At 70.3% G+C, this 46001-nt stretch carries 38 protein-coding genes and 6 pseudogenes (1 of these 44 cut by a window edge); 22 read left to right on the forward strand and 22 right to left on the reverse strand.

Annotated features, from left to right (window positions below; all coding sequences use genetic code 11):
- Positions 1 to 5: the 5' portion of an NPCBM/NEW2 domain-containing protein gene (locus tag PH203_RS37825; RefSeq protein ID WP_289926157.1), read on the reverse strand. 2080 nt of this gene lie to the left of the window's left edge; the window shows 5 of its 2085 coding nt (coding positions 1-5); it begins with the start codon at positions 3 to 5; its stop codon lies beyond the left edge, outside the window.
- 563 nt (positions 6 to 568) lie between these two features.
- Between PH203_RS37825 and PH203_RS37830 the strand changes: the two genes are divergently transcribed.
- From PH203_RS37830 to PH203_RS37895, 14 genes are all read left to right on the forward strand, one after another.
- Positions 569 to 1858: an extracellular solute-binding protein gene (locus PH203_RS37830; RefSeq protein WP_289926158.1), complete on the forward strand. Its 1290-nt coding sequence runs from the start codon at positions 569 to 571 to the stop codon at positions 1856 to 1858.
- Between the two features lies 1 nt (position 1859).
- Positions 1860 to 2792 carry a sugar ABC transporter permease gene (locus tag PH203_RS37835; protein ID WP_289926160.1) on the forward strand — a complete coding sequence of 311 codons (933 nt, stop codon included), beginning with the start codon at positions 1860 to 1862 and terminating at the stop codon, positions 2790 to 2792.
- Positions 2792 to 3640 (forward strand): carbohydrate ABC transporter permease, encoded by an 849-nt coding sequence (locus PH203_RS37840; protein ID WP_289926162.1) that lies wholly within the window; start codon positions 2792 to 2794, stop codon positions 3638 to 3640. Before PH203_RS37835 ends, PH203_RS37840 begins: the two co-directional genes overlap by 1 nt.
- Before the next feature lie 71 nt (positions 3641 to 3711).
- Positions 3712 to 5808: an alpha-galactosidase gene (locus PH203_RS37845; protein ID WP_289926222.1), complete on the forward strand. Its 2097-nt coding sequence runs from the start codon at positions 3712 to 3714 to the stop codon at positions 5806 to 5808.
- Positions 5809 to 5853: 45 nt separating this feature from the next.
- Complete coding sequence (locus PH203_RS37850) at positions 5854 to 6627, forward strand: SDR family NAD(P)-dependent oxidoreductase (RefSeq protein WP_289926164.1); 774 nt, start codon at positions 5854 to 5856, stop codon at positions 6625 to 6627.
- 82 nt (positions 6628 to 6709) lie between these two features.
- Positions 6710 to 7447: a FadR/GntR family transcriptional regulator gene (locus PH203_RS37855; protein ID WP_289926165.1), complete on the forward strand. Its 738-nt coding sequence runs from the start codon at positions 6710 to 6712 to the stop codon at positions 7445 to 7447.
- Positions 7444 to 8589: a galactonate dehydratase gene (gene dgoD, locus PH203_RS37860; RefSeq protein WP_289926166.1), complete on the forward strand. Its 1146-nt coding sequence runs from the start codon at positions 7444 to 7446 to the stop codon at positions 8587 to 8589. The genes PH203_RS37855 and dgoD overlap by 4 nt, the downstream gene beginning before the upstream one ends.
- Before the next feature lie 2 nt (positions 8590 to 8591).
- Complete coding sequence (locus PH203_RS37865) at positions 8592 to 9404, forward strand: hypothetical protein (RefSeq protein ID WP_289926168.1); 813 nt, start codon at positions 8592 to 8594, stop codon at positions 9402 to 9404.
- A gap of 75 nt (positions 9405 to 9479) precedes the next feature.
- Positions 9480 to 10112 carry a bifunctional 4-hydroxy-2-oxoglutarate aldolase/2-dehydro-3-deoxy-phosphogluconate aldolase gene (locus tag PH203_RS37870; RefSeq protein ID WP_289926169.1) on the forward strand — a complete coding sequence of 211 codons (633 nt, stop codon included), beginning with the start codon at positions 9480 to 9482 and terminating at the stop codon, positions 10110 to 10112.
- Complete coding sequence (locus PH203_RS37875; protein ID WP_289926170.1) at positions 10109 to 10999, forward strand: SMP-30/gluconolactonase/LRE family protein; 891 nt, start codon at positions 10109 to 10111, stop codon at positions 10997 to 10999. The genes PH203_RS37870 and PH203_RS37875 overlap by 4 nt, the downstream gene beginning before the upstream one ends.
- Positions 10996 to 12006 (forward strand): sugar kinase, encoded by a 1011-nt coding sequence (locus tag PH203_RS37880; RefSeq protein ID WP_289926173.1) that lies wholly within the window; start codon positions 10996 to 10998, stop codon positions 12004 to 12006. Before PH203_RS37875 ends, PH203_RS37880 begins: the two co-directional genes overlap by 4 nt.
- 152 nt (positions 12007 to 12158) lie before the next feature.
- Positions 12159 to 12335, forward strand: coding sequence for a hypothetical protein (locus PH203_RS37885; protein WP_289926174.1), 177 nt, complete (start codon positions 12159 to 12161; stop codon positions 12333 to 12335).
- An 11-nt stretch (positions 12336 to 12346) separates the two neighbouring features.
- Positions 12347 to 12508 carry a hypothetical protein gene (locus tag PH203_RS37890; RefSeq protein ID WP_289926175.1) on the forward strand — a complete coding sequence of 54 codons (162 nt, stop codon included), beginning with the start codon at positions 12347 to 12349 and terminating at the stop codon, positions 12506 to 12508.
- Between the two features lie 221 nt (positions 12509 to 12729).
- Positions 12730 to 13095 carry a hypothetical protein gene (locus tag PH203_RS37895; protein WP_289926177.1) on the forward strand — a complete coding sequence of 122 codons (366 nt, stop codon included), beginning with the start codon at positions 12730 to 12732 and terminating at the stop codon, positions 13093 to 13095.
- A 104-nt stretch (positions 13096 to 13199) separates the two neighbouring features.
- On the opposite strand, the gene PH203_RS37900 is transcribed toward PH203_RS37895, so the two are convergent.
- Complete coding sequence (locus tag PH203_RS37900) at positions 13200 to 13532, reverse strand: hypothetical protein (RefSeq protein WP_289926179.1); 333 nt, start codon at positions 13530 to 13532, stop codon at positions 13200 to 13202.
- 769 nt (positions 13533 to 14301) lie between these two features.
- Between PH203_RS37900 and PH203_RS37905 the strand changes: the two genes are divergently transcribed.
- Positions 14302 to 17583: a S8 family serine peptidase gene (locus PH203_RS37905; RefSeq protein WP_289926180.1), complete on the forward strand. Its 3282-nt coding sequence runs from the start codon at positions 14302 to 14304 to the stop codon at positions 17581 to 17583.
- A gap of 99 nt (positions 17584 to 17682) precedes the next feature.
- On the opposite strand, the gene PH203_RS37910 is transcribed toward PH203_RS37905, so the two are convergent.
- Positions 17683 to 17841, reverse strand: coding sequence for a hypothetical protein (locus PH203_RS37910; RefSeq protein ID WP_289926182.1), 159 nt, complete (start codon positions 17839 to 17841; stop codon positions 17683 to 17685).
- 109 nt (positions 17842 to 17950) lie between these two features.
- Here PH203_RS37910 and PH203_RS37915 point away from each other — a divergent pair, with 109 nt between their 5' ends.
- Positions 17951 to 18370 carry a GNAT family N-acetyltransferase gene (locus PH203_RS37915; RefSeq protein WP_289926183.1) on the forward strand — a complete coding sequence of 140 codons (420 nt, stop codon included), beginning with the start codon at positions 17951 to 17953 and terminating at the stop codon, positions 18368 to 18370.
- 445 nt (positions 18371 to 18815) lie between these two features.
- Here PH203_RS37915 and PH203_RS37920 read toward each other — a convergent pair whose 3' ends face one another.
- A complete protein-coding gene (locus PH203_RS37920) occupies positions 18816 to 19499 on the reverse strand; it encodes a TetR family transcriptional regulator (RefSeq protein ID WP_289926185.1) in 684 nt (227 codons plus the stop codon).
- Between the two features lie 127 nt (positions 19500 to 19626).
- Between PH203_RS37920 and PH203_RS37925 the strand changes: the two genes are divergently transcribed.
- Together PH203_RS37925 and PH203_RS37930 are read left to right on the forward strand one after the other, a co-directional pair.
- Positions 19627 to 21228: an aldehyde dehydrogenase family protein gene (locus PH203_RS37925; RefSeq protein ID WP_289926186.1), complete on the forward strand. Its 1602-nt coding sequence runs from the start codon at positions 19627 to 19629 to the stop codon at positions 21226 to 21228.
- Positions 21229 to 21260: 32 nt separating this feature from the next.
- Positions 21261 to 22097 carry an oxidoreductase gene (locus tag PH203_RS37930; RefSeq protein ID WP_289926187.1) on the forward strand — a complete coding sequence of 279 codons (837 nt, stop codon included), beginning with the start codon at positions 21261 to 21263 and terminating at the stop codon, positions 22095 to 22097.
- Between the two features lie 92 nt (positions 22098 to 22189).
- On the opposite strand, the pseudogene PH203_RS37935 reads toward PH203_RS37930, so the two are convergent.
- Positions 22190 to 22408: pseudogene (locus tag PH203_RS37935) on the reverse strand (two-component system response regulator); the annotation flags it as partial.
- Between the two features lie 457 nt (positions 22409 to 22865).
- Here PH203_RS37935 and PH203_RS37940 point away from each other — a divergent pair.
- From PH203_RS37940 to PH203_RS37950, 3 genes and pseudogenes are all read left to right on the forward strand, one after another.
- Positions 22866 to 22988 (forward strand): hypothetical protein, encoded by a 123-nt coding sequence (locus tag PH203_RS37940; protein ID WP_289926188.1) that lies wholly within the window; start codon positions 22866 to 22868, stop codon positions 22986 to 22988.
- Between the two features lie 152 nt (positions 22989 to 23140).
- Positions 23141 to 23464, forward strand: a pseudogene (locus tag PH203_RS37945) (hypothetical protein); the annotation flags it as partial.
- A pseudogene (locus tag PH203_RS37950) lies at positions 23437 to 23580 on the forward strand (IS5/IS1182 family transposase); the annotation flags it as partial. The pseudogenes PH203_RS37945 and PH203_RS37950, both read left to right, overlap by 28 nt.
- A gap of 202 nt (positions 23581 to 23782) precedes the next feature.
- Here PH203_RS37950 and ligA read toward each other — a convergent pair.
- The 5 genes and pseudogenes from ligA to PH203_RS37975 all read right to left on the reverse strand — a co-directional run bounded on the left by ligA (position 23783) and on the right by PH203_RS37975 (position 29934).
- A complete protein-coding gene (gene ligA, locus PH203_RS37955) occupies positions 23783 to 25876 on the reverse strand; it encodes an NAD-dependent DNA ligase LigA (RefSeq protein ID WP_289926190.1) in 2094 nt (697 codons plus the stop codon).
- 433 nt (positions 25877 to 26309) lie between these two features.
- Entirely contained in the window at positions 26310 to 27161 is an 852-nt protein-coding gene (locus tag PH203_RS37960; RefSeq protein WP_289926192.1) for a chromosome condensation regulator, read from the reverse strand.
- A 62-nt stretch (positions 27162 to 27223) separates the two neighbouring features.
- A pseudogene (locus PH203_RS37965) lies at positions 27224 to 27674 on the reverse strand (transposase); the annotation flags it as partial.
- 150 nt (positions 27675 to 27824) lie between these two features.
- Positions 27825 to 28616: an SDR family oxidoreductase gene (locus PH203_RS37970; RefSeq protein ID WP_289926194.1), complete on the reverse strand. Its 792-nt coding sequence runs from the start codon at positions 28614 to 28616 to the stop codon at positions 27825 to 27827.
- A gap of 10 nt (positions 28617 to 28626) precedes the next feature.
- Entirely contained in the window at positions 28627 to 29934 is a 1308-nt protein-coding gene (locus PH203_RS37975) for an MFS transporter (RefSeq protein ID WP_289926195.1), read from the reverse strand.
- Between the two features lie 153 nt (positions 29935 to 30087).
- Between PH203_RS37975 and PH203_RS37980 the strand changes: the two genes are divergently transcribed.
- Positions 30088 to 30702: a TetR/AcrR family transcriptional regulator gene (locus PH203_RS37980; RefSeq protein ID WP_289926196.1), complete on the forward strand. Its 615-nt coding sequence runs from the start codon at positions 30088 to 30090 to the stop codon at positions 30700 to 30702.
- A gap of 196 nt (positions 30703 to 30898) precedes the next feature.
- On the opposite strand, the gene PH203_RS37985 is transcribed toward PH203_RS37980, so the two are convergent.
- The 12 genes and pseudogenes from PH203_RS37985 to PH203_RS38040 all read right to left on the reverse strand — a co-directional run bounded on the left by PH203_RS37985 (position 30899) and on the right by PH203_RS38040 (position 45464).
- The gene (locus tag PH203_RS37985) at positions 30899 to 33325 is read right to left on the reverse strand and encodes a SpoIIE family protein phosphatase (RefSeq protein WP_289926198.1); all 2427 of its coding nucleotides are present in this window, start codon (positions 33323 to 33325) and stop codon (positions 30899 to 30901) included.
- 1664 nt (positions 33326 to 34989) lie between these two features.
- Positions 34990 to 35655 (reverse strand): CBS domain-containing protein, encoded by a 666-nt coding sequence (locus tag PH203_RS37990; RefSeq protein ID WP_289926199.1) that lies wholly within the window; start codon positions 35653 to 35655, stop codon positions 34990 to 34992.
- Positions 35631 to 35931 (reverse strand): annotated as a pseudogene (locus tag PH203_RS37995) (hypothetical protein); the annotation flags it as partial. The gene PH203_RS37990 and the pseudogene PH203_RS37995, both read right to left, overlap by 25 nt.
- 120 nt (positions 35932 to 36051) lie before the next feature.
- Positions 36052 to 36510: a cyclic nucleotide-binding domain-containing protein gene (locus tag PH203_RS38000; RefSeq protein ID WP_289926200.1), complete on the reverse strand. Its 459-nt coding sequence runs from the start codon at positions 36508 to 36510 to the stop codon at positions 36052 to 36054.
- Positions 36507 to 37436, reverse strand: a complete 930-nt coding sequence (locus PH203_RS38005) for a hypothetical protein (protein WP_289926201.1) — start codon at positions 37434 to 37436, stop codon at positions 36507 to 36509. The genes PH203_RS38000 and PH203_RS38005 overlap by 4 nt, the downstream gene beginning before the upstream one ends.
- A 598-nt stretch (positions 37437 to 38034) precedes the next feature.
- Positions 38035 to 38256: pseudogene (locus PH203_RS38010) on the reverse strand (histidine kinase); the annotation flags it as partial.
- A 279-nt stretch (positions 38257 to 38535) separates the two neighbouring features.
- Positions 38536 to 40266, reverse strand: a complete 1731-nt coding sequence (locus tag PH203_RS38015; protein WP_289926202.1) for a GMC family oxidoreductase — start codon at positions 40264 to 40266, stop codon at positions 38536 to 38538.
- A 14-nt stretch (positions 40267 to 40280) separates the two neighbouring features.
- Positions 40281 to 41255, reverse strand: coding sequence for an NAD-dependent epimerase/dehydratase family protein (locus tag PH203_RS38020; RefSeq protein WP_289926204.1), 975 nt, complete (start codon positions 41253 to 41255; stop codon positions 40281 to 40283).
- On the reverse strand, positions 41252 to 42247 hold the full coding sequence (locus PH203_RS38025; protein ID WP_289926207.1) for a patatin-like phospholipase family protein: 996 nt from the start codon (positions 42245 to 42247) through the stop codon (positions 41252 to 41254). Before PH203_RS38025 ends, PH203_RS38020 begins: the two co-directional genes overlap by 4 nt.
- Positions 42244 to 42939: a hypothetical protein gene (locus PH203_RS38030; protein ID WP_289926209.1), complete on the reverse strand. Its 696-nt coding sequence runs from the start codon at positions 42937 to 42939 to the stop codon at positions 42244 to 42246. The genes PH203_RS38025 and PH203_RS38030 overlap by 4 nt, the downstream gene beginning before the upstream one ends.
- 13 nt (positions 42940 to 42952) lie before the next feature.
- Positions 42953 to 44359, reverse strand: coding sequence for an FAD-binding oxidoreductase (locus PH203_RS38035; RefSeq protein ID WP_289926224.1), 1407 nt, complete (start codon positions 44357 to 44359; stop codon positions 42953 to 42955).
- 7 nt (positions 44360 to 44366) lie between these two features.
- Entirely contained in the window at positions 44367 to 45464 is a 1098-nt protein-coding gene (locus tag PH203_RS38040) for an alpha/beta fold hydrolase (protein WP_289926211.1), read from the reverse strand.
- Positions 45465 to 46001: the final 537 nt, after the last annotated feature.

The raw sequence follows: 46001 nt of genomic DNA on the forward strand, positions 1-46001 counted from the left end.
TTCACGTCGGATCCTTCGTTGTCCGATCAGGCGTGCCGGACCGTCCCGGTTGTGCGGCGGGGGTATGTGGGACCAGGCGATGTCCGCTTGCCTGCGGGTGGTTGCGAGGATCTTGCAGGGGGTGTGGGGGCGCGTCAAGATTAATTACTAAATTAAGCATTAGGGGTCTGCGTTGAGCCAGGGAGTCGCTCCGGCTCCGAGCTACGGCCAGGCCGCCCGGCAATAATAATTAGGAATAAATGTTGACAGGGCTCTGGTCGACTGCCAGAGTCGTCGCCGCGCCGCCCCCGAACGCGGGGGAGTGGCGCGCAACTCGACGCCGCGAAGACCGCATCGGAGGCCGAGGGCCACGATCCACGGCCGATGCTGCCGCGGCCACGAATCTGAACCCGCACCCCCGAACCGCCGAGGGCCCCGGTACCACCACCGCCCTCAGCCCCAGAGAAAATAAATTAGTAATTATCTTGACGTGGCTGCACCGCCACGCGAATCTTGGTTGGCCGCGCCGGGCCCGTCCGAGCCCCGAACCCCCACGGACCCGCCGCGTGAACCCTCAGGGAGACCCACCATGTCGAACCCGCACACCAGCCGCAGACGCTTCCTCGCCGGGCTCGGCGCCACCGGTACGGCGGCGCTGCTCAGCGGCTGCGTCACCTCGACCTCGTCCTCGAAGTCATCGTCCTCGGGCGCGGTCAGCCTCCAGTCCAACCTGTCCGCGCCGCAGGCCAAGGCGGCCATGGAGGACCTCGTCGCCGCCTACGGCAAGAAGGACGCAGGGCGCGTCACCCTCAACACGGTCGCCGCGGAGACGTTCCGCACCCAGCTGCCGACCTACCTGACCTCCGCCAACCCGCCGGACGTCTACACCTGGTACCCCGGCTCGGTGGCGGACGCCTACGCCAAGAAGGACCTGCTGCTCGACCTCGACGATTTGTGGGCCTCCTCGCCTGACCTCAAGCGCTACTCCAAGGCGCTCAACACACTGTGCACCGCGAGCTCCGGCAAGAAGGTGTTCGTGCCCTCCACCTACTACTGGTGGGGCATGTTCTATCGGAAGTCGAACTTCGCCAAGTGGGGCGTGAGCGAGCCCAAGACCTGGGACGACTTCCTCGACCTGTGCGACAAGCTCAAGTCCAAGGGGGTGGCGCCGATCGGGCTCGGCGCCGGCGGCAACACACCCTGGGTGGCCTCCGCCTGGTTCGACTACCTCGACATACGGATCAACGGTGCCCCGTACCACCGTGAACTCCTGGCCGGCAAGCACCGGTTCGACGACCCCGAGGTGCGCAAGGTCTTCGACCGCTGGACGGAGCTGCTGTCGTACTTCGACCCCGACGGCACCGCCCTCGCCTTCCAGGACGCCACGACCGCACTGCTCAACGGACGCACCGGCATGATGCTGATCGGCACCTTCTTCGCCGACGCGGCCCCCAAGGACGCCCTCGACGACATCGACTTCTTCCGCTTCCCGGTCATCGACCCCAAGGTGCCGCTCGCCGAAGAGGCCCCCGTCGACGGCTACTTCGCCAGCGCGCGTACCGGTCGCGCCGAGCGGGTCACCGAGCTGATGGGCTATCTCGCCACCGCACAGGCGCAGGAGATCTACATCAAGGGCTCCTCGGGCACGGTCCTGCCCTGCAACCCCGACGCCAAGGACTCCGGCACGGCACTGGTGAAGAAGGGCCGTGCCCACATCGACGAGGCGGTCGAGATCACCCAGTTCTTCAACCGGGACTCCAGCGACGCCCTGCAGCCCACCGCCGACACCGCGCTGACCAAGTTCATCGCCAAGCCGAAGTCGATCGGGTCGATTCTCACCGACTGGCAGCGCGAGGCCCAGAAGATCTGGAGCGCCTGAGGTGGCCGTGCTCACCCCCGCACGCCAGGCCCCGGCCGTCACGCCCAGCGGCGGGCGCGGCCGGGGGCCCGTCCGCCGGGTCCCGCCGCTCGTCCTCGCCTTCGTCCTGGTGCCGTTGCTCGCCGAGGCGGTGTGGGTCTTCTGGCCGGCCCTGCAGGGCTTCTACCTCGCCCTGACCTCCTGGGACGGCGTCTCCGCGCCGCGCTTCGTCGGACTGGGCAACTTCCGGGAGATGGCCGGCGACGAGGTCTTCAGGACCGCGGCGATCGACACCGTCCTGTGGCTGGTCCTGTTCGGCGGACTGTCGGCCCTGCTGGGCCTCGCCACGGCCTTGCTCCTCCAGCAGGAGCGACGCGGGGTCGGCTTCTACCGGGCCGCCCTCTTCCTGCCCGTCGTGTTCTCCCTGGTCGCCACCGCCCTGGTGTGGCAGGCCATCTACCAGCCGGACGGCGTCCTCAACCAACTCCTCGACGCCGTCGGGCTGGAGAGCCTGCGGCACGCCTGGCTCGCCGACCAGGACACCGCCCTGTACGCGGTCATCGTGCCCGCTCTGTGGCGCCAGATCGGCTATGTGATGGTGCTGTACCTCGCCGGCCTCAAGGGCATCGACCCGGCCCTGTACGAGGCCGCCAAGGTCGACGGCGCGAGCGCCTGGCAGCGCTTCCGCCACGTCACCCTGCCCCAGCTGCGCAGCGTCAACGCGGTCGTCCTGTCCGTCATCGTCATCGACTCGCTGCGCTCCTTCGACGTGGTGTGGTCGCTGACCCGCGGCGGCCCCTACCACTCGTCCGAGCTGCTGAGCACCTACATGTACTCGACCGCCTTCCAGTCCCTGCGCCTGGGCTACGGCTCCGCGCTCGCCGTCGTCATCTTCGCGCTGGCGTTCGGCGTCATCTGCTCCTACCTCGTGCGCGCCTTCCGGGAGGCCGACTGATGTCCGCCCACTCGACTGCCGTGAAGCGCCGACGAGCCGCCACCGCGGGCTTCCACCTCGGAGCGGGCGCGCTGTCGCTGCTGTGGCTGCTGCCCATCGCCCTGGTGCTCGTCACCAGCCTGCGCTCCTTCGACGACATCGCCGCGCACGGGCTCGGCAGCCTCCCGCACTCCTTCACCCTCGACAACTTCCGCCTGGCCTGGGTCGACGGCGGCCAGCAGCGCGCCCTGATCAACAGCCTGCTCGTCACCGTCCCGTGCGTACTGATCACCCTGGCGCTCGCCGCGATGGCGGCGTTCGCCCTCAGCCGCTACGCCGTCCCCCTGCGCCGGACGCTGTTGCTGCTGATGCTCGGCGGCAACCTGCTGCCCCCGCAGATCCTGCTCATCCCCGTCTCCAAGCTCAGCGAGATGCTCGGCGTCTACGACACGCTGCCCGCCCTCATCGGCGTGCAGATCGGCTTCGGTGTCGGCTTCTACGTCTTCGTCCTGCACGGCTTCATGCGGGCCATCCCCGACGAGATCCAGCAGGCCGCCGTCGTGGACGGCGCCGGCCCCTGGCAGATCTTCTGGCGGATCATCCTCCCCCTGACCCGCCCCGCGCTCGCCGCGCTCAGCGCGCTGTCCTTCACCTGGATCTTCAACGACCTGCTGTGGGCGATCACCGTGCTGCGCAGCGACACCAAGATGCCGATCACCGCCGCCCTCATCGGCCTGCAAGGGCAGTACGTGTCGATGTGGAACGTCATCGCCGCCGGCTCCGTCATCGCCGCCGCGCCCACCGTCGCCGTCTTCCTGCGCTTCCAGCGGCACTTCGTGGCGGGCCTGAACCTGGGAGCGGTGAAATGACGACCCCGCCCGCCCGCACGACCGGCCACGACGGCACGATCCCGCACGACCACAGGACCGGGCACGACCACATGACCTCCCAGGACCGCTGGACCCTGCACACCCCGCGCACCAGCTACACCGTCCGGCTGTCTGCAGACGGCCCCTGGGCCGAACTCGCCGCCTGGGGACCGCACGGCGTCGAGCACGGGCCGTCGGCACTCGACTGGTCCCGTCGCACCCACTTCGTCACCCCCGCCGACGCGGCCCCCGCCGAGTACATCCCGCAGGGCCTGCGCCCGTTCACCGGTGCCGACCTCGTCGTCGGACACGCAGACGGCGAACGCGGACTGTGGTGGCACTTCGCCGGCGCCACCCAGGACGCGCGAGGGCTGCGGCTGACGTTCACCGACGACGTCGCCGGCGCGGACGTCACTCTGTGCTACACCACCGTGCCCGACACCGACGTCATCCTGCGCTGGATGGAGCTCACCTGCACCGGCGCGCACGAACTGCGCCTGGAACGCCTCGACTCGGCCGCCGTCAACGTGCCCGTCACCGACGGAGCCCGCCTCACCTACCTGACCGGACAGTGGTCGCAGGAGTTCACCCGCACCCAACTCCACCTGCGGCGCGGCACGTTCACCATGGGCAGCACCCAGGCGGTCCCCGGCCACGCCTACGCCCCCTGGATCGCCGTACAGGACGCCGCCCTGCCCGAGGACACGGCGCCCACCTACGGCATCGCCCTGGAGTGGCCCGGCAACTGGCACATCACCGCCGAGGCCGAGCCCGGCGGCGCCATCCGCGTCCGCGCCGGGCGCCAGCCGCACGAGGGCGCCGTGATCCTCGCACCCGGCGACACCTTGACCACGCCCCGCCTCGCCTGCGCCTTCAGCGCGGACGGACTCGACGGGCTGTCCACGGTCTGGCACCGCTACGAGCGCCACCTCAGCGGCGAACGCCTGCACCGCCCGCGCAAGGTCCTCTACAACTCCTGGGAGGCCACCGGCTTCGACGTGGACGCCGCCGGCCAGCTCGAACTCGCCAAGGCGGCCGCCGACATCGGAGCCGAGCTGTTCGTCGTGGACGACGGCTGGTTCACGGGCCGTGCCGACGACACCGGAGGCCTGGGCGACTGGCACCCCGACCCGGCAAAGTTCCCGCAGGGCTTCGGCGCTTTCGTGGACGCTGTGCGTGCACTGGGACTCGGCTTCGGCCTGTGGGTCGAACCGGAGGCCGTGAGCCCCGGCAGCCGTCTGTACGCCGAGCACCCCGACTGGGTCTACCGCGTGGACGGCCGCCCCGGCCGACTGGTGCGCAACCAGCTCCTGCTGGACCTCGGCCGCGCCGACGTGCAGGACTTCGTGATCGGCACGCTCGACCGGCTGCTGGGGGACCATCCCATCGAGTACCTCAAGTGGGACATGAACCGGCCGCCCACCGAGCGGGCCCGGCCCACAGCCGGCCCCGCCGACCGCCTCGACCTGGACGCCGCACATGTCGCCGGATACCTGCGGGTCCTGGACCATCTGCGCGCCCGCCACCCGCACGTCACCGTGGAGGGGTGCGCCGGTGGCGGCGCACGCATCGAGCATGCCACCCTGGCCCGCACCGATGTGGTCTGGCCCAGCGACAACACCGCTCCGCTGGACCGGCTCGCCGTCCAGTACGGCTTTCTGCACGCCCACGCCCCGCATGTCATGAGCTCCTGGGTCACCGACGCGCCCGGCGTCTTCGACCCGCGCCCCCGCTCGCTCGCCTTCCGCTTCGTGCTGGCGATGTGCGGCGTCCTGGGCGTGGGAGCAGACCTGCGCTCCTGGGACGCCGACCGGCGCACCGAGGCCGCCCACTGGATCGCCCGCTACAAACAGATCCGCGACGTCGTCCACCACGGCGAGACCCGTCTGCTCGGCACTCCTGACGATGCGACCTGCGGCGTGCAGTACTCCGAGGCCGACGGACCGCGCGTCGTGGTCGCCGCCTTCAGCACCGGCCGCCTGGACGGGGCCCCGCTGGTGCCCGGCCGCCCCGCCCGGCTGCGGCTGCGCGGAATTGACCCGGCCGCCATATACACGGACGAGGAGACTGGCACCGAGTACAGCGGCGCCCACCTGCTGCACTACGGTCTTGCGTTCAGCTGGAGCGCGGGCCACGACGCCCACCTCACCGTCCTGACCCGCCGATAGCCGCATGGCCCCCCAGCCCCCCCCACGAAGGAGCCCGACCCCACGATGGATCAGTCCGTACGACGGCCCGGCGCCCGTTTCACCGGCCGCACGGCCGTGGTCACCGGAGCGGCCTCCGGTATCGGAGCCGCCACCGCCGCACGCCTCGCCGCGGAGGGAGCCGCCGTCGTCCTCACCGACATCGCCGAGGAGCGCGGCACGGCTGCCGCGGAGCGGATCGTCCAGGGCGGCGGGCAGGCGTGCTTCGTCGCTGCCGACGTCGCGGCCGAGGAGGACTGGGCGCGCGTCGTCTCAGCCGCCCACGCCTTCGGACCGGTGGACATCCTCGTCAGCAACGCGTTCACGGTCGACGTCACGCCCGCCCACGAGATGACCCTGCCCTCCTGGCAGCGCCAGCTCGACGTGAACCTCACCGGCGGCTTCCTCGGTGTGCGCGCGGTCCTGCCCGATCTGCGGGCCAGGGGCGGCGCGGTAGTGTTGATCTCATCCGTCCATGCGCACCGAGGCATTCCCGGTCACCCCGCCTACGCCGCCGCGAAGGGGGCCCTGCTCTCCCTGTGCGGGCAACTCGCCGTCGAGTACGGGCCCGAGGTGCGGGTCAACGCCGTCGTACCGGGGCCGATCCTGACCGCGGCCTGGGACCGGGTGCCCGAGGACGAGCGCGAGCGCAGCGTCGCCGAGACCGCCGCCCGCCGCTTCGGCACCCCCGAGGAGGTGGCCGCGGCCATCGCCTTCCTCGCCGCCGACGAGGCCTCCTACATCACCGGCACGAGTCTCGTCGTGGACGGTGGCTGGAGCGTCGTGAAGGCCTCCGCATGAGCACCCGCACCGTGCCGCCGACGAACCCCGCCCGGTCCCTCGTGGGCCCCGGGCACCGGACCCAGCAGAAAGGCTCGACGACATGACGCCCTACGCCCGCCGCGGCGTGCACGGCCAGACGGTGGAGGCGCTCGCCCGCCGCATCCTGGGCGGCCGGATCCCTGAGGGGGCCACCCTCGACCTGGTGGCGCTCCAGAGCGAGCTGGACGTGAGCCTGACCGCGCTGCGCGAGTCGCTGAAGGTGCTCGCGGCCAAGGGCATGGTCGACGCCCGCCAGAAGCGCGGCACCTTCGTACGGGCGCGGGCGGACTGGAACCTCCTCGACGCCGACGTCCTGCGCTGGCAGTTCGAGGGCGGCAGCGCCGGTGAGGCCGACCAGGCCCTGCTGCGGAACCTGTCGGAGGTCCGTTCCATCATCGAGCCCGCCGCCGTCCGCCTGGCCGCCGAGCGCCGCACCGACGCCGACCTCACCGCTCTTGAGGACGCGCTCACCGCGATGGGGCACACCGGCCCCGACCCCGGGCACGCCATCGACGCCGACTTGGCCTTCCATCGCGCGCTGCTCGCCGCCACCCACAACGAACTCCTCGAACGCATGGAGATGGTGCTCGAGTCCGGCCTCGCCCACCGCGACCGGATCGTGCACTCCTCCCCGCACAGCGAGGACCCCGTCCCGGCCCACCGCGCCGTCCTGGACGCCGTACGCGCCCAGGATCCCGTGGCCGCCGAGGCCGCCATGCGTGCCCTGCTCGAACAGGCCGGCCGCGACCAGGACCGCATCGGCACCACCGACGAAGCGGAAGGCACCACCTCCCAGTGAAGATCACCCGTATCGAGACCTTCCTGGTCCCGCCGCGCTGGCTGTTCTGCCGCGTGGAGACCGACGAAGGCGTAGTCGGCTGGGGCGAACCCGTCGTGGAGGGCCGGGCCGAGGTCGTCCGGGCCGCCGTGGACGTCCTGGCCGAGTACCTCGTCGGGCAGGACCCGCTGCGCATCGAGGACCACTGGCAGGTGCTCACCAAGGGAGGCTTCTACCGGGGCGGCCCCATCCTGTCGAGCGCCGTCGCCGGCCTCGACCAGGCCCTGTGGGACATCGCCGGCAAGACCTACGGCGCCCCCGTGCACGCCCTGCTGGGCGGTCCCGTCCGCGACAGCGTGCGGGTCTACGCCTGGGTCGGCGGCGACGAACCCGCGCAGCTCACCGAACAGGTCACCGAGCAGGTCGAGGCGGGCTTCACCGCGGTCAAGATGAACGCGGCGGGCCCGACCTCACCGATGGCCACCGCCGCCGAGACGGCGGCCGTCGTCGGCCGGGTCGCCGCCGTCCGCGACGTCCTGGGCCCCGACCGCGACGTGGCCGTCGACTTCCACGGCCGCTTCACGGCCGCCGCCGCCCGCCGCGTCCTCACCGAACTCGCCCCACTGCACCCGCTGTTCGTCGAGGAACCCGTCGTACCCGAACACGGCCACCTCCTGGGCCAACTCGTGGCCGCCGGCCCCATACCCCTGGCGACCGGCGAACGCCTCTTCTCACGCGCCGAGTTCCTGCCCGCGCTCGCCGCCGGCATCGCCGTCGCCCAGCCCGACCTGTCCCACGCGGGCGGCATCTCCGAGGTCCACCGCATCGCCTCCCTCGCCGACACCTACGGCGCACAACTCGCCCCGCACTGCCCGCTCGGCCCGATCGCCCTGGCGGCCAGCCTCCAAGTCGCCTTCGCCACACCGAACTTCCTGATCCAGGAGCAGAGCCGGGGCATCCACTACAACAAGGACGCCGACCTGCTCTCCTACGTCGTCGACCCCGAGCCGTTCCGGTTCACCGCCGGACACGCCCACCGGTGCGTCGCACCCGGTCTCGGCATCACCGTTGACGAGAACGCCGTACGCGCCGCCGACCGCACCGGGCACACCTGGCGCAACCCCGTGTGGCGGCACACCGACGGCTCGTTCACGGAGTGGTGACCATGCCCTTGGCCTTCACCACCGACCCCGCACACGGCGGACGCTGGACCTCGCTGCGTGACGGCGACCGCGAATGGCTGTGGCACCGCCCGGACCCCGCACGGCAGCATGTCGCACCCGGCGACGCCTTCGTGGACGCGGGTGGTCTGGAGGAGTGCCTGCCCACCGTGCGCGGCCTGCCCGACCACGGGGACGTCTGGTCCCGGCCGTGGTCACACGACGGTGACACCGAGCGCGTGGACTGCGACGCGTTCACCCTCGCCCGCACCGTGCGGGCCACCGCCGACGGCGTCGAGGCGCACTACACGCTCCGGGCCGACCCCGGCTACCGCTTCATATGGGCCGCCCACGCGCTCCTCGACCTCTCCGAGAAAGCCGAACTCCGGGCCAGGGCAGGCGTGTCCACCCGGATCTTCCCCGAGGCGTCCTCCCTGCTCGACGCCCCGTGGCCGGACGGCGCCGCCTGGGTCGAAGGCGACTGGCCCGCACCCTGTGGACTGCGCCTCGACCGGTTCGGCCCCGAGGACGGCACAGCTGTCGGCGCGGTCCTCGCGGCCGACCGGGTCTGCGTCCACGACGGAATCGACCGGCTCACCCTCGCCGTAACGGCCGAGGGGCAGCCGGTGTCGGTCGCCCTGTGGCGCAACCTGGGCGGCTTCCCCGTGACGGCCCCCTACCGCAGCACCGGTGTCGAACCCATGCTCGGCCGCACCTTCGACCTCGCCGAAGCAGGCTCGGGGGACGCGGCACGCGTCCCCGCTTCCGGCGAAGTGCGCTGGCGCCTCACCCTGACCGCCGCCTGCGGCTGCCCCTGACCCCCGCTGGCCCACGGCCCGTCCTGCCGAGAAGCGCCGGTGAACGCTACCCCGACACACAAGGAGTTCCTTCCCGTGGACCTACGAGCCGCCCTGGCAGAGCGCCGCCTCGTCGCCATCGTCCGCGGAGACGACGCCGACGCCGCGCTGCGCACCGTTCTGATCCTGGCCCAGGAGGGCATCGATCTGATCGAGGTGTCCCTCAGCGGCGCCGACGCGCTCGGTGTCATCACCCGCTGCGCAGCCGAACTCGGGCCCGACCGGCCGATCGGCGCCGGTACCGTCCTGACCGCCGACGACGCGCGCGCCGCACACGATGCAGGCGCCGCCTTCGCCGTCACCCCCGGCCTCGGAGCGGGCGCCGACACCGCCCGCGAACTGGGCCTGCCCGTCCTCGCGGGCGTCATGACCCCCACCGAGATCATCACGGCCCAGGCCCAGGGCGCCGACGCGCTGAAACTCTTCCCCGCCGCCCAGGCCGGGGGACCGGCCTACCTCAAGGCCCTGCGCGCGCCCTTCCCCGACGCCGCGTTCGTGCCCGTCGGCGGAGTGGACCTGGACGCCGCCCGCGCCTACCTCGCCGCCGGCGCCACCGCCGTCGGCATCGGCTCTCCGCTCGTCGGCGACGCCGCCGACGGCGGCAGCCTGAACGCCTTGCGAGAGCGTGCCCACGCCTTCCTCACCGCAGTCCAGGAGACCGCCGGATGACCGCACAGCACCCTTGGGTCACCGGCCCCGATCGTCTCGATCTGGGCGAGGGGATCCGCTGGACGGGCGACGGCCTCGTCCTGGTGGACATCCTCCAAGGACGCCTGCTCAGCGCCGCCGACGATCCCCGCCTGCCGCTTCACGAAATCCTCCGACTGACCGTCCCGCTGGGCGCGGTGGCACCCGTCGCCGACCGCCCCGGCACGTGGATCGCCGCCGCCGGCACCGGCGTATGCCTCCTCCCGCCGGACGGCACCCCCCGATGGCTGGCCACACCCGAGGACCGCCCCGGACCGGACATGCGCATGAACGACGGCATCGCGGACCCCACCGGCCGTTTCTGGGCCGGCAGCATGGCCTACGACGGCACCCCGGGCGCCGGCACCCTGTACCGCGTCGACCACGACGCCACCGTGACCCCCGTCGTCGAGGGCCTCACCATCCCCAACGGCCCTGCCTTCACCGAGGACGGACGCACCATGTACCTCGCCGACAGCGCCCAGGGGATCGTCCGCCGCTACCCGGTCGACCCCGACACCGGCCACGTCGGCAGCCCCGAGGAGTTCTTCACGGTGGACGAGGGCAGCCCCGACGGCATGACCGTCGATGCCCAGGGAGCCGTATGGTGCGCAGTCTGGGGCACGGGCACGCTCCGACGGCACCTTCCGGACGGCGGCCTCGACCGGGTCGTCCACATTCCCGCCGGGCAACCGGCCGGCGTCTGCCTCAAAGACACGCTGCTCCACATCACCACCGCCACGGTGGGCCTGGAAGCACCCGGCCCGTACGACGGGGCGGTGTTCACCCTTCCCGTCGACGTGCCCGGTACGCCGACCCCCGCATTCCGGCTCGCCCCCTCGGCACCGATCGCAGGAGCCCTCGCATGACGGACTCGTGGCGCCCGCCGCGCGGACGCGTGGTCTGCATCGGCGAAACCATGGCCGCCCTCGCCCCCACCCCCTCCGGGCCGCTCGCCGACGCCGACCACCTCAGCCTGTCGGTGGCGGGAGCCGAGTCCAACGTGGCGATGTACCTCGCCGATCACGGCATCGAGTCGACCTGGCTGTCGGCACTCGGCGACGACCCGCTGGGAGCCCGGGTACGCGCCGTCCTGGCCGCCGCCGGGGTCGACATCGCCCACGTGACCACCGACCCCGACCGGCCGACAGGCCTGATGCTGAAGAACCCGTCACCCGCAGGCACCCGGGTCCACTACTACCGAAAGGGCTCAGCCGCCTCCGCCCTCGGCCCCGACCTCCTCGACCACAAGGCACTGCGCACGGCAGCCCTCGTGCACTTCACCGGCATCACACCGGCCCTGTCCGCGTCCTGCCGCGAGCTGGTCACCCACGCTCTCGCCGTCCCCGCCGCCGAACGCCCGCACGCCATCAGCTTCGACGTCAACCACCGCGCCCAGCTCTGGCCCGAGGCCACCGCCCCGCACGTGCTGCACGACCTCGCCGACCGAGCCGACATCGTCTTCGTCGGCCTCGACGAGGCCCAGGAGCTCTGGGGTGCCCATCTGACCCCCACCGCCGTACGCGAACTCCTGCCCGCACCACGCGTCGTCGTCGTCAAGGACGGCCCCCGCGAGGCCACGGCCTTGACCCCCGCGGGCTCGGCGACGGTCCCCGCCCCACACACTCCCGTGACCGAACCGGTCGGCGCGGGCGACGCCTTCGCAGCGGGCTTCCTCACCGGCCTGCTGAGGGGTGAGCCACTGAGCCGATCCCTACGACTCGGCCACATCACAGCGGCGTCGGCCCTGAGCGTGACAGGAGACCACGGCCCACTCCCACCACATTCGACCATCGACCGGCTCCTGGACCTCACGGATGAGCAGTGGAAAAACGTGCGGGTCGCCGGTGGTGGTGTTGGGCGTGCCGACAAGTGATCGTGACACAGAACCACGCGCGGACGTGACCTCTCCCGAATCGGTGGCGGCGCTGGTGGACGCCGCGGTGGGCCGGTTCGGACGGATCGACGTGCTGGTCAACGACGCCCGGATATGGAGTCTCTGCCTTCTCGGACAGCCTCCGCCAGGAGGTGGCCGACGGTGGGGTCCGGGTATCGGTGATCTATCCGGCGCTCACCGCCACGGACCTGCTGCAGAAGGCGAAGGAAGCGGAGATGCCGCCCCCGTTTCGGCACATGACGCCACTGTCGGCGGACGACGTGGCCCAAGCTGTGGTGGCCGCAGTCCCGCAGGAAAGCGACGGGTAGCGCTGCCGCGCATGGCGAACGCGCTGCTGCTCGGCGAGGCTCTGTCGCCTTGCATCGGCGACCTGATCGCAACCGAGTCCCGGGTCGCCCACCACGGAGTGTTGCGTCGACCTGCCGGTCACAGCTTTTCGAGAAAGATCGAAATGCTGGTCCGTGCGCCCTGGGGTGCGTGAGCATCGAGGTGTCGGAAGCGGTTTCCGCCTGCTGAGGAGCCGCGTCTGACGGCGGTTCGTCGGAGGGGGTTCGGGTGGGGCTGTCGGGTCAGCCGTAAAGAGCGGCCATCGTGCCTGCCCTTGCCCAGGGTCCCGCCGGTCTCGGTGGGCCACCCGCTCCACGCTCGATACGTATCACTGAACAAGGAGAAACTCCCATGCAGCGCAGGAGTTCACGCTTGATGAGCAAGCTCGCGACCGTAGCGGCGGCAGCGATCGTGGTGGCGGGTGGCGCGGCCGTTCCGGCTGCCGCGGCATCGGCCCAGTCGGCGGAGCAGACCGCGGCCCAGGCCATGAACGTTCAGGCGCAGACCGTCACCACCTGGATCAACGGCAATGTGCGGATCGGGCCTTCGACTGGCTACAGCATCGCCTACACCGTCGCGGCGAACCAGAACCTGAGCGCCGTGTGCTGGCTCGTGGGCGGTTTTGTCAACGCCAACGGCATCTACCACGACAAGTGGGTGCTCCTCTCGGACGGCAACTACATCTGGGGCGGCCTGCTGAAGGGCAACGAGGTGGGCAACGTCTCCACGCCCTGCTTCTGACACATCCGCGGCGTGCCGCGGTACGAGACAGCGGGTACACAGATGACGGCGGCTTTGAGGGCCGCCGTCATCCAAGGTGTGCCTTTGCGGGTGTGCCGGGCTCCTCAGTCGCGGATGAAGCGGTCGATCCGCACTTCGGTGAGCGAGTCGAGTGCACCGAGTTGCTCGGCTGCCGCGGCGATCTGGTCGTACTCCGTCCGCAGGATGCGGATGCGGTGGGACTCGATCACGCGCGCGAGGTCGTCCACGGCCAGTTCGGCTTCGTCGTTGCCGGGCAGCAAGGTGGTGGCCGGCCGGTAGACGCCGGTGGTGCGTCCGGCCGAAGTAGCGATGGTGATCTCGCACTCGAGGATGCGCACCTCCACCGCGCCCAGCCGGGAGAGGAACGAGCCGTCGGGCAGACGGTGCAGGACCGGCGGCTTGCGGGAGGCGGACACCGGGCAAAGGAGACGGGACCGGGGGCGGCGACCGGCTTCAGGCAGGCATTGGAGGAGAACCCGCGGTCCAACAGCACAGTCATGCTCGGGTACAGGGAGCGGGCCGGTCTGTTTCCGAGGCGGTCGTTCCCGCCGTCGACGGCGGCGTCCTGTTCCGCGCCGCTGCCGCGCACCCGCTGCCGGAACCACCCCTCGCGGCCGGACAAGCACATCAGGCCGCAGCGGCGGACTGAACGCCACCTTGGCGGTCGAGCCGTCGCGGAACCCGGGCGGCCAAGGTAGGACAACCCTTGGTATGCGGGCCTTGTCGTTGCTGTCGTAGATTCCGTCGGAGTCGGACGTCCGGAAGATTCGTAAGGCCGGCGATCACCTGCGTGACGACCTTTACGGCGGGGGCCAGTGAGCCGGTATCTTTTCCGCCGATGAGACCGAAGGGCGTCGAGGCGCCGACGAGCGTGGCTATGCCCACCGCTGCGGCCCCACGATGTACTGGCCATCGATGGTCTTCAAAGTAGCGCCACGGAGTTTGCGGGAAACGTGAAGAGCCCCTCAAAACGGAACTGCTGCCCTTCGCGTTCATTTTGCTTTCACGCTCCTGACGCAAGTTACTTCGCCATCATTTCGGCGCCTGGGAATGAGCGGTGTTCGCCTTTCCAGAACATGTCTGAATTTTTGATCAGGCTTGATTCTTTCGCCCGCTGCAGGGGACAAGATCGACGCGCGGCCGTCCTTGGGCGGCCCCAACCCCCCACTCCCAGCGGAGATTTGCATGCACAACAGAAGAACGGGCGGAGCCGGTAGGCGAGTTGCCCTCACCGGAACGCTCGTGCTGAGCGTTCTCGCCCTGGGCACCGTTCCCGCGACGGCCGCCCCCACCCCCGCCGCCGCAGCAGCCGACAGCGGCGGCACGCAGCGTGTCATCGTGCTGTTGCGCGACCAGCACCCGGATCTGTCCCCCCGGACGAACGCCGCCCGCCGCGACAAGGCGGTGGCCCAGGACCAGGCACCGATCCTGTCGCTGCTCAGGAACGGCGGTGCGACGCGCGTCAGGCAGTTGAGCCTGGTCAACGCCGTCGCCGCGACACTGAAGCCCTCGGAGATATCCCGGATACGCGCCGACCGGCAGGTGGCCGCCGTCGTACCCGACCTGCCGCTACCACGGCCTCGGCAGCACACCGCCACCACCGCGGCGGGCTCCTCGTCCGGCACGACCCCCGTGGCCTGTCCCAAGGACCCGAAGCACCCCATCGTCGAGCCGGAGGCCCTGTCGCTGACGAAGACCGACGCCGCTCAGAAGTCGGCCACCGGCAAGGGCGTCAAGGTCGCCTTCATGGCCGACGGAATCGACGTCGACAACCCCGAGTTCATCCGCCCCGACGGCAGCCATGTGATCACCGACTACGAGGACTTCACCGGCGAGGGCACGAACGGGACCACCAGCGGCGGAGAGGGGTTCGGTGACGCCAGTTCCCTCGCCGCACAGGGCAGCCGGACGTACGACCTGGCGGAACAACTGCCCTACGCCACCAAGGTGCCCAAGGGCTGCACCTTCCGCATCCGCGGCTTCGCGCCGGACGCGGAGCTGATGAGCCTGCAGGTCTTCGGCGGGAAGGCCGCCGCCCTCATGTCCGGTTTCGTCCAGGCCGTCCAGTACGCCGTCGAGCACCACGCCGACGTCATCAACCAGTCCTTCGGCTGGAATTACTACCCGGACCCGGCCACCGACCCGGTCCGGATGGCCGACCGGGCCGCCGTCGCCGCCGGTGTCACGGTCGTCGCCTCCACCGGTGACTCCGGCGTCTCCGGCACCATCGCCTCCCCGGCCAGCGACCCGGACGTGATCGGCGTCGGCGGCACCACCGCGCTGCGGGTGGCGTCCCGCGGCTACGGCTACCCCGGCTGGACCAGCGACAACATCGCCGCCCTGTCCTCCGGCGGCACCACGCTCGGCAACAAGCTGGTCGACCTGGTGGCGCCGGGCGTCAGCGGCATGGCCGCCTGCACCCCCAGCCCGCGCTGGACGGCCTGCTCGCAGCCGACCCAGGTGTTCGGCGGTACGAGCCAGTCGGCCCCCTTGGTGGCGGGCGCGGCGGCCGACGTCATCCAGGCGTACAAGGCCACGCACGACGGTGCCCGCCCCGCGCCCGGCCTGGTCAAGCGGTTGCTGACCGGTACGGCCACCGATCTGCGCGTCCCCGCCGACGAGCAGGGTGCCGGGCTGCTGAACACCGACGCCGCCGTCCGCGCGGCCCGCGCGGTCGACGCCACCGGCGGCAGCGCGGACAGTACCTCCCTCGTCCCCTCGGCCGGCCAGCTGAACCTCAGCGGCCGCCCGGGCGCGACCCGGCACACCACGGTGACGCTGACCAACACCGCGAACCGGCCCCAGAAGGTCACCATGACCTCCCGCACCCTCGGCTCGACGACGTTCCGTTCCGCACGCACCGTCACCGTCGGCGCACCGCTGGGCGACACCCCCCTCGGCCGGCTCGCCGTCAAGCCGTTCACCGTCCGGGTCCCGAAGGGCACTCCTTATCTGGGCGTGACCACGGCCTGGCCGGGCAAGGACGGGCAGGGTTACCTCATCCCGGTCCTGTCCGACCCGAAGGGCCGGCTGGTGCAGCTCGGCTACGACTACGGCGGCAGCGGGCACAGCAACCACCAGTACGTCGACGTGCACGACCCGGTGCCGGGGAACTGGACCGTCAAGGTGGTCTGGAACTACGGCGTGAACGGCCTGCAGTGGGCGAACGACAAGCCCGGCACCTACCGTGGCCCCCTGCACGTCCAGGTCACCGGTCGGCGCTGGACCTCGGCGGGTGTGCCCGCGTGGACCAGGACCGTCCCGGCGGGCGGCACCGCCGACTTCCCCGTGACCGTGTCGATACCGCGCGCGGCGGGTGACACGCCGTTCTCCCTCCAGTTCGACTCGGCCGCCGGTACGCACCTGTCGCTGCCGGTGGCCCGGCGGACCCTGCTCCCGGTCGACCCCGCACCCGGCCACAGCACCACGTTCACCACCCGTATCACCGGCGGCGTCGGCCGCGACGCGGGCCAGGCCAAGGGCTATTACCTCGACGTCCCGGCCGGCCGCCGCAACCTGACGGTCGACCTCACCGCGCAGGACGCGGACACCGAACTCAACTACTACCTGATCAGCCCCCAGCAGCAGATCATCGCCCGCGACGCCAACCGCACCTACGCGAAGACGCCGGCCCCCACCAAGTACGCGAGCCTGACCGTCAACCGGCCCGCCGCGGGCCGCTGGACGCTGATCGTCGTCCTGCCCAACCCGGTCAGCGGCAAGGAGTTCAGCGAGCAGGTCACCGGCCGCGTCCGCCTCGACGCCCCCGTCACCGTGAGCGCCCCGGGCCTGCCGGACAGCCCGGCCCGCGTCATCAAGCAGGGCAGCAAGCTCAAGGTCACGGTGCGGATGCCCAACCCGGGACCGGCGAAGCGGTCCTACTTCCTCGACCCGCGCCTGGCCGCCTCGGCTGACGTCGTCCTCCCGGAGCCGGACGGCAAGACCACGGTCCCCGTGGGCGGCTACAACACCTACTGGTGGGTTCCCACGCACACCACGGCCCTGAGGGCCACGGTCACCGCGGACATTCCCGTGGACGCGTCGCTCCGTCCCTGGAACGGCGAACCCGAGGTCCTGGGCGCACCGGGGCCCGACGGATCGCGGGTGGCCACGGCCACCGCCGACCAACTGGCATCGGGAGTGTGGTACGTGGGCGTCTCGGCGCCCGGACCCTTCAAGGACTCCACCGCGCCCGCAGGCACCGCCAAGGTGACCGTGACCGCCACCACCCAGCCCATCGACCCCGCGGCCCATGCCTCGACGGGCTCGTTCTGGGACTTCACCGCGGACTACACCCCACTCTCCGTCGCCGCGGGCAAGACGGGCACGATGACCCTCACCCTCGCCCCGACGGCCCCCGTCGGCACGGTCGTCCACGGGATCCTCTACGTGGGCAACGACACGGCGATGGGCAGCGGGAACGGTTCCGAGATCACCGGCATCCCGTACACGTACACCGTCGGCTGACCCAGCCGTCCACCGGCACGACCGTCGGCCGACCCTCAGTGGCCGGCCGACGGTCGTGCCGGGTGCGACGGCTGCTTTCTGTCGTGTCGGTGGTGCCGGTCAGGGGGTGATGAGGACCTCGAGGGATTTGCGGTCGGCCATGTCCTGACAGTCGGCCGGGACGCCGTCGAGGATGTCGGGCATCAGTTCCGCGGTGTGGGCGCGGACCGGCGTGAAGACCAGTGGCCGGCCCGCGGTTTCGGCGTAGTCGCGTGACATCTGGTTCGTGATCAGCCGAGGCCGAGGAGTGCCAGGAGCGCCGAGGGCCGCAGGCGTTGTGGCGGAGGCCGCCCGACCGTGACGACTCCCGTGATCGCGGACGGATCCTTTGGCTTGCAGTAGCGCGCTGTTTGCCGAGGACGCGGGGATTCGTGATCCGAGCGTCAACGTCAGCTGGCCGCGTGAGCACGGACGAGAGCGTTTCACCGCCGGGATCGACGATCCAGACCGGTTGCTGCTCGTTGCCGACCGGAACGGCGAGGTCGTCGGGCATCTCACCGGTGTGGCGGCCGAGGGGTCGGCGATGAAGCCCGTAAAGGTCGCGTCGCTGGTGAGCATGTATGTGCAGCCCGCTTATCGGCGGGAACACATCGGTGGGCGACTGATCGAGGAGTTCATGGCCTGGGCGAAGGGAAAGGGAGCGGAGCTGGCGGAAGTGACGGCCTACTCGAGTAACACCGAGGCCGTTCGGTTTTATGAGCGCAATGGCTTCGCGGCCGAGTCAGTGACCTTGGAGACCGCTCTGTAGGCGTGTAGGTCGCATCGTGTGCCGCCGCACGACTGGTGTGTGGGCCGGTCACTTCGTGTAGGTCTCCCGGGCTTGCGCCTTGGTCTTGGCCAGGCGGTAGGGCTTGGTGCCGTCTCGATGATGGCGGCGTTGAAGGTGAGCGGGTCCACGATCGCTGCGGAGAGCCGCGGGTGGGGGGTAAGGGAGGACCGGACGGAGTGGGTGGGGCAGCGATCATGGTCACGGAAGTCCCTCCGGGGCGGGCTCTCCTCTATGCCGTTCGAGGAAGGGGCAAGGCAGGACCTTGACGAGCTGGTACCGATGTCAACGACCTGCGGCCTGTGCGGAACAGGAAAGGCCGTGCCCGTGCCGAGCGCCTCGAACCGGAAGACTTTGTGGTCCTGTGCCTGGAGTTTGTTCGGCCGGTGCCCTGCGGTTCAGGTCGATGACGTGGCAGCGAATGCCGTCAGGGCGCGTCGGCGGTCTCCGCGACAAGCCCCTGAAGGAAGGTGGTGATCGCGGCCTCGAACGCCTCGGTGAAGGCTGGGTGCATGAATGCCAGGCTCGCGTCGGCCTGGAAGGCGGCGAGCAGTGAGGGGGCGGGGCGGCTGCGGGTCCACAGGGCGCCGACGAGGATGATGACCATGTGCGCGGCGCGGAGCGCCCGTTCGTCGTCGAGTTCGGGTAGCAGGTCGCGAAGCTGCTCCCCGAGCCAGCGGATGCCGTCACGTGAGGACCTCTTGTACCTGGTCGCGACGTCGACGGAGATGTTGTGCTCCAGGATCGCGTGTTGCACGCTCAGCAGTTCGCACAGCATCGGGTGAGCGGCGAACGTGGTGGCCAGCCGTGCCGCGACCTGGCGTGCCCTCACCGGAGCCGGTGCGGACGGGTCGACCCACTCGGGGAACGACTCGGCGGTCTCGGCCCGGTAGCGGGCGGCCGCCTCGGTGAGCAGGCTGAGCAACACCGCCTCGCGTGACTCGAAGTAGAGCGACATGGCGGACTTCGACAGTCCGACCCGGCGGCTGAGTTCGTTCAGGCTCACCGCCGCGACCGGCATCTCGTCGAGCATGCCGGCCGCGGTCTGCAGGATGCTCTGCCGCCGTTCGGCGCGCTGCTCCTCGCTGCGGGCGCGATGGAAGGTTGCCATCCCGTGAGGATAACCGACCGCCGGTCCATTGACTGTGAACCGGCGGTACATTAACTTGAATGTACCGCCGGTTCACTATTGGGGACGGGTCGGTCATGCCGTCGACGACCGAGGGAAGGGACACGCCATGAAGGCCACGGAGGCTGTCGACTGGGTCGACCCCGCCCGCTGGCGGGCCACGCCGGCGGCGGAGCGGCTCAGGCTGCTTCGCCTGGTCCAGGCGAACATCGACCGGTACTTCGACGAGCTGGTGGCGGCGGACTGCCGTGCGAAGGGCATCGACCCCGCGAACCCGGCCGACGCCCACCAGGTCGGCACGGGCGTGCAGCGCGTCCTGGTGCCGGTACCCGTGAACGTCGCGGCTGCCATCGACCTGTACGAGGGCCTGGTCCGTGGCCGCCCGCTCCAGCCGCTCGCGGTCACCCCTGCCGGGGACGGCCGCTTCGACGTCCGGGTCTCCCCGCGCGGGAAGGACCGCCTGCTCAACAGCGACCGGTCCGACGTACTGCGCGTCGTCGGCGAGCCTCGCCGGGTGGACCCCTACGCCAAGCCCGGCGGCATCGTGGCCGTGCTCGGGGCGGGGAACGTCGCGTCGTCTTTCGAGATGATCCGGGCCCTCTTCGTCGACGGCTACGTGGCCGTCCACAAGCCCCACCCCCTCAACGAGGACGCCGACCGGGTGTGGGAGAAGGTCCTGCAACCCCTCGTCGACGTCCACGCCGTCGCCTTCTGCCCCGCCGACGAAGGGCGCGAGCTGACCCAGGACCCCCGCCTCTCCAAGATCTACTTCACCGGCGGCACCGGCTCCGCCAAGGCGATCATGGAAGCCACCGACACCGAACTGGTCTCCGAGTGCGGCGGCAACAACCCGTGCATCGTCGTTCCCGGCGACCGCCCGTGGACCGAACGGGAGATCCGCCACCAGGCACTCCAGATCGCCACCATCGTCACGATCAGCGGCGGCTCGATCTGCGGCCGCACGCAGACCCTGGTGACGAGCCGGCACTGGCCGCAGCGGCGGCAGCTCCTGGACGCGATCACCGTCGCCCTGCGGGACCTCACACCCGGCTCCAGCACCAGCTACCCCGGGGTCGACAAGACCTTCGCGGCCTTCCGCGACGCCTACCCGAGCGGGCGGATCGTGCAGCCCGCAGACGGCCGCCCCGCTTCGCAGGTCATGGTGATCGAAGACGTCGGCACCGAAGGCTTCGCCCTGGACAACGAGGCGTTCTGCCAGGTCATGAGCGAGGTCGCGCTCGACGTCCCGCCCGACGCCGGGACGTTCCTTCCCGCCGCGACGGAGTTCGCCAACGACAAGCTCCTCGGCACCCTGGCCGCGACGATCCTCATCGACGAGGACACCAAGAAGGCCCACGCGGCCACCGTGAACCGCGCGGTCTCGGACCTCCGCTACGGCGCCATCGGCGTCAACACGATGCCGCCGGTGGTGTGGACGAACCCCTACCTCATCTGGGGCGGGAACGAGGAGGGCCGCGCGTTCGTCTCCGGCCGCGGCAACTTCGGCAACCTCCTGGGCTACGAGAACGCCGAGAAGTCGATCGTGGTCAGCGGCTTCACCTCGCCGGGCCACTTGATCATGACGAGCAAGCGGGGCTGGCTCGACCTGTCGACGCGCTTCGCCCGGTACGCCATCCGCCCCACGTGGACACGGCTGTTCGCCCTCGCCTACGCCGCGACCCGCGCGGGTTTCCGTCGCGCCGGTTCCTGACATCCCCGCCGTCCGCCGAGAAAGGGCTCCCCATGAACAACAAGATCGCCCTGGTCACCGGTGCCTCCTCGGGCATCGGCGAGAGCACCGCCCGCCGCCTCCACGACGCCGGCTTCGTCGTCTACGCCGCCGCCCGCCGCGTCGACCGGATGACGTCACTGGCCGCCGCAGGCATGCACCCCGTCGCCCTCGACGTCACCGACGAATCCGCGGCCGAGAAAGCCGTCGCGGACATCCTCACGGCGCACGGCCGGATCGACGTCCTGGTCAACAACGCCGGATACGGCTCCTACGGCGCGCTCGAAGACGTCCCGATGTCCGAGGCCCGCTCCCAGATCGAGGTCAACCTCCTCGGCCTCGCCCACCTCACCCGGGCCGTGCTGCCGGCCATGCGGGCCCAGCACAGCGGCACCATCGTCAACATCAGTTCCATGGGCGGCCGGATCGCCACGCCCCTGGGGGCCTGGTACCACGCCAGCAAATTCGCCGTCGAGGGACTCAGCGACGCCCTACGCCTGGAGCTGCGACGCTTCGGGATCGATGTCGTCGTCATCGAGCCCGGTGTGATCCGCACCGAATGGGGCGGCATCGCGGCCCGCAAGGTCCGTGCCACTTCGGGCGAGGGGCCGTACAGCGACCAGGCCGAGGCCATGGCCGTGTCACTGGAGAACGCGTCCCGGCCGGACGCACCCAGGACCTCGTCCCCCGACGTCGTGGCCCGCGCCGTGACCCGAGCCGCCACGGCCCGCCGCCCCCGCACCCGGTACACCGCCGGCTTCGGTGCCCGGCCGCTCCTCCTCGTGCGCAGGATGCTGCCGGACCGGGCCTTCGATGCGTTCATCACACGCACCGCGAGCCTCCTCGGCTGAGATCACCACGATTCACCTCGTACGACAGTCGAGACAGGCGTCGCCGACGAAGTCCGCGACCGCGTGAACGTGCGCTCTGCAGCACCTGTCTCTCAGTCCCGCCAGCCATAGCGCCGCTCGGGCCGGCGGGCGGCGCCGTAACGCAGGGAGACATCCGCCGTGCCGGTGGTGTGGAAGCGCTCCGGGTAACGGCGGGCGCTGACACGGGAGATACCAGTGGCGGCCGCGGATTCGGCGGCCGACAGGGTGCCGTCCGCATCGCGAAGCGTGCGTTCGACGAGGTCGGCGATCTCCACGTTCAGGCCCTTCGGGTTCGTAGCTGTGGGTGTGGGGCAACGCCATTCGCAGCCGTGGATCGTGTCGGAGGAACTGGCGTCGACCATCCAGCTGTTGTTGTCCCTGCCGGCGCGGAAGCAGGTCCGAGGGCAGAGTTCCTCGGCCGGGCTGGCCTTGGCTTTCAAATCGTCCAGGAGAAATACCGACGCGGCCCTGCTGCGCGATCCTGCACCCTGAGGAGTACGAGCAGGGTCCACTGGATCGGGGGGCCTACCTGGCCGAGGGCCGGTCGGCCCCGGCCACGCACCCGACCACGGCAGCCCGGCTCGCCCTGTTGCCGGATCGTAAGCGGTGGTCCCGGGAAAAGGTCGCGGTCCTGCGTGCGACCCCTCGTTGCGAGTGTCGGACCGGGCGGGCGGTGAGCGGGATCCTGTGCTTCCTGCACACCAGCTCGGAAGTTGACTCTGCGAGGAGATCGAGATCTTCCCGCCAATGCGCCCTGCACCACCGCGACAGCCCGCGGGCGTCATCGACGCGGCGAGCACCCTGGACGAGATGGTCCAGCGGATCCTGCGTGACACCGGCCTGGGCCACGTCTTCCCGATAGACGGGTGACTCGCCGTTGCGGGCGGCTTCCTGTGGTGTTCAGAGGTCAAGGTCGGCGGCGGTACGGATTCTTTGCAAGAGAAGTAACCGCAGCCTGCGCACCTGAACGACGTTCACCGTACGGCCAACTCCAGCCTGGTGCACCTCCATTTCGCCCCGCCCTGCATGCCGATGGGGAGGATGTGGCCCGCACCGCGGTTGCGGCCCGACGGATGGAGGCCGCAACCGACCCCAACGACCCCGACCTTGCGGCACTGGTCGGTGAGCTGTCCGTGCAGGACTGCGACATGTGGTCCAGCCCGGACGGCAGCGGCCAGCGCCTGATGGTGCTCACCGCGGAGGAGGGCACGTACGCGCATGAGGCTCTTCAGATGCTCGCCTCATGGGCCGGCGAACCGGAGCATGAACTCGGTCACCACTGTGGCTCCGCCATCCCACGCACCCGGCCCGACGCGGTCGTGATCACAACACTGTCGAGCGCCTGATCAACAAGCTGAAAGCATGGCGCGGCACCGCGACCCGCTACGACAAGACACCCCAGAGCTACCTCGCCGGCCTCCATCTGCGAGGAGCCGTGATCTGGATGCGCAGCCTCCAATGATCACGACTTCGTCGGGGTCACAAGAAGTCGCTGCCGCTGCTAGCTGATCGTGTCAGGGAGATCAGGGGACCTCGTGTCGGCCACCAGTTCGGCAAGCTGGAAGAAGTACTCGAACTCAGAGAGGCGCCCGTTGACCCGAACGAAGTAGGACCGGTCCGAGCACCTGAACACCTCGCGTCGCTTGACCTTCGTGACGTCACTGTCAGTCGAGGAAGTCAGCGATGAGTGCGGCGAATTCGTCCGGGGTGGCCAGGCGGATACCGAGGTCTTCGGCCTTGGCTCGTTTGGAGCCGGCGCCGTCTCCGGCGACGACCAGGGTGGTCTTCTTGGAGACACTGGAGGAGGAGCGGCCGCCGGCGCGTTCAATGAGCTCGTTCATCTGGTTGCGGGAGAGCTTCTCCAGCGGGCCGGTCATGGAGCCGGTGACCACGACGGCCATCTCCGCGAGTGGCAGGTCCGCCGTCTGAGCCTCACCGGTGTCCGCGGAATCGGTGCCAGCAGGGGTGGGCGGGGCGGTGCCAGGTTCGGTCATGTTGACCCCGGCCGCGGCGAGTTTGTCGATGAGCGGGGCGAGTTCGATCAGTTCGGCGACGATGGACGGGGCCTTCTCGGTGCCGATGCCCTCGACCTGCTGCATTGTTTCGGCGTCGGCGGCCCGGATGTGGTCCATGGTGGCGAAGTAGCGGGCGATACGGCGGGACATGGACCGGCCGGTGCCGCGTACCCCGAGCGCGCACAGTACCCGTGACAGCGGCTGGTTCCTGGCCGCGTTGAGTGCGGCGAGGAGGTTGTCGGTGCTGGTGGCGCCCATCCGCTCCAGGCCGAGGAGCTGGTCGCGGGTGAGGGTGAACAGGTCGGCGAGGTCGGCGACCAGGCCGGCGTCGACGAGCTGGACGATGCGGGTGTGGCCGAGGCCTTCGATGTCGAGCTGGTCGCGGCCGACGGCGTAGGAGAGGGAGGCGACCAGGTGGCAGTTACGGCCGTTCGCGCAGCGCCAGCGCTGCTCGCTGGTGTCGATGCCGGCCCCGCAGCGCGGGCACACGTCGGGGAAGGCGATGGGCTGCTCGTCGCCGGTGCGCAGGTGGGCGACGGGGGCTTCGACGCGGGGGATGACGTCACCGGCCCGGTAGACCATGACGTGGTCGCCCAGGCGCAGGTCGCGGCGGGTGATGTCGGCGGGGTTGTGCAGGGTGGCGTAGGTGACGGTGGCGCCGTCGATGACCACCGGCTCCAGCACCGCGCGCGGGGCGATGATGCCGGTGCGGCCCACGTTCCACTCCACCTCCAGCAGCCGGGTGATCTTCTCGACCGCCGGGAGCTTGTAGGCGATCGCCCAGCGCGGAGCGCGCGACCCGGATCCCGCGGCCTGCTGGTCGGCGGCGAGATCGGCCTTGATGACGACCCCGTCGATCCCGAACGGCAACTCGGCACGCAGCGCAGCAATCCCCTGCACCCGCGTCAGGACCTCTCCCACGGTGCTGGCGGTGATGCCGGGCACCGCCGTCGAGGAGGTGGTGTTCACTCCGAGCTCGCCGGCCCGGGCCATGAGGCTGCTGTGCGCAGTGTGGCCCAGCAGAGCGGCGAGCTCTGGTTCGGTATCGGGCAGAGGCAGCAGGCCGTAGCCGAAGAACGTCATCGGCACCGTGTAGGCGCGTTCCTTGGCGCGCAGAGTGCCGGCCGCGGCGCCCCGCGGGTTGGCGAACGGCAGCCCGCCGTGCCGGGTGCGGACCTCGTTGGCGTGCTCGAACTGAGCTGTGGTCATCAGGACTTCGCCGCGCACCTCCACGGTGACCGGCTCGGCAAGTTGGTCCGGCAGGCCGTCGATGGTGCCGATCGCGTGGCTGACGTCCTCCCCGGCCGTTCCGTCCCCGCGGGTGATCAGCTGTCTGAGGCGGCCGTGGGTGTAGCGGGCGGCGATCGCCAGCCCGTCGAGCTTCGGCTCGACGCTGAAGCAGGTGACGTCATGGCCGATGCGCCGGGCCAGCGAGGCGGTCCAGGCGGTGAACTCCTCTGGCGAGAACACGTTGTCCAGGCTCAACATCGCCACCGTGTGCGGGACTTCCCCCACCAGGGCGCCGCCGGCGACCTTACCGGTGGGGGAGTTGGGCAGCACCTGCTCGGGATGCGCGGCCTCCCATGCCGCGATGCCGCGCACCAGCCGGTCGTAGGCGTCGTCGTCCATCGGCGAGGCACCGCCGGCGTAGTAGGCGGCCGCGGCCTTCACGGCGTCCTCGACCGCCTGCGCGTAGGCGGCGGCATCCTCGATCACTGCAGCTGATGTCGTCATGACCGTCATCCTGCCTGCCACCACTGACAATGCCCTCCCACGGCTGCCCCGGAACGAGCGCCTGGCGAACCAGCGCCTGGTTACAGCATCCATCCCGCACGGTTCGCCAGATTCCACGAGCCGGTGGACTCGTGCGATGTCCTTCTCTTGACCAGCCAGCAGGAGACCGTCACCGGCACAGCAACCTGCCGCGCGCTCCACCAAGCACCGGAACGCCGTCGGTAGGGCGGCACCCACCTCGTTTTGCCGACCGCATTCGAGGCACCAGGCCCCGACGGGGTAGCTGGCTACCCCAAGCAGGCGGTGCTTGTTCTCGAATCTCCCCTGATGGGTCAGGCGTATCGGGCCCCGTTCGAGCGCACTCGGTCACACCCCTTCTGAGGAGGGTGAGCGGCTCGGGAGTGACGGCATGTCAGTTCGTATTGGCGCGCGGCCGGGAGGCTTATGGACGCTGGATTCCGGACCAGGTATCGACTTCACAGTGTCTGTCGGCATTGGCCCCAGCGGTGACGACTGTGCCGTTGGCATGCAGGCCAAGGGTGTGCGTCGAACCGGCCGCCACGGCGACAATGTCGCGCCAATCGCCGACTTCGCACTGTCCGTAGCTGTTGTCTCCCGCTGCGAGGACCCGCCCGGACGCAGTGACCCCGACGGTGTGGTAACTGCCCGCGCTCAGCGCCACCACGTCTTCCCACTCATCGACCTCGCACGCCCCGGTTGCCCGGTCGCCGGTCGCTACTGCCCGCCCGTCCGTTCTGAGGCCGACGGTATGGAGATACCCGGCCGAAATGGCGGCCAGGTCACGCCAGCCTTCAACGGCACACTGCCCGCGCCGGTTGTTCCCCGCGGCCAGTGCAGAACCGTCCGACCTGACGCCGACCGAGTGCCAGTCACCACACGAGAGGACGACCATCTCGCGCCAGGACTGCACGTCGCACTGCCCCTCTGAACTCCGGCCAGCTGCTAGCACGCGGCCATTCGCGAGTAGCCCGAGGGTGCGGCGCCAGCCTGCGGCCACGGCCGTGACGCCTCGCCATCCGGCGACACCACATTGCCCGTCACCATTCCACCCCGTTGCCAGCACGGTGCCGTCCGACCGGAGTCCCACCGTATGAGACCTGCCGGTGTTCGTCGCGGTATGGACGTTGCCGGCTGCCACCGCGACGACGTCTTCCCATCGCTCGACACGGCATTCACCGGCCGCGTTATCGCCCACGGCGAGAACGGTTCCATCCCAGCGCCGTCCGACAGAATGACGCCTTCCGGCCGCCAGCACCGATGAGCTGGCAAGCATTCCGCCTCCTTGTGCTCGGCGCGAGTTCGCGACATGGGATGCCACCTTACGGTGCTCTGGAATCAGAGCGCGGTCCTCAGCCGTCGCCAGCAGATGACGGCACAACCGAGTGTGATGAAGGCACGCTGGATGTCGTTGCGGACCTTCCAGCGGATGCGCAGCCGGCGGAACCAGTGCAGTAGTGCGATGGCGCCTTCCACGACTCAGCGGTGGACGCCGAGTCTGGAGCCGTGTTCGGTGTCGCGTCGGGCGATGTGCGGTGTGTGTTTTCGAACCGTCGGACCTGATCGCGGTAGCTCTCGTGGTCGTAGCCGCGATCGGCGTAGAGGTGCTACGGGGCGGCGCAGTGGTTGGCCGCGTTTGCCTCGGATCGGCGGGGCAGCCCGGTCAGTGGGATCAGGTGGGTCACGTCGTTGCGGTTGCCGCCAGACAGCGTGACGGCCAACGGGATGCCGTGGGCGTCGACGATCACGTGGTGCTTGCCGCCGGTCTTGCCCGGTCCGCCGGAGACGGCCGGTGGCCGCACCACCTTTCATCGCCCGCAGAACTCCCCGCACCAGCCGCTCAACCAGATCCGTCACGCACGGCTCAACGAACGATCACGCCATAAGCTTGATCCTCAGCATCGGGCCCGCGCAGTGCAGCTCTTCCGGTGGCCTCGACTCAGACGTTCTTGATGATTCCGCCGTCGACGAAGATCTCGCTTCCGGAGATGTTGTTGGGCGAGGCGGCGAAGACGATCAGGCGGGCGACCTCGTCAGGCGTGCTGATGCGCTCGGTGGCCGCCCCGAGTGTGCCCATGAGCTGGGCGGAGAACTCCTCGTGGCCGACACCGTTCTCGCGGCCGATCCTGGCGACGACCCCATCCGGATCGGTCCACACTCCAGTCAGCACGGGGCCGGGTGAGACGGTCAACGCTCGGACGCCTCGGGGGGCGAACTGCTCCGAGACCACCTTCGTCAGCGCGTTCAGTGCCGCCTTGGCCACGTTGTAGTGGGCGGGGCCGGCAGTGACGATGCGGGCTCCCGACGATGACACGTTGACCACGACACCGCGGCGGTCGAGAAGACTCGGCAGCATCGCCCGCGTCACGCGCAGCGCGCTGTAGAAGTGGAGGTCGAAGGTGTGCCGCCAGGCTTCCTCGGGAAGGGTGAGCAGATCGTGGACGGCGCCCTTGACGACTTCCTCGGTGTCGCCAATGCCCACGTTGTTGATCAGGATGTCGATTCCGCCGAGTTCGGCCAAGGCGTGAGACACCAGCGTCTCCACGCCTTCGACGGTGGCGAGGTCGGCAGCCACGTGCACGGCGCCGGTCTCCTTGAGCTCGGGCGTGTTGTGGCGCGAGGCCGCGACCACCCGCACGCCCTCGGCGAGCAGCAGCCGGACGACGTCGAGGCCGATGCCCTTGCTGCCGCCCGTGACGACTGCGGTCTTTCCGGACAGTTGAAGGTCCATTTCTGACTCCTCAGGATTTGCGAACGGATACCAAGGCCGTGCCCATGCCGAGCAATGAGACGGCCAGAGGGACGAGCAGAGCGCTGCGCAGGTCGTCCGTCTCGATCACCGCCGTGACGGCGGCCAGCACCAGGGCCGGGCCGAGTTGGAAGGCCGTGTTGACCAGGCCTCCGGCGACGCCGTGTTCGTCGGGCGATACACCGCTGGTCGCGATGATGTTCAACGGCCCGTAGGCGAGTGAGAACGCGAGGCCGACCAACAGGAACGCCGGGAGCATCCCGGACACGTAGCCGGTATCGGAGGCGATCGGGAGGAGCAGCGCGTAGGCGAGGGCTGCCGCGCCAAGTCCCGCAAGGATGACCTTGGGTGCTCCGAACCGGCTCACCAGCGGCGCACCGATCCTCGGGGCGAGCAGCGCGACCACGATCCCCGAGGGGCACACGGCCAGTCCGGTCGCCAGCGCCGACCAGCCGCGTACCTCCTGCATGTACAGGGTCAGGATGAACAGACACCCGACCCATCCGCCGAGCAGGGCCATCGCGGCGACGTTCGCCCGCGCCAGCGGACCCGCTCTCAGAAGTCCGGAGCGGACAAGGGGAGACGCAGACCGGCTCTCCACCCTGACGAACAGGACGAGAAGTGCGGCCACGGCAGCCAGACAGGACACCGTCCTGGTCGCACTCGCATCCTGCGCTTCAGTCAACGTCCAGACGAGAAGGAGCATCGCGGCCGTGCTGCTCAGCGCCCCCGCCAGGTCGAAGCCGCGCCAGCGCTGGTGGTCCCCGTCCTTCGGCACCAGACGGATCGCTGCCGCCAAGGTCGCGGCGGCAACGGCCACCGGGACGAAGAACACCAGGCGCCACGAGACGTCGGTGAGCAGCCCGCCTGCCACCAGGCCGAAGGAGAAGCCGGATGCCCCGGTGGCCGAATAGACCGACAGAGCCCTGTTCCGCGCGGGCCCCTCCGCAAAGGCCGTAGTGATGATCGACAGACCCGCGGGGGCTGTGAACGCCGCGCTGACACCGGTCACGAACCGGGCGGCGACCAGGAGTTCGCTGCTTTCGGTGAGCCCGCCGAAGGCCGAAGCGATCAGGAAGACCCCGAGCGACCACAGAAACATGCGCCGCCGCCCGAACAGATCGGCCGCCCGGCCGCCGAGCAGAAGGAAGCCGGCGAAGCCCAGGACGTAGCCGCTCACCACCCACTGCAAAGACTCGGCCGCAATACCCAGGTCGCTGCCGATGGCCGGCAGCGCGACGCCTTTCATCGAGACGTCCAGGGCGTCGAGGAAGAGCGCCCCGCAGAGCACGAAGAGCATGCCCCGTTCCTGACCGCTGAGTTTCTCGACCGGTGTCACACTGCTCCCGCTTCCAAGTGGACCGATCAGTCCGGGACCGATTGGTCCACATCTTGCATGGAGGCAGGATGGCTGTCAATGGAATCGGACCGATCGGTCCGATAGCATGGAGAAATGGCCAGGAAACCTGATGCGGGCGCGCGCGACCGCATCCTCGACGTCGCTTCGCAGTTGTTCGCCGAGCACGGCGTACATGCCGTGGGCCTGCAGCAGATCATCGACGCGTGCGGTTGCGGCAAGAATCTGCTGTACCGCGAGTTCGGCAGCAAGGACGATCTCGTGGTCGCGTTCCTGGAACGCTGTCGTGCCGACTGGGCGAGCGTCCTGCGGGCCGCCGAAGCCTCAGCGGACTCGGACCCGGGAGGCCTCCTCGTGGCCCTGGTGCGCGAGGTCGTCGCCCGCGCCGTCGCCGACGGCTTCCGGGGGTGTCCCCTCCGCAACGCCTACGCCGAGTTCCCCGATCCGGACCACCCCGCCCACCAGGTGATCGTCGCCCACTACACCGACCGCGCCGAACTCCTGCGCACCCTGGCCGCCCAGGCCAGCGCTCGCGACCCCAAGGACCTCGCCTCGCGCATCGAACTCCTCATCGACGGCCTCAACGCGAACGGCGCCGTCCTGGGCCCCCAGGGCGCCGCTCCCGCCGCTGTCACGTGGGCGGAAGAAGCAGTCAGAGGTGCAACACAAGGTCGGTCCGATGTGATCGCCGGACAAGTTCCCACCCCCTGACCCAGCAGACGCCGGGAAGACGTCACCTGGGACGGTGTCCGGACGTCATCTGTCCTGAGGGCGGTTGGGAACGGACACACGGCCGGTGTTCGGCAGGTGCGCGAGTCCCCAGATCGCAAGGAGATCAGCCGGCGAGGGTGGTTGCTCTCCCGCCAGGTCCGATCTCCAGCCCGCAATACCGACGAAACGGGGACGCTCACATCGGCAGTGGCAACTCCGCCCAGATGGTCTTTCCGGTGGGTGTCTGCCGGCTGCCCCAGCGCTCCGCGAGCTGGGCGACGAGCAGGAGCCCGCGTCCGCCCTCGTCGAAGGAGCGGGCCCGCCGCAGGTGCGGGGCGGTGCTGCTGCCGTCGGAGACCTCGCAGACGAGTGTGTCGCCGCGCAGCAGGCGCAGTTCGATGGGCGGGCTGCCGTAGCGGATGGCGTTGGTGACCAGTTCGCTGACGATGAGCTCGGTGGCGAAGGCCAGCTCGCCCAGGCCCCAGACGCTCAGCTGGTCGCTCGCCATCCGGCGGGCCCCGGCGACGAGGGCGGGATCCGTGGGCAGCCGCCAGGTGTGCACCCGGTCGGGCTCCAGCGCGGATGTCCGGGCCAGGAGCAGCACGATGTCGTCGGCGGGAGCGGCGGGTATCACCTTGCGGACCACCTGGTCGCAGGTGTCCTCCAGGTCGGACGGTGGATGGCTCAGCGCGTCCCGCAGCAGGCCGAGCCCCCTGTCGATGTCCCGGTCGGCAGCCTCGATCAGACCGTCCGTGTACAGGGCGAGCACGCTGCCCTCGTCCAGGTCGACCTCAACGGCTTCGAACGGCAGCCCCCCGACGCCGAGCGGCGGGCCGGCGGGCAGGTCGAGGAACCGCACGGTCCCGTCGGGAGCCACCAGGGCAGGCGGCGGATGACCGGCGCGGGCCAGACGGCAGGTGCGGGAGACCGGGTCGTAGACGGCGTACAGGCATGTGGCGCCCACCTCGCCCGATGCGCCGCTCGTCGATCCCCGGGCGTCGGGTCCCTCCTCCCGGTCGAGCCGGACGACCAGGTCGTCGAGATGGGTGAGCAGTTCGTCGGGGGCGAGGTCGACGTCGGCGAGCGTACGGACCGCGGTGCGCAGGCGACCCATCGTCGCGGAGGCGTGGATGCCGTGGCCGACCACATCACCCACCACGAGGGCGACCCTTCCTCCGGACAGGGGGATGACGTCGAACCAGTCGCCGCCGACCCCGCTCGCGGAACCCGCCGGCAGATACCGGTAGGCCAGTTCCACGGCCGTCGGGGAGGGCAACCGCTCGGGCAGCAGGCTGCGCTGAAGGGCGAGCGCGGTCCGGCGTTCCTGGGTGTAGCGCCGGGCGTTGTCGATGCTCACGGCCGCCCTGGCGGCGATCTCCTCGGCCAGCAGCAGGTCGTCGTCACCAAAGGGTTGCGGTGTGCGGTGCCGCACCACGGACACCAGGCCCAGGGTGACTCCGCGGGCGCGCAGCGGTACGAGCAGTACCGAGTGCATCCCGTACCGTCGTACCGCCTCGGCGCGCGCCGGCGACTCGGCCAGCCACTCGCGCAGCACCGGGTCGCCGATGCGGTGCCGGGTGCCCCGGCCGGTGCGCAGCGCCCAGGCCGCCGGGGAGCGCGGGGGACGGGTGGCCGTCTCGCCCACCGCGATCGAGGACTCGGGACACCCGGGAAGCACCGAGGCGTGGGCGGCACGGCACAGCACGACCTGCTCGCTGGGCGACACCGGTTCCGGTTCGTCCCCGCGGACGACGGACTCCAGCAGATCGACGACGACGAAGTCGGCGAATCCCGCGACCGCCACCTCGGCGAGCTCCTGCGCGGTCCGACCCACGTCGAGGGTGCTCCCGATCCGCGCACTGGCCTCGTTGAGCACCTCCAGGCGCTGCCGGGCCCAGTACTGCTCGGTGGTGTCGATCACCATCGCCGACAGGCCCTGGACCGAGCCGTCCAGGTCTTTCAGCGGGGTGAGATACACGGACCAGGCGTGCTCGTCGACCTCGCCCAGGCCCCGGCCTGGCCGTTGTTCGCTGTGGAGCGCCTCCCCGGTGCGCAGGACCTCGCGCTGGAGGCGGTCCATCTCCTTGTGGCTCGGCTGGATCTCGGTGAGGGTGAGGCCTTCCATCTCCTGGCTGGACAGGCCCATGGCCTGGCTCATCACTTCGTTGCAGGCCGCGAACCGGGCGCGGTGGTCGTAGACCGCGACGGGCAGCGGAAGCTGCGCGAGCGTCCGGTCCCACAGTTCGGCCGCGTCCGCGGCGCGTGGGCCGGAGGCGTGGGTCACCGTGGCACCCGTGACGAGCCAGAGCGAACCCGTTCCCCCGGTCGACAGCGGCGCGCCGCACAGCCGTACGAGGATCCGGTCGCCGTCACGGTGGCGCAGCGCCACCTCGCTCGTCCAGGGCTGGCTGGCGGCCATCCGCCGACGGGCCGGGCGGGGGAGGTCTGCGGCGAGCAGGTCGGCGGCCGGACGGCCCACGACGTCGTCGGGCGTGTGTCCCAAAAGGGCCTGGGCACCGGAACTCCACGCCATGACTCGCAGACCGGCATCGACGACGACGGCGAAGTCCTCTGGTACTCCGGTACCCCGTGCCGCACCGGAGCCGATGGACCGGTTGTCCATGGGACGACCCACTCTCGTTTCTGCCCTGACGACGGCCCCGTCGGCACCACGCGTCATGGGCGGTGCCACCAGGATCGCGCCCCGGCACGTTCGGCTCAACCCATGGTCAGGTCCAAGATAAGGACTACTCATTTTTGATGGGAAGTGCAGATGAGTTGTGTCTCTGGGAGTGCTCCGAAAAGGCCAAGAAGGCCTTGAACTGGCCTTTTACTGGCTGTGGTCATGAACTCGCCAAAATGCACCTGCTCATTCTCTTGACCGGCGTCCTCTGTGGCCCCGATAAACGCAACTCATGGGCAACGTGGCTCAGAGAGGAACCCGCACGCGAGACCCCCATGCCTCGCCGGACTGGCCAAGGCACTCGCGGCCGGAGTCGTCGTCTTCGCGACCGTACTGCCGGCCCTGTCCGGCGCAAGCGGCCACGACGAACGTCTACGACCGTACGGGCGGCAACGACAGCAACTCCGGGACCAGCACGGCCGCCGTCCGCGCCGCGAACAGCAACATGTCTGACGACATCGTCGTGAACCTGCGCGGCGGCACCTACAACCTCACCAGCCCGATCACCCTGGGCACGAGCGACTCCGGCACGAACGGCCACACCGTCGTCTACCAGGCCTACGACGGCGAGACCCCCGTGATCAGCAGCGGCCGGGACGATCACCGGATGGACCGCCGCCGCAAACGGCGAGTACAAGGCGTCGGTGGGCAGCCTCAACTTCCGTCAGCTGTACGTCAACGGAGTGCGCGCCACCCGAGCCCGGTACCCCGACCTGGGCTCGGACTTCCGGCTCCAGGGAAGCGACAAGCCCAACAAGCTGCTGCGGGTGCTCAGTTCGCAGATCTCCAACTGGAGCAACCTCAGCCAGACCGAGCTGGTCCTCGAGCTGCAGTCACAGGGACCAATCCTTCGAGACCGAGCAGGTCCTGGAGGTGAGCGCCGGCTCGACGGCCAACGGTGCCGCCATCGCCCAGTGGATGGCACTGAACCAGTCGAACCAGGCATGGACGATCCAGTGACCGGATGACGCGGTAGGGGGCAGAAAGACGGCGGGGCCGGGAAGCCATGGCTTTCCGGCCCCGCCGCCGCGCGCAAGAGGGTGCCTGAAAAGCTGGTCAGCGGGCGTGTGGGCGGGTAGCGCCGTGGAGTTGGAGACCGTGGAGCCTGTCGAGAGGGCCCGGTCGGTGCGGCCTGCACATCTGTTCGACGAGCAGCTCGTCGCGATGCTGCTGGAGCCAGCGGCCGACCGGGGCAGCGGCACTTCCCTACGGCACCTTTGCCCGCTCCATCGGGCTGCCGGTGCCGGTGTCGGTGCCGGAGACGAGGACGGGCACCAAGACCATCCCGGTGCGGCACGCCTGAGCGCGGGTTCGCACCGAGCCGCAGCCTGTGTGCGTGGCCGATCGGTTCTTCCTGCCACGCACACATCGTGTGCGATGCTCACCCGGAAACTTGATCAGGGCCCCGACTGGCCGCTGGCATGGCTTTGTCCCTGTGTCTCCCCGACGGGCTGTCGATCGTCGGTGGACCCAGCGGGCTGCAGCTGCGGCGGAGTCGCACGCCCAGCGGTCGGCCGGGCGGTGCCAGGGGGACGTCGCGGTGCGGCGCAACTCGTCGAGGAGCCGACGGGCCGGCGCCGGGTTGTGGTACCCGTTGACGTATCTCACCGCGGTTCGCTCCGTGCCGGTGCGGTGGCCAGACGGCAGCGGACGTCGACGACGCCCTCGACGGCGCGGGCCAGGCGTTCCACCACCGATACCGGCAGGGTGCCGTCGACCCATCCGGTGAGGGTGACGACACCCTTGTCGACCTCGACCCGCACATGGTCGGCGGAGTCGGGGAACAGGTGGTCGACGACCTCAAGGCGTACCTCTTCGGTGAGTTCCTCGTCGTCCCGGAGGAACACCTTCAGCAGGTCCGCGCGGCTGACGACGCCTTCGAGCATGCCCATGTCGTTGACGACGGGCAGCCGTTTGACCTTGCGCAGGGCCATGATGCGTGCCGCCTCGGCCAGGGTGGCATCGTCGTGCACGGTGACCGCCGGGGCGCTCATCAGTTCCTCCGCGGTCAGCGCTCCGGCCTTGGCGAGGTCGGGCAGGCGGCGCATCTGGGTGCGCCGGTCGGGGTCACTGTCGCGGAATTCCTCCTTGGGCAGCAGATCGGCCTCCGAGACGACACCGATCACCCGGCCCTCACCCTCCAGCACGGGCAGGGCGCTGACCTTCCACTGCTGGATGAGCTTGACGATGTCCTTGAACGTGGCGTCGCGGCCCACGGTGACGACGGTGTGGGTCATGACATCGCTCACGATGTGCGGGCTGCCGTGCATGGTCTCCTCCTCGGAAGGTCAGGTGCGGTCGGGTCGGCCGTGAGGTCGAGGAAGTGGGTGGAGCAGGAGATGTACGGGTCGTGGTCACGGATGGCTCGCTCGCACAGGTGCGTCAACTCCTCGTCAACCGCGTACGCCACCTCTACCGTCCGATCCTGGTCCGAGCGGCAGAGGTGACAGACGACGGCCGGTGATCGTGAACCGGGTGAAGGGGCCGGTGAGATGCCGACGCCCGTCGAGCTGTGCGTGCAGGGCGGAGGGGTGTTTCACCTGGGTCGCGGCCACGTGGTCGGTGAGGTGCGGCGGTCGTCGGATCCGCGGACGTCAGCGTGAGAGGGACCGTGTCGGCCGTCTCGCCGCGACCTCGGGGCACCCGGTACGGCAGGGGGCGGGGAGTCACGGCTGGTCGCCGCTGCCGTGCGGGGCGTACAGATCGAGCAGCCTCACACGCGCCGCGTGCAGCCGGTGGGCGACCACCCGGCCGACCCAGACCGCGACCGCTCGGCCGAACTCGGGGTCGGACGCGCACATCTCCCGCACGGTCTCCGCGTCGAATTCCCAGGCCCGCACAGGATGGGTGACCTCGGCGCCGAACTGCCAGACGTAGGGCGCGAAATGCCAGGACCAGCCGACCAGTTCGCCGTGCCCCAGCGACTCGATGACGGGCGAGCGGCGACCGGGCACATGCAGATCGAGGGCGACGACGCCTGTCCGCACGATCCAGAACCGGTCGGCTCGCCGGCCCTCCTCGAACAAGCGGGTGCCCACGTCGAAGGAGACCTCGCGGGCGAGGCCCATCAGCTGCTCCCGGTGCTCGGCCGGGAGGATCGTGTCCATGAGGGTGATCGACGTCATCGTTCCTTCTCTCCTCGCGCTTGTTCCGTCATGGGCTCGCTGCGACCCAGCCGGGCGCTGAGTTCGTCGTGCAGGGCCGCGGTGGCGAAGACCGAAGCAGGAGCCCCAGCGCTGCCACCGTTCGGTGTGAGCGCCCGTGAGGTCGGTGACCTCCTCGGCGGTGGCGCGCACAAACAGGTGGGGCAGGCCGTGGTGCAGTAGTCGGGCTCCCGGTTCTCGCCCATCAGCCTGCGGAAACCGACGGGCGGCATGGCCCGGCCCATACGGTCCCGGGCGCCGCCCACGGCGCTGCGGGCCGGGGTCTCGGTCTCGGGGTCGGCCGGACGGTGCGGGACGCCGGCGAGGACCTCGTCCCCGGCCTCCGACAGCGCCAGGTAGAAGCCCTCGTCGGCCGCCGGACCGCTGCCCATGGACACGCAGAAACAGGTGGCTTTGGGCTCGGTGCAGTGGGCGGCTGTCAGGAAGGCCCCTGCCTGGCGCTTCTGACAGCCGCGGTCCTGGTGGCGCTCGCGGGCCGGGACGCTGCCCTGGATCGCGACGGCCCGCAGATCGCAGGGGTGTACACCGAGCAAGGTGTACGGCGGCTGCTCCGAACGTTCTTGAGTGATGCTGAGGTGCCCGCCGGGGGCGGAGCCGGTGCTCCACAGCCTTTCCCGCCGCGCGTGCAGGAACGTCTTCCTGGACGGTGGGCCCGTGGTGTGTGCGAAGGCCGCACCGTCCGTGCGGGGGATCAGGCGGTAGCGGCCCGCCTCGGCCCGGGTGCTCGCCCCGGAAGGCAGTTGGCCGGTGGAGTCGAGTTCGGCCGGGACCACGGCGACGTCCCGTACCGTCGGGCCGACGACCGTGCGGCCCTGGGCGGCAAAGGCCTTGGCCAGGGCGTTGAGCCCGCGCCTGCACAGGACGGCGGTCGCGGGGCTGACTGTCATCGTCGTTCCCCTCCGGAGGCCGTGGGGGCTGCTGGTCCCAGCGTGGGCGCGGCATGGGTGGGGCACTACAGGCCGCCCGGTCCTGACGGGTGGGTCGTTCGGCCCCGGGGGCGGGGTGATAAGGCGCCGACGCCCGCGAGACGTGGCGCGGGCGGCACGATCAGACGGACGCCTCGTCGACCGGAAGGCTAAGTTCCGTCTTCGCCGAGAAGAGATGGACGCCATCCGGACGGGCCGTCGCACGCAGTTCCTCGCCCTTGCCGAACGTCTGCCGTCCCGACGCCCCGACGACGATCTGCGTGGCCTCCTGGCCGACCTTGGCGCGGTGGTTTCGTCGGTGGTCAGTTTGACCGTGCGGCGCGACGGAGTGGCGGGGGTTCCCTTGTGTGCTCTGGGGTGCCTGCGGGGTCGCCGGCCGACAGGACAGTCTCCATGGAAGACATGCCGAACATGCGTCACCAGGGCCGTTCGACCCTTGTCGCCCGCAGGCGTACCGACTTCACTGAGTCCGCGGTCCCGCCCGTGGCGTTTGGATCCCGCCTGTGGCCTCGGCGCCGCACGTCCCTGCCCCGTCGCCGGTCACCGGGACGGTGAGGACCACGTCCGCCCGGCGGGCGCGGGCGTGTCGGGCGACGTTGCTGAGGGCTTCGGCGGTCACGGCGAGGACGTGTTCGGCCACGTCGGCCGGGACGGTGGAGTCCACGGTGCCGTCGATGCGCAGGGAGGGGCGGAAACCGAGGGACTGGACGGCCAACCGGGCGGTTTCTGGCAGGCGGCGGCGGAGCCCCGGGCCGCCGCGGTCGTCGCCCACGGAGCGCAGTTCGCGCCCCCGCAGGAGCGCATCGGCTCGATCTCCAGGCCGGCGTTCCCGAACTGCCACTGGACACCGCTCATCGTCTCGACCCAGTCCCGCCCCAGCCTGACCAGTTCGTCGTAGCGCTGCCGGGTCACACTTCCGGTCATCCCGGTGATCCGTGCACGACGACGATGTCGCACACGGTCGGCACCGCGCCCCTCCTGATGACGCGCTCCGATCCCGCGACTGTGCTGTCGCAGGGCCGTCGTCCGAAGCCCGCTCCGAAGGCCGCGGGGGAACGGTTCAGCCTCGGGCCCGGGCGGCCACCCGTTCCTCCAGCAGGGCGGTGCTCATCCGGTCGGCCAGTGCGGCGATCGTGAGGGAGGGGTTGGCGCCGACCGGGCCCGGCATCGCCGCGCCGTCGGCGACGTACAGGCCGGGCAGGCCGTGCACCTGGCCGAAGGCGTCGCACACACCGTCGGCCGGGTGGTGGCTGATCGGGGCGCCACCGAGGGGATGCACGGTGACGATACGGCGGAGGAACCACAGCGGATTGTCCAGGAGACGGGTGTCCAGCTGCTCTGCCAGGTCCCGCATCGTCTCCCGTACCCGGCCGAAATAGGCGGTGCTCGTCTCCGTCGTCCAGGCCACGTCCAGGAGCCCGTCGCGCAGCGTTCCGACGCCGTCCGGCACGTCGCGTCCCATGCCCAGCAGTGGCAGCGTGCCTGCGGCCAGTGCGCCGTTGCCGAGCAGGCGGGAGAGTTCGGCGCCGAGGCGGTTGTCCGGTGAGCCCCGCAGGACGTTCAGCAGCAGCCGGGCCAGGAATTCGGCGGTGCGGAAGAGGGTTCCGGTCAGGTCGGTCGACTGGACGAGCCAGTCGGTGAAACCGGGGTAGCCGCCGTCCTGGACGTAGTAGCCGCGCCCCGGCGCGCCGTTGCCGTCCGCGAGGTCGCCCACCCGGATCGCGCTGGTGATGACCGGGCCCCGGCTCGCGTCGAGGGCGGGGCCCGTGCCCTTGTGCTCGGGCAGCAGGAAGGTCAGCAGGTCGCCGTTGCCGGACATGCGGGTGCCCAGCGCCCGGCTCAGGCCCGGCAGCCGGTCGCGGTTCTTCAGCAGGAGGTAGGTCGTGCCGTAGGTGCCCGCGGCGAGGATCAGCCGGTCGCAGGTGACCGTGCGCAGGGGCAGTTTCGCGGTGTCGGTGCGGGTGCCGTCTTCGGCGGACGGGCGGTGTTCGACGTAGGTCACCTCGTAGCCCCCCTGCTCGCGGGCGGCGAGGCCGCGCACCTCGCAGCTGGTGCGGATGTCGGCCGGGTGCGGGGCCGCGGCCGCGGCGGCGGAGAGATAGGTGTGGTCCAGGGTGTTCTTCGCGCCGTCGTTGCAGCCGATGTCGCACTCGCCGCACAGCCGGCAGGTGTGCCGTGCCGCCCCGTGCAGATTGGCGTAACCCGGGTCCGCGAGCGGCACTCCGATGGCGGGGCGGGCGCCGGGCCGGGACGCGAAGCTGACGCCGAGGGGCGGCAACTGCCAGTCCAGTCCGAGCTTTTCGGCGGCCTTGCGCAGGGCCTGGGTCTTGGCGGTGTCGGCGTACGCGGGCGCGTGCAGCGGATACGGGGTGGCGCCCAGCATCTTCTCCACCACGTCGTAGTGCGGATCGAGGTCCGCGCGCGTCACCGGCCAGGTCTCGTAGCCGCCGCCGGGCAGCGGGTCCTCGTGGACGAACCACTTCTCGTCCTTGCGGAGCAGCACATTGGCGTAGATGAGCGAACCGCCGCCCAGCCCGCTGGAGACCACGGAGTCGAAACCGCGGAACGACCACACGTCGAACATGCCGTGCAGCCCCGCGCTCGGATCCCAGAAGGCACGGCCCATCTGGCGGGGGGTGCGCGGGAAACTCCCGGGCGGATACGGACGGCCGCGCTCCAGTACGATCACCCGCCGCCCGGCCTCGGCGAGCCGGAAGGCGGACACGGCACCGCCGAAGCCCGATCCGACGACCACGGCATCGACATGCTCGGGTGTGATGGTCCCCGTCATGGCACTCTCTTCCCCTACTGCCCGCCCGTGGCGAGCTGCTTGAGGCCCTCGTCCACGGTGAGGACGGGCCGGTAGCCGAGTTCGCGGCGCGCCGCGCTGTCGTCGACGGTCATCTCCTGCGCGGACAGGACGACGAAGGTGCGGGTCACCGGCGGCTCGCCGCGCAGCCGGAGCACCCGCCAGGCGGTCTCCGCGGTGCGTGCCGTGGCGGCCAGCGCCCAGCGGGGCACGGAACGATCCGGCAGTACGGTGCCGGCGGTCGCGGCCAGCGCGGTCAGAAAGGCCCGGAACTCCACGGGTTCGCCGTCGGTGAGGAAGTACGCCCGGCCACCCTCGCCCTGCCGCAGGGCGGCCAGGATGCCTGCGCAGGCGTTGGCCGCGTGACAGGTCGAGGTGAGGTAGTGACCGCCGTCGACCCAGGCGAAACGGCCGCGCCGGGCGGCCTCGACGACCGCCGGCAGCACGGTGGTGTCACCGGGCCCCCACACCAGGCGCGGCCGGACCGCGAGGGCGGTCAGCGTGGGGGAGGCGGCGGCCAGTACCAGGTCCTCGGCGATCCCCTTGGTTCTCGGGTACTCGCCGACCGGCCGTGCAGGCCGGGGACGGGACTCGTCGGCCTGCCGCAGGGGGCCGCCGTCGGCCAGCACCGCCTCGGAGCTGATGTGCACGAGCCGACGTACCCCGCTCTCCTCCGCTGCCCGGACGACGGCCGCGGTGCCCTGCACATTGACCCGGACGAAGGCGCTCGGCGGACCCCACTGCCCGGTGAGCGCCGCGGCATGCACCACCGCATCGCACTCCGCCATACCCGCGCGCAGCGCCGCAGCGTCGAGGAGATCCCCGCGCACCGCCTGCGCGCCGCGACCGGTGACCGTGTCCGCGGCGGCCGGGGTGCGCGCCAGCGCGCGTACCGTGTGCCCCTCGGCGGTGAGCGCGTCGAGGAGGTGACCGCCCAGGAAGCCGGAGCCTCCGGTGACGAAGACCTTCACTTCCGGGTCCCCTTCCGGGTCCGGGTGAGGGCCGCCGGGGCCCAGGACGCGAGGGCCTTGGCCGCGGTCTCCCGGCCGTGGCCGATGAACTCGCGTGCCTCGTCGGGGCCGAACTTCAAGAACCCCGACGCGGTGAACGGCAGCCCGGTGGGCTCGATCAGCAGCAGCTCCACCTGCTTCTTCGACGTGACCCCGGGGGCCTCGGCGACCAGCTTGTTGACGGTCTCGGCGTGCTCGTAGTCGGCCATCAGCGCCGCGTGGGCGACATTCTCCGCGAGCAGACCGATGGCCTCGGACAGCGAACGGGGCGCCGGAGCGGGCCGCTTCGCGCCACCGGCCGCGACGACGATCACCGCGTCCGGCTCATAGGCGAGTGCGGGCTTGAGCGGGGTGTTGGCCACCAGCCCCGCGTCCACGAACTGTTCCCCGGCGACGGCCCCCGACGCGAACAGCAGCGGCACGGCGGTGGTCGCGAGGAGATGGTCGATGCCGATGTCCGTCAGCCGGAACTCCGCTCCGCGGCGGTGTTCGGGCGGCAGCGCGTTGGTGAACCGCACCACCCCGGCGCCCGCCTGGTCCACGGCGGAGACGACGACCGTACGGCCGTCCTCGACCGGCCGCTGCCCGGCGCCGAAGTAGCGGGCGAAGGTGCGGCGGGCCCGTCCCGTGTCCAGGAGCCACATCCACCGTACGCCGCCCAGGAGATGCTCGATCAGCCCGGTGCGCGGCCGGCTCAGCAGGCTGCGCATATCGAGGAGATTCCAGAAGTCGAGCCGCGGCGCGAAGAGATCGGTGCAGCCGACCGACTCCCACATTCCGGCCAGATCCTCCGCGTCCATGCCGGTGCCCAGTCCGTACGCGGTGAGGGCGCCGCCCGAGACACCGGACAGGACGTCGGGGACCAGGCGTGTGTCGGCCAGCGCGCGGGCCACGCCCACGCTGAAGTACGCGGCGGGGGCGCCCCCGCCGGAGAAGACCACCGCGAGTTTCATACGGCGCTCCCCTCGGCGGCGGTGAGTTTCCCGGCCGCGGGCTTGTCTGCCAGGGGCTTCCCGGCCCACGGGAGATACGGCAGGTAGTTGCGGGCCAGGCCCTGGGTGAACAGCCGGGCGTATGCGCCGAGCGCCTGCCCCGAGTCGAGCACCCCGTCGGCCCAGGGGGTGCGGACGGAGGCTAGCAGCCGGGCCAGGTCGCCCACCCCGAGCCGCAGGACGCCGGCGCCGGCGACCTCGCCGTTCGTGCCGTTGCCGCGGTGCAGTCGCACCGCCAGCGTGGTCGTGTCCTGCCACACCCACACCGGCGCCACCATGGAGGGGCGTGGAGGCGCCGACTTGCGGCCGGTCAGGTGATAGGGCGTCCCGCGGTGGTGGAAGGTCAGCTCGTACTCCATCAGCAGGCTGCCTCCGGCCGCGTGGGCCTGCGGGTCCGGGAAGAGCCGGAACACCCCGTCCGTGAAGGGGATCCGGCCCTGGACCCCGGGCAGCTCCACCTCGCCGGTGAGACGGCCGGGAGCGCGCGGTTCGGTGGTGAAGGCCCGGGTGTCGTCGACGGTGACCACGGCGTGCAGGACGAACTGCCAGTCGGTCAGCCGCCCCTGGCGTGCGCCGTCCTCGGGGCTGGTGACGCCCATCGCGAAGGGCCCGGACATCTTCTCGCGGAAGGTGAGTGACGTCGGTGTCGTCATCGCGGCCCGCCTCCTAGGCTTCCTTCGTGTCCACGGCGTACTCGGGGTCGTAGAGCGCGTTCGGGTCGACCTTGCGGCGGACGGCCGGGTCCTCGCTCGTCATCGAGTGCATGTAGCGGAACGCCTGGTGCTCCACGGCGATGGCGTCGATACCGGCCACCAGCGTGCGCAGGACCGGGCCGGTCATCTTCTGCGGTTCGACGCCCAGGTAGAGCATCAGCTCGCAGAAGGGCTTCGGGTCCTTGTCACCGTGGTCCGGGCCGGAGAGATACGCGGAGCGGACCGCCTTGACATAGACGGACACGAAGGTCACCGCCCCGCTGGCCCGCCGCTCCCGCAGACAGAGCGCGGACAGTTCGCGCAGCAGCGTCTCGTAGTGCTCGGCCGGCGCGAGCACGATGAACATCCGGGTCGGATCGCCGACCGTGGAGTCGAGGATCTGGTCGGTGAAGCGCTCGATGTTCTTGGCGGTGCCGAAGACCGGGGGGATCAGGATGGCGCCCATGCCCACGTATTTGACGATCTCGTCGAGCGCACTGGGCAGCCGGCCCGCCCAGTAGCCGAGGAACTGCTGGTAGCCGTAGGCGACGCGGTCGTAGAGCGACTTGAGGGGGTTCTGCGGCGTCTCGTGGTACGAGGAGAACTGTCCGAGCCGCAGACTGCCCACGGGCAGCGGCAGGTCGGCCCACGCCCCGCGCTCCATCAGCGCGTCCCCCGGATCACGGATCAGCCGTGCGGAGCGCTCGACGAAGTCGTCGAAGTCCGTGGTGACGAACCGCTCGTTGGCGAGGACGGTACGGAACTTGTCGATACGGATGATCCGCACCGTGAGACTGGTGATGACCCCGTGCCGCCCGGTGCCCGCGAGGACCCGCAGGAAACGTTCCTGCTGCTCGTTGCGGCTGCACTGGTGGACATTGCCCTCCCAGTCGACGTACTCCAGCTCGCTGACGGTGTCGAGGAAGAGGCCGAACCGGTGCGAGGCCGGGCTGATGCCGCCCACCGAGGCGAAGCCGGCCGCGGTGATGTGGTTGTGGTCCCCGACCACCGACAGGCCCAGGCCCCGTTCGGCCAGCGCCTCGTCCACGCCGGCGAGCAGCGCACCGGGCTGCAGGGTGCAGGTCAGGTTCTCGTCGTCGATGTCGACGATGCGGTTCATCCGGGTGGTCAGCAGCAGGGTGCCGCCGTCCGCGGTGACCAGGTGGTTGCTGGAGTGGCCGCTGCCCCGGATCACGATCTTCTCGCCGAGCTCACGTGCCTCGCGCACCGCGCGCACCACATCGGCCGTGCCGCGCGGCAACAGGACCTTGCCGGGCCATTTCGCTTGGACGCCGGGGTCTCCGACGCGTTCCCAGTCGTAGGCGAGGCTCGCCAGGGAGTCGTGAGTGAACGTTTCGTGGCTGCTGGGCTCGTACGCCATCGGCACGTCAGGCTCCGTGTTGTTTGAGGAAATCGAGCATCCGGGGGAAGACGTCGCGGTCGACGCGCTCGCCCATGAAGACGTCCTGGTGGCCGTAGCCCGGGAACACCGCCAGTTCGTGGCGGCCGGGCGCGACCGCTTCCAGCCTCCGGTGGCAGACGATGTTGGAGTCGGTGAAGACCCGGTTGCTGTCCCCCGTGGTCAGCAGCATGGGTGTGTCGATCTCGGCGGCGCCGGCCAGGTAGTCGTTCGGCAGCCGGTCGTACAGCGGGTTGTCCTGGTCGTACTTGACGGCACGTCCGGCCCGCACCATGGCGGCCACATGACGGTAGTAGTGGACACCGGTCGCGCCGTAGAGGTCGCCGCTGCGCCGGTGGGTGATCTCGTGCAGCTTGTTGTGGCTGTAGAGCGCGGGCCAGCCGGTGCCCCACATCATGCTGAGCATGTGGCAGGAACTCTCGTCGCACTCCTGGTGGAAGAGGTCCACCAGCTGCGCGAAGGCCCACGCGGGGGTGAAGCGCGGCTCGTCGGCCCAACGGGGATCGAGATACGGAAAGCCCAGCACGTACTCGGTCAGATTCGGTGCGACGGCCAGCTTGAACCGGGACCAGTCGGGCACCCGAGGAGTCAGTGCGGCACTGTTCGCGATGACGCTGGTGATGCCGTCGACCGCACCCCCGAAGAGACTCATGGTGAACGAGACGGAGCCCAGGCAGTGCGCGATCACATGGATGCGGCGGTCCGGACCGATCGCCGCGCGCAGCTCCCGCAGGGCGGCGGGATAGTCGAAGAGCGCGATGTCGTCCATCGTGTAGCGGTGCCGCCCCCTGTTGTAGGGATGGCGGTTGCTCATGCGGTAGTCGAGCGTCCACACGTCCGAGTAGCCGTTGTCGAGCAGACAACGGACCAGGTTGCGGTGCTCGGGCATGATGAACATGTCACTGGATGTGGTCAGTCCGTGGATGATCAGTACGACGTCGTCCGAGCTGCCTCGCTGGAAGCGCAGCATGCTCAGGCCGATGCCGTCGTCCGTGATGAACGGATGTGTGCTGATCCCCGCGTCCGGCACACCCTCGAGTGTGAACAGCGGAATGGCACGTGCCACGTCGGTCTCCCCCTTGGCGATCGCCCCCTGACGGGGCCCCCGCGATCTCTCAAGTACGTACGTGCGCTGTGGACTTAAGGACGCTACGGACCGGTTTCCCGCGGCGCAACGGCTCCCGGTCCGTCCGGTCCAGGGCACGGAGCGGAGCCGGACGTTCCCACCCGAGCGCTACGTCAGCGGTGCCATGGGGACGTCCTGCAACAAGCGTGATGCGGGCGCGGACAAGCCGGGGGGTCGGTCCGGACACCGGGGCGGATCCGGAGGAGACGGCCATGCCCCTGCCCCATCTCGGCCAGCTCGTTCGCCGGGCTGTACACCGAGCGGGCTTCGGGCGCGACCGGATCCGTGAGATGACGAAGACGGATCAACGTCGCTCATACGCGGCTCGGTCTGACCCTGAAGCTGATCGGAACATCGATGTCCGGGAGGGCAGGGGCAGCATCCGGTGGGGTGCCCAGAGGTTTCCGGACAGGGACCCAATAGGGTCGTCCTGAGAAGGAAATGAGGGAGAAGTGGCGCCACCCAGTAAGTACTCAC

The organism is Streptomyces sp. S.PB5, assembly GCF_030403745.1.
In the GTDB taxonomy this organism is placed as follows: Bacteria; Actinomycetota; Actinomycetes; order Streptomycetales; family Streptomycetaceae; genus Streptomyces.

Excerpts from the sequence above, each read along its gene's own strand:
- PH203_RS37830 (WP_289926158.1), top strand. The coding sequence starts at position 569 with ATGTCGAACCCGCACACCAGCCGCAGACGCTTCCTCGCCGGGCTCGGC.
- PH203_RS37840 (WP_289926162.1), top strand. The coding sequence starts at position 2,792 with ATGTCCGCCCACTCGACTGCCGTGAAGCGCCGACGAGCCGCCACCGCG.
- PH203_RS37845 (WP_289926222.1), top strand. The coding sequence starts at position 3,712 with ATGACCTCCCAGGACCGCTGGACCCTGCACACCCCGCGCACCAGCTAC.
- PH203_RS37850 (WP_289926164.1), top strand. The coding sequence starts at position 5,854 with ATGGATCAGTCCGTACGACGGCCCGGCGCCCGTTTCACCGGCCGCACG.
- PH203_RS37855 (WP_289926165.1), top strand. The coding sequence starts at position 6,710 with ATGACGCCCTACGCCCGCCGCGGCGTGCACGGCCAGACGGTGGAGGCG.
- PH203_RS37865 (WP_289926168.1), top strand. The coding sequence starts at position 8,592 with ATGCCCTTGGCCTTCACCACCGACCCCGCACACGGCGGACGCTGGACC.
- PH203_RS37875 (WP_289926170.1), top strand. The coding sequence starts at position 10,109 with ATGACCGCACAGCACCCTTGGGTCACCGGCCCCGATCGTCTCGATCTG.
- PH203_RS37880 (WP_289926173.1), top strand. The coding sequence starts at position 10,996 with ATGACGGACTCGTGGCGCCCGCCGCGCGGACGCGTGGTCTGCATCGGC.
- PH203_RS37890 (WP_289926175.1), top strand. The coding sequence starts at position 12,347 with ATGGCGAACGCGCTGCTGCTCGGCGAGGCTCTGTCGCCTTGCATCGGC.
- PH203_RS37895 (WP_289926177.1), top strand. The coding sequence starts at position 12,730 with ATGAGCAAGCTCGCGACCGTAGCGGCGGCAGCGATCGTGGTGGCGGGT.
- PH203_RS37905 (WP_289926180.1), top strand. The coding sequence starts at position 14,302 with ATGCACAACAGAAGAACGGGCGGAGCCGGTAGGCGAGTTGCCCTCACC.
- PH203_RS37910 (WP_289926182.1), bottom strand. The coding sequence starts at position 17,841 with ATGTCACGCGACTACGCCGAAACCGCGGGCCGGCCACTGGTCTTCACG.
- PH203_RS37920 (WP_289926185.1), bottom strand. The coding sequence starts at position 19,499 with ATGGCAACCTTCCATCGCGCCCGCAGCGAGGAGCAGCGCGCCGAACGG.
- PH203_RS37925 (WP_289926186.1), top strand. The coding sequence starts at position 19,627 with ATGAAGGCCACGGAGGCTGTCGACTGGGTCGACCCCGCCCGCTGGCGG.
- PH203_RS37930 (WP_289926187.1), top strand. The coding sequence starts at position 21,261 with ATGAACAACAAGATCGCCCTGGTCACCGGTGCCTCCTCGGGCATCGGC.
- PH203_RS37940 (WP_289926188.1), top strand. The coding sequence starts at position 22,866 with ATGCGCCCTGCACCACCGCGACAGCCCGCGGGCGTCATCGACGCGGCG.
- ligA (WP_289926190.1), bottom strand. The coding sequence starts at position 25,876 with ATGACGGTCATGACGACATCAGCTGCAGTGATCGAGGATGCCGCCGCC.
- PH203_RS37960 (WP_289926192.1), bottom strand. The coding sequence starts at position 27,161 with ATGCTTGCCAGCTCATCGGTGCTGGCGGCCGGAAGGCGTCATTCTGTC.
- PH203_RS37970 (WP_289926194.1), bottom strand. The coding sequence starts at position 28,616 with ATGGACCTTCAACTGTCCGGAAAGACCGCAGTCGTCACGGGCGGCAGC.
- PH203_RS37975 (WP_289926195.1), bottom strand. The coding sequence starts at position 29,934 with ATGCTCTTCGTGCTCTGCGGGGCGCTCTTCCTCGACGCCCTGGACGTC.
- PH203_RS37980 (WP_289926196.1), top strand. The coding sequence starts at position 30,088 with ATGGCCAGGAAACCTGATGCGGGCGCGCGCGACCGCATCCTCGACGTC.
- PH203_RS37985 (WP_289926198.1), bottom strand. The coding sequence starts at position 33,325 with ATGGACAACCGGTCCATCGGCTCCGGTGCGGCACGGGGTACCGGAGTA.
- PH203_RS37990 (WP_289926199.1), bottom strand. The coding sequence starts at position 35,655 with ATGCACGGCAGCCCGCACATCGTGAGCGATGTCATGACCCACACCGTC.
- PH203_RS38000 (WP_289926200.1), bottom strand. The coding sequence starts at position 36,510 with ATGACGTCGATCACCCTCATGGACACGATCCTCCCGGCCGAGCACCGG.
- PH203_RS38005 (WP_289926201.1), bottom strand. The coding sequence starts at position 37,436 with ATGACAGTCAGCCCCGCGACCGCCGTCCTGTGCAGGCGCGGGCTCAAC.
- PH203_RS38015 (WP_289926202.1), bottom strand. The coding sequence starts at position 40,266 with ATGACGGGGACCATCACACCCGAGCATGTCGATGCCGTGGTCGTCGGA.
- PH203_RS38025 (WP_289926207.1), bottom strand. The coding sequence starts at position 42,247 with ATGAAACTCGCGGTGGTCTTCTCCGGCGGGGGCGCCCCCGCCGCGTAC.
- PH203_RS38030 (WP_289926209.1), bottom strand. The coding sequence starts at position 42,939 with ATGACGACACCGACGTCACTCACCTTCCGCGAGAAGATGTCCGGGCCC.
- PH203_RS38035 (WP_289926224.1), bottom strand. The coding sequence starts at position 44,359 with ATGGCGTACGAGCCCAGCAGCCACGAAACGTTCACTCACGACTCCCTG.